The sequence below is a fragment of the Methylobacterium phyllosphaerae genome, from assembly GCF_001936175.1.
Classification (GTDB): domain Bacteria; phylum Pseudomonadota; class Alphaproteobacteria; order Rhizobiales; family Beijerinckiaceae; genus Methylobacterium; species Methylobacterium fujisawaense.
The window spans coordinates 5,836,847-5,893,240 of record NZ_CP015367.1; the positions used below are offsets into that span (position 1 = coordinate 5,836,847).

The following is a 56,394-nucleotide window of genomic DNA, read 5'->3' on the forward strand; positions in this document are numbered from 1 at the left end:
CGCGGCGGAGGCCGGAACCGTCAGCAGCGCCAGACAGCAGAGGGCCAGGAGCGCGCGGAGCCGATCAGCCATAGGGGCTGAACGGGACCGGCTTGGGGGCGTCCGGGGATTGCCAGAGGACGTCGAAGCCGCGCTTCTCGTTGACCGAGCCGATGAACACGCCGCGGGAGACGTAGTTGTTCTCCCCCGTCATGGTCAACGTGTAGCCCGACGGGTCGTCGAAGCTGAGCCCCGCGAAGGCCTTGCGCACCTCCGGCACCGCGAAGGAGCCGGCCTTGGCGGCGGCGAGCGCCCAGAGGTTGACGCTGTCATAGGCCGAGACCATCGGGTCGATCACCGTGTCGGCGCTGAACGGGACGTTCTTGGCCTTCACGTAGGCGGCCCAGTCGGCGAGGAACTTCTGATTCCGCTCGCCCTTGGCGGCCTGGAGATAGGCCCAGCAGTTCAGGTGGCCGACGAGCTTCCCGGTATCGAGCCCTTCGAGATCGGCCTCCACCATGTCGAGGCCGAGAATCGGCACGTCGGTGGCGCTGATGCCCTGGTTGGCGAATTCGCGCAGGAAGTCGGGGATCGAGGAGCCCACGACGGTGAGCACCACGATCGCCTGGCCGCCCGGCTGGCTGGCGAAGCTGCGGACCTGATTCACCAGCGTCTGGAAGTTCGAGAAGCCGAATGGCACGTATTCCTCGCGCCACGCGCTCTCGGGAATACCCTTGCTGGTCCAGTAGCCCTTGAGCTGCTTGTTGATCGTGCGCGGCCAGACGTAGTCCGAGCCGATCATGAAGAACCGCTTCGCCCCGACCCCGTCCGGGCCCATCAGGTAATCGACCGCCGGCAGCACGGAACTGGCGGGCGGCGAGTTCACGTAGACGACGTTCTTGGAATTCTCGTCGCCCTCGAAATGGAGCGGGTAGAACAGCAGCCCGTCATTCTGCTCGACCACCGGCAGCACCGACTTGCGCGACACGGAGGTCCAGCAGCCGAACAGGGCCGCGACTTTCTCCTGCTGGAGCATCTGCCGGCCCACCTGGGCGTAGAGCGGCCAGTCGGAGGCGGGATCGGAGGTCAGCACCTCGATCTGGCGGCCGTTGACGCCGCCGCGCCCGTTGATCGCGTCGGCGGCCATGCGGACCACGTGGTTCAGCCGGCCCTCGAGATTGGCCATCGTGCCCGACGACGAGAACAGGCAGCCGAGCTTGACGGTGTCGGCCGCGAAGGCCGGGCGGATGAGGGCCGGGGCTGCGAGCAGCGCCGCCGTGCCCGAGATGCCTGTGCCCAAGACGCCGCGTCGCGTGAGATGCGTCATCGACCCCGAAGCTCCCTGGATGGACCGCCCGATTGTCGGCCGGGGGCCGGGAGACGGGAAGGTCAAAGAGGCTGCAGGTCGGCATGGGCCTTGCGCATATTGGCAGCATTTGTGCGCGCTGCGGGCGGTCCTGTGCCGAGAACGTCAAAATTCTCGTATCGGGTGCCGAACTGGTGTCGCCCGTAACGCGTCGACGGGATGCCTGCATCCAGCGACGGCATCAGTCGGAAGCCGTGTCCGACCGGGCGCGGACGGCCGCGCCGGTCGGGGCGCCCTCGCCGGACGCGGCGCGGACCGGCGGGCGTGCCGGCGAAGCCGTGGGCTGCCGGGTGGCCGGATCTCCGCGACGCCGGCACGAAAGTGGCAGGATGGCGCCGTCGCGGTCCGCCCCGGGCCCGCGCACCGGGAGCGGCGGGATGGACACGGTATCGGCGATCGGCACGGCGGTCCGCGCGCAGCGCGGCCGGGTGACGGCTTTGTTCGACGACCTCGCCCGGTGCGGCCGGATCGATCCCGGGTTCACGCGGGCCTCCTACAGTCCGGAGGAGAGTGCGGCGCACGGGGTGGTGACGCGCTGCGCCGCCGCTCTCGGCCTCGCGATCGGGCGGGATGCGGCCGCCAACACCACCCTGACGCTGCCGGGGCGGGACCGGAGCCTGCCGCCGATCCTGATCGGCTCCCACCTCGACACCGTGGCCCACGGCGGCAATTTCGACGGCGCCGCCGGGGTGGTGGCCGGCCTCGCCGCCGTCGCGGCGCTCCGCGAGCTGGGGCTGACCCCGGCGCGCGACATCACCGTCATGGGCATCCGCGCCGAGGAGAGCGTCTGGTTCCAGGTGTCCTACATCGGCAGCCGGGCGGCCCTCGGAACCCTGCCGGACGGGGCGCTCGACGCCGCCCGGATCGACAGCGGCCTCAGCCTCGCCGCGCACATCGCCCGGGAGGGCGGCGACCCGGAGGCGCTGCGCAGCGGCCCGCCCGCCCTCGACGCCGCCGCGATCCACGCCTTCCTGGAGGTGCATATCGAGCAGGCGCCGAGCCTGGAGGAGGCCGGGATCCCGGTGGGCCTCTGCACGGGGATCCCCGGCAACGTCCGCTACCCCGACGTCCGGATCCTTGGGCGCTACGACCATGTCGGAACGCCCCGCCGCTTCCGCCGCGATGCAGCCATGGCGGGCGCCGAGATCGCCCTAGCCCTCGACCGGGTCTGGGCGGAGCGCGAGGCGGCCGGCTGCCCGATGGCCGTCACCTTCGGCCGGTTCCACACCGATGCCGCGGCCCACGGCCTGACCACCGTCCCCGGCGAGTTCCGGTTCAGCCTCGACATGCGGGCCTACGCGGCCGAGGTGCTGTCGGCCTTGGAGGCCGCATTCCTGGCCGCCGTGACGGACGTGTCGGAGCGCCGCGGTGTCACGGTGGCCCTCGGGCCCCGCGCCGAGGCGGGCGTCGGCGCGGTCTCGCCCCGGATCCGCGACGGGCTCGCGGCGGCCGCGGACGCGCTCGGCATCGCCACCCGGCCCCTCGGCAGCCCGGCCTCGCACGACGCCGCCGCCTTCGCCAAGGCCGGCGTGCCGATGGCCATGCTGTTCGTGCGCAACGCCAACGGCAGCCACAACCCCGACGAGGCCATGGCGATCGACGACCTTCTCGACGCCGTCGCGATCCTCACCACCTGGCTGGCGGCGGAAACCTGCGACGGCTGAGGGCGGGCCTCATCATGCGGCGAAGCGCGCGAGGCCGCCGACGGGCGTGCCGACCACCGCGTCGTCGCGCATCACGAGGTGGCCGCGCACGAGCGTGGCGACGGGCCAGCCGGTGACCTCGGTGCCGGCGAAGGGCGTCCAGCCGCAGGGCGAGACGATCCAGGATTCCTCGATCCTGCGGCGCGCCTTCAGGTCCGCGAGGGTGAAGTCGGCGTCGTAGCCGGCGGCGATCCGGCCCTTGCCGCGGAGCCCGTAGACGCGGGCCGGGCCGGCCGCCATCAGGTCGACCAAGCGCGCCAGCGACAGGCGCCCGGCCGCGACGTGGTCGAGCATGATCGGCACCAGGGTCTGGACCCCGGTGAGGCCGGCCGGGCAGTCCGGCCAGGGCCGCTCCTTGGCGGCCCGCGCATGGGGCGCGTGATCGCTGCCGATCGTGTCGACGGTCCCGTCGCGCACGGCCGCCCAGGCGGCTGCCCGGTGGCGTTCGTCGCGGATCGGCGGGTTCATGACGCCGAAGCCACCGAGGGTGTCGTAGCAGTCCGGGGCCACCTGCGTGAGGTGATTGACCAGCACCTCCACGGTGGCAACGTCGCGGAAATCGCGCAGGTAGGCGAGTTCCTCGGCGGTGGAGACGTGCAGGATATGGGTCGCCCGGCCGGTCTTCCGCGCCAGCGCCATGAGGCGGCGCGTGCCCAGGAAGGCGCATTCCGGGTCGCGCCATTCCATGTGGGTCCGGTACGGCTGGCCCCGGCTGAACAGCGGCTTGCGGGCCTGGAGCCGGTCCTCGTCCTCGCTGTGGAAGGCCATGCGCCGGTGGCCGGCGCGCATGGCGCGTTCGAGATGCGCGTCGTCCTCGATCATCAGCGCCGCCGTGGAGCTGCCGGCGAAGACCTTGACGGCGCAGACGCCCGGCGCGCGCTCCAGCGCGGCGAGCGCGTCGATATTGGCCTTCGTGCCGGCCACGTAGAGGCCGATGTCGCACCAGCTCCGGCCCGCAACGTAGTCGCGCTTCCACGCGAGGCGCTCGGTATCGGCGATCGGCGGGACGGTGTTGGGCATGTCGAACAGGGTGGCGATCCCGCCCAGCACCGCGGCCCGCGTGCCGGTCTCGATCGTCTCCACCGCCGGGTCGCCGGGGTCGCGCAGGTGGACGTGGCTGTCGATCAGGCCGGGCAGGACGTGCAGGCCCGCCGCGTCGATCACCGCCTCCGCGGTCGCGCCGGCCGGGGTCGCGAGGGCCGCGATGCGCCCGTCGCGGATGCCGAGATCGATCGCCTCGGTGCCCCAGGGCGTCACGCAGGTGCCGCCGCGGATCAGCAGGTCGTAGTGCATCGCCGGTGTCTCCCTACAGGTCCGCCCGGAGCAGGACCGCCCCGAGGGCCGCCGCCACCGCCTGCTGGCAGGGCTCGACGACCGGACACCCGACCGCCCGCTCGACGGCGGCCCGGTGCGGGGCCATGCCGGCGCAGCCGAGCACGATGACGTCGGCTCCGTCGCGCGCGACCAGGGTCCGGGCCGCCGCGATCAGGCGGTCGCGGAGCGCCTCCCCCGCCGTCTCGTCGGCCCGGGCCTCCACCGGCCGGCTGCCGGCATAGCGTTCGCCGAGGCCCATCTGGCGGACCATCCGGCGCTGGCGCCGCACGCTGCCCTCCGAGAGGGCGACGATGCCGAAGCCCTCGCCGAGGGTGAGCGACCGGAGGAGGCCCCACTCGGCGATCCCCATCACGGGCCTGCCGCGGGCGACCTCGCGGGCCGTATGCAGGCCGGGGTCGCTGAAGCAGGCGATGACGAAGGCGTCCGCCGGATCCTCCGCGATGCGCCGGGCCAGCGGCATCACCACGGAATCCGCGTCTTGCTGGGTCGCGATGCCCGCCGGCCCCTCGGGCAGATCCGTCACCGCGATGACGGGGCCGCCGGCCAGGCGCAGCGGCGTCAGCGCCGCGTCGATGGCGGCCGTCACCGCCCGGGAGGCGTTCGGGTTGATGACCAGGATGCGCGCGGGTCCGGTGGTGCCGCGATGATGCATGCCGCCTCCTGCGGAACCGACGCGCGGGCCTGCCGCTGACGACAGTGGCCCGCGCGATGCGAAACCCGGGCCGCGCTGCGCCGCGATGCCGGCCCGATCGGGCACCGATCTTGCCCGCCTCGTCGGCGCCAGAGAGAGGGTATCGATGTACGACGATGCTGCGGACAAGAGCGCCGGCGCCATCCTGGTGACGGGGGCTCGGTGGGTCGTCGCCTGGGATCCTGACAGCGGCGGGCACGTCTACCGCACCGGGGCAGACGTGGTGTTCGAGGACGGCGTCCTGATCCATGTCGGTGCGGATTACGCCGGCCCCCCGCCGGCCCGGACCATCGACGCCTCCGGCTGCCTGGTCATGCCCGGCCTCGTGGACATCCACACCCACCTGTTCTCGGAGCCGATGAACAAGGGCATGTGGGACGAGGTCGGCAGCCAGCGGCTCTACAACACCTCGCTCTACGAGTACCTGCCGATCCTGCGGCCCGACGCGGAGGGCACCCGCGCCGCCTACGGGGTGGCGCTCGCCGAGTTGGCGCTCTCGGGCGTCACCACCGTCTGCGACCTCGCTTTGCCGAGCGACGGCTGGCTCGATCGCCTCGGCGCGTCGGGCCTGCGGGTCTGCATCGCCCCGATGTTCCGGTCGGGGCGCTGGCTCACCCGGAACGGCCACAGCGTCGAGTACGAGTGGGACGCGGCGGCGGGCCAGCGCGGCCTGGAGCAGGCGCTCGCCGAAATCGAGGCGGCGCAGCGCCACCCGAGCGGGCGCCTCTCCGGCATGCTCTGCCCGGCGCAGGTGGATACCTGCACGGCGGAGCTGATGCGCGACGCCTATGCCGAGGCGGTCCGGCGCGACCTGCGGTTCCACACCCATGCGGCGCAGTCCCTGTCGGAATTCCACGAGATCACCCGCCGCACCGGGATGACGCCGATCGAGTGGCTCGACGATCTCGGCGTGCTCACCGAGCGCACGATCGTGGGCCACGGGATCTTCCTCGACGACCATCCCTGGACCCACTGGCACAGCCCGGGCTCGGACATGCGCCGCCTGGCCGAGCGCGGCGCCACGGTCGCCCATTGCCCGACGGTCTTCGCCCGCCGCGGCATCGCGCTCCACCATTTCGGCCGCTACCGCCAGGCCGGGGTGAACATGGGCATCGGCACGGACGTCTACCCGCACAACATGCTCGACGAGATGCGCCTCGTCGCGTACCTCGCCCGGGTCGTCGCCGAGAATCCCCGCGATACCCGCGCGGCGGACGTGTTCCACGCCGCCACTGTGGGCGGCGCAAGGGCGCTCGGGCGCGACGACATCGGCCGGCTCGCGCCGGGCTGCAAGGCCGACTTCGTCCTCGTCGACTGCGCGCATCCGGCCATGCGGCCGTGCCGCGATCCCGTGCAGTCGCTGATCTACTCGGCCGGCGACCGCGCGGTCCGGCAGGTCTTTGTCGGCGGCCGCGAGATCGTGCGCGACGGCCGCGCCCTGACGGTCGACTACGCGGCGGCCGCGGCGGCGCTGGAGGAGGCGCAGGGCCGTGCGCTGGCGCAGATCCGGCAGCTCGACTGGGCCGGGCGCGGCCCCGACGCCATCGCGCCGCCGACCTTCCCGGGGCTGTGAGGCCCCGGCGCCGTGATCCTCAGGCGGGCCGGACGTTCCAGAAGGTCGGAAACCCGTCGAGGATCCCGGTGAGGCGGGAGCGGTATGCGGTCGGCTGCAGGTACTGCCCGAGGGGGTAGTAGGGCACGTCCTCCATCGCCTGGAGCTGGATGTCCCGGCACAGGGCGGCGCGGGCCGCCTCGTCCGGAGCCGTGAACCACGCGTCCCGCAGGGTCTCGATCCGCGGGGTCGTGGCCCAGCCGGCATAGCCGGTCTCGCCGGTGCCGCGCAGGGCGATGTAGCCGGCGGGGTTGAGCCAATCCATGCCGGACCAGTTGGTGACGAAGGCGCTCCAGCCGCCCTCGGAGACCGGCCCCTTGCGGTTGCGCCGCTGCAGCATCGCGTTGAACTCGACCGCGTAGACCTCGACATTCATGCCGACGCGCTGGAGCAGGTCGGCCGCGACCTGGCCGAGCGCCAGAAGCGGGGCCGAGTTCGACGGCACCATCAGCAGCACGGTCTCGCCGGCGTAGCCGGCCGCTTTCAGGTCGGCCCGCACCTTGGCCGGATCCCGCGGTGTGGTGAGCGGCCCGAGCCCGTCCGTCGAGGCCATCGGCGTGTCCGGGCAGAAGAAGCCGAGGGGCACGTGGAACAGGCTGGGATCGTCGGCGCCCACCACGCCCTGCATGCAGGACGTCTGGTCGATCGCCCCCCAGAGCGCCCGCCGGATCGCCGGGTTGTTGAAGGGTGGCTGCAGGTGATTGACCCGCAGCATCGTCACGAAGCCGGTCGAGTCGAGGACGCGGGTGGTGACGCCCTTGGCGGCCTTCAGCAGACCGAGCTGGTCGTGCGAGGCGTATTCCTGCCAATCCGCCTCGCCGGCGACCAGCGCCGAGGTGGCCGTGGATGTGTCGCCGATGACGCGCCACTCCACCCGGTCGTAGTGGACGATTTTCGGACCGGAGGTCCAGGTGGGTGTGCCGTCCGTGCGGGGCACGTAGCCCTCGAAGCGGGTGTAAACCGTGCGGTCGCCGGGCACGCGCTCGTCCGCCTTGAAGCGGAACGGCCCCGAGCCGATGAGTTCCGGCACCTGCTGGAACGGGTCGGTGACGGCGAGGCGCTCCGGCATCATTGCGCAGACCGGCACCGAGGCCTTGCCCAGCGCGATCGGCAGGAGCGGGAAGGGGCGCTTGAGGCGGAACCGGATCGTCCGGTCGTCGGGCGCCGACAGCTCGTCGGTCGCCTCCATCAGGGAGCCGCCGAACGGGTCGCGCTTCGCCCAGCGCCGCAGGGAGGCGACGCAGTCGCGGGCCAGCACGGGGGTCCCGTCGTGGAAGCGCAGGCCCTCGCGCAAGGTCAGGTCCCAGCGGCGCCCGTCCTCCTCGATCCGGTGGCCCTCGACCATCTGCGGCGTGGCGCGGAAGGCGCCGTCCATGCCGTAGAGCGTGTCGAAGACCATGTAGCCGTGGTTGCGGGTGATGTACGCGAAGGTCGTCACCGGATCGAGCGTGACGAGATCCTGCTGCGGGATGAAGCGCAGGGTTGTTGTGGCCTCCGCGCGGACCCGGGATGGTGCCGCGACTGCGCTCGCCACGACGGCTCCGGCTCCCTGCAACAGCGTACGCCGCTTCATCGGACAAGTCCCACTCTGCGCGGGCGGTGATTGGACGACCGCTCGCGGTGGTCCGGTACGATCACCGAACCTGGCAACCCGCAGGCTTGCAGGAACGAGGCCGCGGTCCGTCGGGTTCGGACCCGTCGCGGGGGCCACTCTGCCGGCAGGCTGGGACTGTGGAGGAGTGCGGCCTCCCGCCTTTCGGCTGCTCAAGCTCGGATGGCAGAAGCGGCTCGACCACCGCCCAGAGGTCGTCGGATACGAACGCGTCCGTACCTGCATAACCTGCTCAGTGCGGATTTGTCCGGCGTTCTCAGGCCTCCGCGCCTGTCCGATCGCGCCCGCTCATGAGGCATTGTCGAGGCTAGCTCGATAACCGAGTTGCGCGCGAAGCAGTCAATCGAGGGTCAAGCTCGGGCGGCTGCTTGGCGCCCATCCCGGTCATACAACCGCATCCTCACGATGCCTGAAAGCAGACACGCAAGCTTGGCATCGATTGTTCGGCAGCAGCAACGCTTCGATCACCACTGCTGTGATGTGAGGCCTTCGGCCATCCACGGTCACCGACGAACGTTGCGAGTCGGTGTGCTATGTATCGTTGTGCTATGGAGTGCGGGGAGGATAACACCTCAGAATGCGGTCCATCGGTCAGCACCTCGTCGACGCATGGCCGCGCCTGTATTGCTACGCGTTGACCCTGACGCGCGAGCCCGACGCCGCACGTGACCTGATGCAGCAGAGCGCTCTCAAGGCGCTCTCCACGCGGACGACTCCCCGTGAGCCTCGGGCGGCCCGCGCCTACCTGTTCCAGATCGTGCGCCACGCCTGGATCGACCGGATCCGCCGTTCCCGCATCCGCAACGAGGACGATCTCCTCGATTGGCCCGACGAGGGGTTCGACGACCGCCTGATCGAGGCCATCGCCGTGCGCCAAGCCTTCACCGCCCTCGATGCACCCTGCCGATCTGTCGTGACCTGCGTGGATGTCGAAGGCTTGAGCTACCGGGAGACCGCCGAACGGCTCGATATTCCCATCGGCACGGTCATGAGCCGGCTGCACAGGGCGAGGAGGATCATGCTGCACCGGATCGCCGGGTCATCCGATGGGAGTGAGGTGTCGTGATGCGCTGGGAAACCCTCAATGCCTATGTCGATGGGGAGCTCGATGCGCAGAGCCGGCACGAGGTCGCGGGGTCGCTGGCCCGGGACCCGGTCCTGGCCGCGCGGGTCGCGACCCTGACCCGGCTGAAGCAGGGCGTGAAAGCAGCAGTCGTGCGGCCCCGGCGCGCCCCAATCGCCCGCGCCTCCCTCAGATGGGCCTGCGCCGCGGCCTTGGCTGTCCTCGTCGGCGCCGGGTGGCTGGTGATGGCGTCCCGGCCCCCGGCCGACCCCGCGCGCGCCGCCTTCGCCGCCTGGAGCGCGGCGGGCTCGCCCGCGAATGACGTGCGGCTCGCGGGCGGCTTTCCTGGCTTCCCCCTCGATCTCGGGGCGGCCGGCTTCCGCTTGGTCTACTTGTCCGCGGACGACGGTTCGGCAGGCCGCCTCGCCGGATACGAGGGGCGCCATGGCTGTCGGCTGGCCCTCTGGAGCGGACCGGCGCCTGCCCAGGCCGGCCTCGCAATCGCGAAAGGCAGCCGCGACCTGCGTCTGGCCCGCTGGGACAGCGAGGGGCGTCACTACGTCCTCCTGTCCGAGACGGTGCCGACCGAGCGGTTCGCCCTGCTGGCCGAGGCGGCCATGCTGCTCACCGCGCCGGACATGACCGACCGCCTGCGCATCGCCCTGGACCGGGCCAGCGGCCTCCCGGAGCGCCCCTGCGCCGGGTGAGTGGAGAGGACGGAATTTATTTCGATCCGCCGCGAATAGACCGGGGGCGACGTGCGTCTCCTCCTCCGCACAGCTCGGGCCCGGTCACCGGAGCCACGCGCGGACGGGGAGGACTTTCGGATGCTCGATAGACGGGATCTCATCAGGCGCGCGGGCCTCACGGCCCTGGCGGGACTCGGCGGCGGCAGCCTCGCTCCGCTGCGGGCGCTCGCGGGAGACACGGCCACGCTGCCCTTCGGCAACGGCGAACGGCCCCTGGTGGCCTATCCGGGCAAGCGCCCTCTGCTCCAGATGACCGCGCGCCCGCCGCAGCTGGAGACCCCGTTCCCGGTGTTCGACGAGGGCGCGATCACGCCCAACGACGCGTTCTTCGTCCGCTACCACCTCGCCGACATCCCGACCGAGATCGATCCGGAGACCTACCGGGTCGCGATCAAGGGGCATGTCGAGACGGAGGTCTCGCTTTCGCTCGCCGACCTGAAGGCGATGCCGACCACCGAGATCGTCGCGGTCAACCAATGCTCGGGCAACTCTCGCGGCTTCTTCGAACCGCGCATGGCCGGGGGTCAGCTCGCCAACGGAGCCATGGGTTGCGCCCGCTGGACCGGCGTGCCGCTGAAGGCCGTGCTCGACAAGGCCGGGGTGAAGGCGGGCGCCGTGGAGGTCGCCTTCACCGGGCTCGACGGTCCGGTGATCCCGGAGACGCCGGATTTCGCCAAGTCGCTCAAGCTCGACCACGCCCGCGACGGGCAGGTGATGCTCGCCTGGGCCATGAACGGGCAGGATCTGCCCTGGCTCAACGGCTATCCGCTGCGTCTCGTCGTGCCGGGCTTCTACGGCACCTACTGGGTCAAGCACCTGGAGAGCATCAGCGTGCTCGACAAGCCCTTCGACGGCTTCTGGATGCAGAAGGCCTATCGCATCCCCGACAACGACTGCGCCTGCACGCAACCCGGCAAGGCGGCGGACAAGACCGTGCCGATCAACCGGTTCACCGTGCGCTCCTTCCTCACCAACCTGACCGACGGGGCGGACGTGAAGGCCGGGCGCACGCCCTTGCGCGGCATCGCCTTCGACGGGGGCTCCGGGATCAAGTCGGTGGCGGTCTCGACCGATGACGGCAAGACCTGGACGGAGGCGCAACTCGGGCAGGATCTCGGCCCCTACGCCTTCCGGCCCTGGACCCTCGGCGTGGACCTGTCGCCGGGCGCGCACGCGATCCGGGTGCGGGCCACGGGCAACGACGGGGTGAGCCAGCCGATGGAGCCGCGCTGGAACCCGGCCGGGTACCTGCGCAACGTGGTCGAAACCACCCGCGTGCGCGCGGCCTGAGGGAGTGACGAGAATGACCCGCATCACCCTCGCCCTGACGGCGGCCCTCGCCCTCGCGGCCGGCACAGCCCTCGCCGCGCCGAAATCCTACGAGGTGCCGGAGCCGACCGCGACCCTGCGGGCGCCGAAGGCCGGCACGCACGCGGAGGGCTTCGAGGCGGCCCAGGCGAACTGCCTCGTCTGCCATTCGGTGGACTACATCGCCATGCAGCCGCCGGGCAAAGGCGCGGCCTTCTGGGAGTCCGAGGTGACCAAGATGGTCAAGGTCTACCACGCGCCGATCGACGAGGCGCAGGCCAAGGCCATCGCCGCCTACCTCACCGATACCTATTGAGGCTTGAAATGGGGGCGGTCCTGCGACCGCCCCTCCTCTCGTTACTGCGACGCCTGCGTCTGGACCGTCGCGCCGGTCTCGCCGGGCTTACCCTCGACGATGACGAGGCTGCGCCGCGCGGCTTCGTTGGCATTCTGCGTGACCTGCCGGATCGGGCCGATGGCGTTGACGATGGCCGCGCCCGCCGGGTTCGTCATGAAGGCGGCGAGAGGCTCCAGGGGCCCCGCGCCCTTCGGATCGGCCGAAAGGGCCAAGACATAGGGCTTCTTCGGCGTGAGGCCGGTCACCGCCGCTTGCAAGGTCTGCAGCACGCCCTGGTCGAACAGCGTGACTTGCGTGGCGGCCTTGCCGTCCGGCCCGGCGAGCGTCAGCGTGCTCGATTGGCCCGCCGCGCCGAGCGGCTGGAGGTTCGGCGCGCCGGCTCCCTCCGGCACCGCCTCGGGAACGTAGGCGACGCCCTGCGGCCCCTGGCCGATCGGGATCGTGGCGATGACCGCGTTGCTGCCCGTATCGATCACCGCGACGGCATCGGCGTTCTCCAGGCCGACATAGATCCGCGTTCCATCGCCCGAGGGCCAGAGACCGTGGGGGAGCGCGCCGGTGGGAATGGTCGCGACCTGCGAGAAGTCGTCGGTGCGGAACACCTTCACGTGGTTCAGGCCGCCGATCGTCACGTAGGCGAATTGCCCGGCCTTCGTGCGCGCGATGTTGACGTGGTTGGTGATCGGGCCCATCTCGATGGTCTTGAGCGCCTTGAAGGGCGGCGTGGCCTCGAACACTTGGACGCGGCCGACGTCCTTGAGGGTAAACCACACCTGCTTGCCATCGGGCGTCGCCGCGATGTCGGGGCAGAACGGGCTCTCCTGCTTGATCCGCCCGACGATCTCGCGGCTCTTCACGTCGATGGCGACCGTCTCGGGGCTGAAGCTGGAGCAGACGTAGCCGTAGCGTCCGTCCGGCGAGAAGATCGTCATGCCCGGCCCGTTCGGCACCGTGATCCGGCCCGTCTCCTTACCGGTCCCCGCATCGAGAATCGCGACGTAGTCCTCGCCCCGCACGCTCACCCAGACTTCGCGACCGTCCGGCGTGAAGAACGCCTCGTGCGGCGAACGGCCGACATAGGTCGTGTGGCGCACCGTGTTGGTGGCGGTGTCGATGAAGCTGACCGAATTCGAGCCGATCGAGACGGCGAGCAGGGTCTTGCGGTCGGGAGAGAAGCCCATCCCATGGACGAGAAGCTGGCCGCGATAGAGCGGGCTCAGATTCGCGGGCGTCGTGTCGCCGAGGCGGATCACACCGAGGAGCTTGTTGGCGGCGGGATCGATCACCGAGACCGTGTTGGAGAACTGGTCCGAGGTATAGAACCGGTCGCGGGGGCCGACCGGCACGTCCGGCGCCGAGGCGGGCCCGGGCGCCTGACCCGCGAGGGCGGTTCCGCCGAGGAAGGCGAGCAGCAGGGCCGCCGGAATGACGTGTCGCATCGTGAGGTCTCTTCGCGCTGACAAGTGGGAAGGTGAGCGGCGATCCGCTCAGTGATGGTGATGGGCCGGCATCCGCTGCGGCGTGGCTTGCGCGACCGGCCGCTCGGCCAGGGCGCGGCGCATGACCTCGATCTCCTGCGCCTGCTCGACGATGATGCCCTGCGCGAGCCGGCGCAGGACCGGATCGCGGCCATAGGCGAGTTCGGCCTTCGCCATCTCGATCGCGCCCTGATGGTGAGGGATCATCATCGCGGCGAAGTCCCGGTCGGGGTCGCCGGACGGCGCCACCGCCATATCCGCGTGCATCCGCGCCATCGATTGGGCCATCATCGCATCGAAGCCGCCGGGAGCGGTCTCCGCATGCCCGGCGCGCATCATCATGCCGCCACTCAGGACGCCTCCGGCCATGAGCAGGGTGATGAGGATCGCCGTCGGTGCTCCGCGCATGATGTCTCCCACAGTGTCGAGGTCACGCGGGGAGAGATGCGGGCGGGGCCGGGATATTCCCCGCCGCATCGTCGTGAACCGATCACGAATGCGTGATCGGAATTCGAAGTTGGATCCCGGAATAAATCGGGCGCTTCCGGCATCTCTCGTCTGGGTGGTGGCGTGAGCACTGCCATCGACCCGATCCGGAGACCGCCTTGGACGACCTCGCCGTCCTGATCGAGCCGCAGATACCGGCCCTGCGCCGCTATGCGACCGCGCTGCTGCGTCAGCGCGAGGCGGCCGACGACCTCGTCCAGGACACGCTGGAACGGGCGATCCGCGCATGGCCGCAGCGCCGCGAGGGTGACCTGCGCGCGTGGCTGTTCGCGATCCTGCGCAACCGCTACCTCGAAGGCGTCCGCCGCCGCCGGGGCATCGAGGTCGGCGTGGAGGCGCTGGACACGGTCACAGACGCGGGGACCGATCCCGAAGCGGCCTTGGGCGCGCGGGACGTGCTCGATGGGATCGCCGCGCTGCCGGAGGAACAGCGATCCGTCCTGCTCCTCGTCGCGGTCGAGGACATGTCCTATGCCGAGGTCGCCGCCGTGCTCGCGATCCCCGTCGGCACGGTAATGTCGCGCCTCAGCCGGGCGCGGGGGCGGATGCGCGCCTTTCTCGATCTGGCCCCCACGATCGTCACCGGGCATCTGCGGAGGGTGAAATGACCGCGTCCGACCCGCGTCCCATCGGCGAGGACGATCTGCACGCCTTCGTGGATGGACGGCTCGATCCGGGCCGCCGTGCCGGCGTCGAGGCGTGGCTCGCCGCGCATCCAGAGGCGGCTGCGCGGGTCGCCGCCGATCGGGAGGTGCGGGACCGCCTGCGGGCGCGGCTCGCGCCCGTGTCGGAGGAGCCGATCCCTGCCCGCTTGCGCATCGCCAACCTTGCGACCCCGCACCGGATGCGCATCCCGCGCTGGTGGACGAACGCGGCGGCGGCGGCGTTCCTGCTCGCCCTCGGCGGCGCATCCGGGTGGGTCGGGCGCGGCGCCGTGCCGGGTCCAGGCGCGCCCGTCGAACCGATGACCCAGGCGGCCGTCTCCGCCTTCCGCACCTACGTGGTCGAGGCCGCCCATCCGGTCGAGGTCCGCGCCGATGGCTCGTCCGACCTCGTGCAGTGGCTCGCCGCGCGACTGGGACGGCCCGTCATCGTGCCGGACCTGCGGACGCAGGGTTTCCGGCTGATGGGCGGTCGCCTGCTCCCCGCCGGAGACGAGCCAGCGGCCATGCTGATGTACGATGACGACCGGGGAACCCGTTTAACTCTCTACAGCCGGGCCGGGCCGTCCGGTGGGCGCGGCGTGTTTCGGTATGCCCGCGCGGACGACGTGGCGGCCTTCTCGTGGATCGACGCGGGCATGTCCTATGTGGTGACCGCCCGCACGGACGAAGCGCGGCTGCTCCGGGTCGCCCAGGCGGTCGATGCGCAGGTCTCGGGCCAACGTGAAGGCGCGCGGTGACGCACGCGTAGGTTCCGCCTTACCTTCCCTCGTCAGCCCAGCCCTTCTGAGCCCGAGACGCCATGACCCTCGACCAGTTGCGGATCTTCGTGGCGGTGGCCGAGCGCCAGCATGTGACCCGGGCGGCCGAGGCGTTGAATCTCGTCCAGTCGGCGGTCAGTGCCGCCATCAACGCGCTGGAGACCCGGCACGCCGTCAAGCTGTTCCACAGGGTCGGCCGTGGCATCGAACTGACCGAGGCAGGAAGCGTCTTTTTCGGTGAAGCTCGCGCCGTGCTCGCCCGCGCCCAGGCGGCCGAACTGGTGCTGGCGAACCTCAGCGGCCTGCGGCGCGGCACATTGACCATTCAGGCGAGCCAGACCATCGCCAGCCACTGGCTCCCCCTGCATCTCGTCGCCTTCCGGGCGGCCTACCCGGACATCGTCCTGCGTCTCGGCATCGGGAACACTGCGGAGGCGGCCGAAGCGGTGCGGGCGGGGACGGCGGAACTCGCTTTCGTGGAAGGCGCGATCGACGACGCCAGCCTGGGGAGCACGCCGATCGCCGAGGACCGGCTGGTGCTCGTGGTCTCGGCCGGCCACCCCCTGGCCGGATGCGCACGGCCGGAACCAGCCGACCTCGCTTCGGCCTCCTGGGTGCTGCGGGAGCCCGGATCGGGCACGCGCTCCGCCTTCGAGGCGGCGCTCGTTGCTTTGGGCATCGCGCCAGATACCCTCGCCGTCGCCCTGGAACTGCCGTCGAACGAGGCCGTCCTCGCCGCCGTCGTCGCGGGGGCCGGCGCGAGCGTGCTCTCCGAAGCGGTCGTCGGGCCCTCGCTGCGAACCGGCGCGCTCGTCGCCGTGCCCCTCGCCCTGCCGACGCGGACCTTCCAGGTCCTGCGCCACAAGGAGCGTTACCGCAGTCGCGCCGCCGACGCACTGCTCGCCCTAATCCACGCCGCCGCCTGACCGGCTGCGCGACTCAGGCGACCTCGACTCGCACACGGTGCCACGAGGCGCTGAGGTAGCCCTTGAAGTTCCACGTGTCGTCCAGCAGCGCCGGCTGGGTCTGCCCGGCCGAGTCCCAGGCGCGCACCGCGAGTTCGTGCTCGCCGGGTGGAAGGTCCAGCACGATCTCCCAGAACGTCCAGGCGAACGGCGCGCCGGCCTCGTGTTCCAGCGTGGCCTGGCGCCAGGAGCGCCCGCCGTCGCCCGAGACATCGACCCGCACGACCGCCCGGTCTCCCGCGATCGCGTACCCACGGACGGGGGTCTCCCCCGCTTCGAGCCGAGCCCCGCGCGGGGGCTCGCAGATCGCCGCGTTGAGCGGCATCGTCTCGATGGTGTGGCCCTCGGCCGGATCGGCGGTCTCGGCCGTCACGTCCGGCGGGAACAGCTTGTAGTCGTCGGCTTGCATCGGATTGGTCGACGGATGGTCCTGCACCGTGATGCGCCGCAGCCATTTCGGGCTGCGCACCCCCGCGAAGCCCGGCACGACGGCACGGGCCGGGAAGCCGTGCTCGGGCAGCAGCGGTGCCCCGTTCATCGCAAAGGCCAGCAGCGTCTCGTCGGCGAGCGCCTTGGCGAGGGCAATGGAGACGCCGTAGGGCCGGCCCTCGACCACGTCGTGGCTCTCGAAGGCCACGTGGAGATCCGCTCCCGGCGTCACCCCTGCCGCTCGCAGGACGTCGCCGAGGCGGACGCCCGTCCAGTCCGCCGTCCCGATGGCGCCAGCGTCCCAGGTATCGCCCGAGACCGGGGCGACGGCCCGCATATCGGCACGGCGGTTACCGGCGCACTGCATCGTGGCCGTGACGGTCGCCTCGGGAAAACGCGCCCGCAGATCGGCCAGTGACAGATCGAGGGGGCCGACACCCTCGCCGTCGACGGACAGGCGCCATGTGGCAGCGTCGATCTCCGGCAGGTCGCCGTGGGAGCGCACGTAGAAGTCACCCGCGGGGGTCCGGTAACTGGCCCGCAGGCGGGGTAGCGGCGGCTCGGCGTTGTAGGGGTGCTCCCCATGAACGATCAGGCGCGCCATGCGCTCAGACAAGCTCGACATCGGGTGTTCCTCTCGAAGACGATTGGGGTTCAGCGCGCTGTGACGCGCCCAGTGGCGGGCTGCCGTCAGGCGATGCCGAGCAGGCGGATCAGCCCGAGGCTCACGGCCGTCAGGGCGGCCAGCGAGGCGACGACCGCCAGGGTGACGCGGGGTCCCGCCTTGACGACGCTGCGCACGTCGACCCCGAGGCCGAGGGCCGCCATCGATACGATGGTCAGCGCGTTCGCCGTCGCGGCCATGGGGTGCACAGCCGCTTCGGGAAGGAGCCCCGCCGAGCGGAGACCTGCCAGCGTCAGGAAGGCGAGGATGAACCACGGCACCAGCCGGTGCAGCGGCATCCGGCTCGGGGCGGGGCGCTTCCCTTCCATCGGGGACGGTGCGGCCGCGTCCGCGTCTCGCCGCAGCCGGCTCGCGCCCAGCGAGAGAGCCAGGACCACCGGCCCGAGCATCAGCACGCGGACCAGCTTGACCAGGGTTCCGACCTGGACGCTGAGAGCCGCCACCGGAGCCGTAGCAGCCAACACCTGCGGTACGGCATAGACCGTGAGTCCCGCGAGCACGCCGTACTGCATCGGCGAGAGCCCGAGCAGCGGAACGAGCAGGGGCAGGCCGAGCACGACGAGGACTCCGAGCACGGCGGTGAACGCGATGGACGAGGCGACGTCTTGGCCATCCGCGCCGATCACCGGGGCCGCCGCCGCGATCGCCGAATTCCCACAGATCGAGTTGCCGCAGGCGACGAGGATGGCGAGGCGCGGGGCCAGCCCGAGGGCCCGGCCGATGCCGTAGCTTCCGGCAATAGCGAGAGCCACCACCCCTGCGATGCCGATGAGCAGTCCGGGGCCCGCCGCAAGCAGCGTACCCAGGCTCAGCGAAGCGCCGAGCAGGACGACGGCGATCTCCAAGACGGTCTTAGCGCCGAACGCGATACCGCGAACGAAGCGCGGCCCCGGGCTCCAGGCTGTGCGGACGGCCGTGCCCAACACGATGGCGAGGACGAGAGCCTCCAGCCAAGCCCGGCCAAAAAGATACGCCTCGATCCCCTCCAGAGCGAGGGCGACGCCTGTCACCGCGAGGCACAGGATCAGGCCGGGCAGGACGGGGCCCAGGGCACGCTTGCGCGACGTGAAGAAGGTTGTTGCGGACATGGTGCGGACACATCGTGAACTGGATCTGCCCCGATCATGGCCGCGGCCAATCGATCATTCCAACGGAACGTATCGAACGTTTTGATCGAATTATCGGATGATTCAGCGGCGATCGGCGAACCTCGGTCATCCGCACGGAGGCGGCGACATCATTTCAGTGAAAGAGAGTTCGCGGCAGCTCTGCAGATCGTGGTTATCGGGTTTCCAACGTCGACGAGCGAAGCGTCAAGACAAACTTATACCGCCTGGCCCGTCGCCAGTAGGCCGGGCAGGCGCTGTTCGAGGGACGTCCGATTTTCTGAAATTACCTAATCAGAGCAGACGGACTGCTTCCGGCCAGATCCGGGCGCCACACACCATTCGCCTGAACGTCTCGGATGGGTGGTTTTCTGCCAGTCCGCTTCCGGACGGCCGGTGCATCGAAGCGGACAGAGCTACGGGACCGTTCACGACCCTTCACGAACGGAAAATTAGTTCCAGCTCACGGTCTGCATTCTAGTGGGAGAAGACGCTGTGGTCGGCGTCTGCGATGTTGGTGTGGCGCCAATGGCACTGTGCCGATTGCTCATAGCCTCAATGGGAACTCAATCCAGATTGGCTGTTTGCCCCTTACTACGTGGTCTGGAGCCAGGGAGGCAGTTCGGTGGGGAAACGTGCCTCTGATGCTGGAATCGATCCTGTTCGCGACGAGAACGGACAACCCCTTTCGGAGGGGTCGGTCATATGGATGCAGCCAGGATCGCCCCATGCGATCCAGCACCACCTCGGACGCAAGTTGCAGGGCATGTACGCCCAGATCCCTGCAACGCCCCTGCCGGACCGCCTGAACCAACTCCTTACACAGCTGGATACGGCCGGCGGGTCGGATTGATCGCCCGGCATGCTCCCGTCGCGGGATCCGAGGGCTAGCTCGCCATGAGACCGCGCCGCGGTGCGATGATCGTGCAGACCACACCAGAGGGCGGGTAGGTCAAGTCCACCTTGCCGTCGAAGCTTCCAGCAAGCCCGCGTCCGATCAGCCGGGTGCCGAACCCCGCGCGCTTCGGCGCCACCACCGCCGGACCGCCTGCCTCGATCCAACGCAAGGTGACCGGAGCGTCGTCGCCGTCGCCGTCGATATCCCAACTGATGGTGACCCGCCCTTCCGCGTTCGAGAGCGCGCCGTACTTGGCGGCATTGGTCGCCAGCTCGTGCAGCATCAACGACAGCGACAGTGCCGCCCTGGAACCGACCATCACAGCCGGGCCATCGAGCACGAACCGATCCGGACGGTCACGGTGAATGTCGAGCGCGCTCTCGATCACGCTCGCCAGCGGGGCTTTCGACAAGGAGCCGCCGAGCAAGAGGTCGTGCGACTTGCCAAGGGCGATCAGTCGGTTGGCCAGCACATCCCGGGCGGTGTCGAGATCGGCAGCTCCACGCATCGTCTGCGTGGCGATGGACTGCACCATCGCCAGCATGTTCTTCATGCGGTGGCTCAGCTCGTGGTTGAGCAGTTGCTGCTGTGCCTCCGCCTCGATGCGGGCGATGGCCGACCGGATGCGGTCGGCCACGTTGCGCACGAAGGCGATGTCCTCCTGAGACCACTCCCCCGGTTCCGCCCTCACGGCGTAGAACAGGGCCACGAAGCGGCCGTGCTCCATCACCGGCAGGTTGAGAAGCGAGCGCGTGCTGATCGCCGCCAATGCCTTGGCATCGGCGGCGGTCCGGGGATCACTGCCGGTGTCGTCGATGACGACGTTGCGTCCGGCCATGAGGTCTTCGATGTACGAGCCGTAGGCGCGGAAATGGTGCAGCCCGGCGATGTCGGTGAGGCCCGGCGCAGTCCACCCCTGTTCCACCAGGATCGTCTCGGCGTCGGGATCGACCTGCCCGTAGCCCGCGTGGCTCAGTCCAAGCGTGCGCCCCATGACCTCGGCGGCGATCCGGCTGATCTCCGCTTTGTCGCCCACGTCGCGCAGCCGGTCGCCCAGCTCCGTCATGGCAGCGCGGCGAGCCTTGGTCCGTTTGCGGTCCGAGATCTCCAGGAACAGCGCCGCGAACTGCTGGCCAGACTGCTTGTGTGCCCGGACCTCGAACGTGCGGTTCAGCTCGGGGACGTGGATCTCGAACTTCTCGGGTTGGCCGGTCTCGACGGTGCGGGCGTAGGTGTCGATCAGCCACTGCGGGATGGCCGGCACGAGTTCGCGCATGGTGCGCCCGGCGCTGCTGGCCGGTAGCCCCGTCAGCCCGGCGAACGCTGGATTGACCTCCAGGAACCGGAAGTCCACCGCCTTGCCAGCCTCATCGCGGATCAGCTCGGCGCTGAGGAACCCCTCCTGCATCCCGCTGAACAGCCCGCGCCAGCGTTCCTCGCTGACCGCGAGCTGGCGCTCGACGGTCTTCTGGTCGGTGATGTCCCGGGAGACCGACAGGATCCTCTCCGGCTGCCCATTCGGGTCGAGGATCGGCGTCACCTGCACGTCCCACCACTTCGGGGTGCCGAGATAGGTATCGGCCGATCCCTGGAAGTGGCCGACGCCGCCGGCCTTGGCGGCCGTGAGGGCCGCGAGCGCATCGGCGTGACCCTGGCCCTGCCAGAAGTCCGGCCACGGGCAGCCACGGATGAGGTTGAAGTCGCTGACCTCCATCACCCGCATGCCGCCCTCGCTCATGAAGGTCAGGCCGCCGTCGAGGTCGAGCACCTTGATGCAGTCGGCGGAGGAAGCGAGCACGCCGCGCATGAACTCGGCATCGGCCTGCTGCCGGGCGGCGGCGTTGCGCTGCTCTGTGCGGTCGCGCAGGATCTTGAGGAAGCCCTCGGGGCGCCCCTCCTCGTCCTTGAGCGGCATCATCTCGCCGTTCGCCCAGAACTTGCTGCCGTCCTTGCGCTGATGCCAGCGTTCGTCAGCGCCGCGCCCGTGCAGCAGGGCCGCACCCATCTCCTTCTCGGCGATCTGGTCGTGCTCGTCCTCTCGGGTGAAGAAGACGTTGGCGTGCCGCCCGAGCATCTCGGCCTCGGTCCACCCGAGGATCTGCTCGGCCCCCGCGTTCCAGCTCGTCACGCGACCGTTCAGGTCCATCGCGATGATGCCGTAGTCGATCGCGCTCTGAAGGATCGCCTTGTTGCGCCGGTCGCTCTCCCGACGCTCCTTGAGGACGCGTCGTAGCTCCAGGTTGGTAATGACCTGCTGGGCAAGCGTGCGCAGGGTGAACGCCTGTGACGGGGTCAGCCGGTTGGGCTTGGTGTCGAGGACGCACAGGGCTCCCAGAGCGACGCCGTCCGCAGTCTTCAGCGGCACCCCGGCATAGAACCGCACCTCCGGTCCTCCGGTCACGAGGGGATTGTCGGCGGTGCGCGGATCGAGGGTGAGATCCGGGATCTCGAACACGTCGTGCTGCTGCGTGGCGTAGGCGCAGATGGATTGCGAGATGGGGGTCTCGCTCCGGTCGAAGCCGGTCTCGGCCTTGAACCACTGGCGCTCGCCGTCGAGCAGGGAGATCAGCGACACCGGCATGCCGCAGGTCTCGGACGCCACCTTCACGATGCCGTCGAACTCGGCCTCGGTCGGCGTGTCGAGAATGTCATAAGTGGCGAGCGTCGCTTGGCGTCGCGCAGTGCTGTCGATCTCTTCCACGGCCACCCGTTCACCCGGCGTCGATCCCAGGCCGTCATTTGGGTCCGGCAGGCCTGTGGATCTGATGTGAATGACTGAGACGCTCTATGCCATAGGTGGCCGATACAGACACGGGAAGGTGACCGGGCAGATCGCCGCTTGCTCGGAAGCGGCTGCCGACGTTCAACCGGCGGGAACAGGGGTGCAACAAGGTTCCCGCGACCGGCTCATGGGGTCTTCGACCGCCCGACGGTTCGGTACCATGCCGGCCTGGAACGCCGGCGTTCCGGGAACACGGGGGTGCGCATCCCGTTCGTCCGGGGCTGTGCGTGACCACGGTCGGGCCGGGAACGGGACGGGACGGCCCGCCCTGCAATCCCGGGCCACACTTCCCGGACGACCCGGCCTCCGTCATACGGCTCCGACATGCGTCGGCTGAGGGCACGCAGCGGCAACCGACGGCTTCGTCGGGACACCGGCGGACGGACCCACCCAGTACCCGGTCTGGACAGGCAGGATGGAAACGGACTTCGAGGATCTGCGCCGGCAACTGGCGGACGCGAAGGCTGAGATCGAGCGGTTGCGTCGGCAGAACGAGAGGCATGTCCATGCCCCGACCGGCGACGAGCGCACCTCGGCCGCCGGGACCGACCTGCTGTTCACGGCGGCGGAGAAGACCCGCATGCCGCAGATCGTCACCGATCCGAACCTGCCCGACAATCCGATCGTTTTCGCCAACCGCGCATTCCAGGAGCTCTGCGGCTACGGAGCCGACGAGCTGATCGGCCGCAACTGCCGATTCCTCCAAGGCCCGGGCACCGATCCCGCCGACGTCGCCAAGGTCCGCGACGCCGTCGCGGCGCGGCGCGACGTGGTCGTGGAGATCCTGAACTACCACCGTGACGGCACGCCGTTCCGGAACGAGCTCTACGTCAGCCCGGTGTTCGATCCGGACGGACACCTTCGCTACTTCTTCGCGAGCCAACTCGACGTCACCCGGTTCCGCACCGAGGAAGGCCGGCTCGCCGAAAGCGAGGCGCGCTACCGCACCCTTTTCGAGGCTGTGGACGCCGGCTTCTGCATCGTCGAGATGCGCTACGATGCGGCCGGGCGCGCCGTCGACTACCGCTTCGTCGAGGTTAACCCGGCGTTCGAACGCCATACCGGGCTCCGCGACGTGGCCGGACGCTGGCTCAGCGAGGTCGTCCCGGGCCTGGAGCGTTCCTGGCTGGATGCCTACGGCGGGGTGGCCCTGACGGGCGAGGCGGCCCGCTTCGAGAGCGGCGCGGTGGCACTCGGCCGGTGGTTCGACGTCCACGCCCTGCGCATCGGCGAGCCGGCCCGGCGTCGGGTCGCCATCCTGTTCAACGACATCACCGAGCGGCGCGAGGCCGAGCGGGTCTTGGAGGAGACCGCCCGCGACAGGACGGACGAGCGCGACATGGTCTGGCGCACGAGCCGCGACCTGTTCCTCGTCTGCGGCTTCGACGGCCGCTACCGCTCGGTGAACCCGGCCTGGACCGAGACGCTCGGTTGGTCCGAGGACGACCTCGTCGGCGCGCACTTCGACACATTCATCGACCCGGCCGACAGGTCCGCCGTGGAGGGGGTGTTCGGCGACCTCGTGAACGGCATCGTCCTCGACGGCCTGGACGTGCGGATGCGGACGCGCGACGGAGGCTTCCGATGGCTGTCGTGGTACGCCATCCCCCGCGACGACCACTTCTATGCGGCGGGCCGGGACGTGACGGAGCGCAAGGCCCTGGAGGAGCAACTCCGGCAGAGCCAGAAGCTGGAGGCAGTGGGCCAGCTCACCGGCGGCGTCGCGCATGACTTCAACAACCTGCTGACGGTCATCAAGTCGTCCACTGACCTGCTGAAGCGGCCGAACCTGGCCGAGGAGCGCCGGATCCGCTACGTCGACGCCATCTCGGACACCGTCGACCGCGCGGCTAAGCTGACCGGCCAGCTCCTCGCCTTCGCGCGGAGGCAGGCGCTCCAGCCGGAGGTGTTCGATGTCGGGCGCGGCGTCGCCTCGGTCTCGGACATGGTCCGCACCCTCACGGGCTCTCGCATCCACGTCGAGACCCAGGTCGAGCCGTTCCGAGACGCGAGGGGGCGGGAGGGTCCCTGCCTCGTCGACGCCGACCCGAGCCAGTTCGACACCGCGCTGGTCAACATGGTGGTCAACGCCCGCGACGCGATGTCGGGCGAGGGGCGCATCACCATCCGGGTGCGGCCGGTCGGCGTCGTCCCCGCGATCCGGGCCCATCCGGCCATGCGCGGCGATTTCGTCGCGGTCTCGGTCGCCGACACGGGCAACGGCATCGCCCCGGACGTGCTGGACCGGATCTTCGAGCCGTTCTTCACCACGAAGGGCGTCGGCCAGGGCACCGGGCTCGGGCTGTCCCAGGTCTTCGGTTTCGCCAAGCAGTCCGGCGGCGAGGTCATCGCCGAGAGCCGCCTCGGCGAGGGCGCCACCTTCACCCTGTACCTCCCGCGCGCCAAGGCCGCCGCCGCCGCCGAGGCCGAGGCGAATGAGCCGGCGGACCTCGCCGAGGGCCACGGCACCTGCGTCCTGCTGGTGGAGGACAATCACGAGGTCGGGGCCTTCGCGGCACAGGCGCTGGAAGAGCTGGGCTACAGCACCGTGTGGGCCATGGACGCGGAAAAGGCTCTGAACGAATTCGAGCGCATCCCCTACCGGTTCGAGGTGGTGTTCTCCGACGTGGTCATGCCGGGGATGAACGGGGTTGATCTCGCCCGCGAACTCCGCCGCCGTCGGCCCGACCTGCCGGTGGTCCTGACGTCGGGCTACAGCGAGGTGCTTGCCGAGCAGGGGACGCACGGGTTCGAGCTCCTGCGCAAACCCTACTCTGTGGCCGACCTCTCGCGCATCCTCAGGCGCGCGGTGGGGGGCGTCGGCACCGGCGCGCGCTGACCGCCGTCGCGGGGCGTCCCCGCGGCGACCATCCCTGGGCGGGGTGCGTCCATCGGGCCCGCCGAGCCTCGATCGATGGATAGCCCCGGCTGGCGGGCCGAGGCGCTGACCATGGCTTTGCAGCCGAACCGACCTAGTTCGGTGGCCGGGTCCCGGGAGACGACGGGCTTCACCAAGCTTGGGAACTCGATGTCACTGACCAAGCGGATCGTGGGCCTCGTCGTCTTAGCGCTGATCCCGGCGTTGGCCGTCCAGGGCTACAACGAGTACGCGCTTCGTGCCGCCCGGGCCGAGGCCGTCCGGAGGGAGGCCATGCGCGGGGCGAAGGCCGTCGCGGCCGACCTTGGGCAGTTCGGTCGCGGGGCGAGGCAAATCCTCGCCATCCTGGCCGGCGTGGCCGAGGTCCGCGGCAGGGATGCCCGGGCCTGCACGGCATACCTCGCGACGGTCGGCGGGAAGGTCCCCGGCTCGTTCTTCTTCGGGGTCGCCGACCCGGACGGGCGCATCCGGTGCAACACCCTGGGATCCCCGGTCGGGGCCTATTCGGTCGCCGACCGGTCCTACTTCCAGGAGGCGATGCGCACCGGCGGCTTCGCCATCGGGGAGGTCGTGTCCGGCCGGGTCACCGGACGGCCCACCATCCAGTTCGCCCAGGCCATCGCCGACGACGACGGCGACGGTCGCCCCGAAGGCATCGTGATCACGAGCATCGACCTGTCCTACCTCGCGGCACGGCAGTCCGATGCCGGGTTGCCGCCCGACGCCGCCCTCACGGTCGCGGACCGAAACGGCACGATCCTGGTCCGGCTTCCCGACCACGAAGCCTGGGCCGGCAAGCCGCTGCCGACGGCCTTCTGGAAGGCCCTGGCCGACCACCGCGGCGGCGTCGCGGACTTGACCGGATTGCGGGGCAACCCGCGGATCACGGCGGTGGCCGGAGGCGCGCCGGGGGACCTCGATGGCATGACGGTGGCGGTGGGCCTCTCGCCCGCCACGGCCTTCGCGGACATCGATGCCGCGACCCGTCGCGGGGTCGTGCTGATCGGCGTCGGCGCGATCCTGGCCGTCGCGGCCGCGCTCCTGGCCGGTCGCGCCTTCATCCGCAGGCCGGTGCGGCGCCTGCTCGGGGCGGCCGGCGCGTGGCGGGCGGGTGAGTTGGGGACCCGGACCGGATTGTCCGGGACCGACGAGTTCGGCCGGCTCGGCGAGGCGTTCGACGCCATGGCGGCGTCGCTGCAGAGGCACCAGGGCGAGTTGCGCGAGGAGGTCGCCCGCAGCCGGGTCCTGCAGGAGCGGCAGACGATGATGCTGCATGAGCTGAACCATCGGGTCCGCAACACCCTGACCACCGTGCAGTCCCTGGCGCGGCAGGCCCGCCGCGACGAGGACCGCGGCGAGCGGCTTGAGGGACGAATCCTCTCCCTGTCCAAGACCCACGACCTGCTCTCGCGCGACGATTGGGAGGGCGCCTCGCTGCGCACGGTGCTGGAGAACGAACTCTCACCCTTTCGGGACGAGCAGTTGCACCGCTTCGGCCTGGAAGGGGCCGACGTCGACCTGCCGCCGCGCTACGTCCTGGCGCTGGGCATGACGGTGCACGAGCTCACGACCAACGCGGCCAAGTACGGCGCCCTCTCGACCGATACGGGCCGGATTGACGTCACCTGGAAGGTCGTCGTCGGCGAGAGCGGCGCGAGGCGGCTCGCCCTGGAATGGCGGGAGAGTGGCGGCCCGCCGGTGCGGAAGACGGGCAAACGCGGCTTCGGCACGCGCCTGATCACGGGCGGGGTAAGTCGTGAACTGGGGGGCGAGGTCCGTCTGGAGTTTGCCCCCGAGGGTCTGCGCTGCAGCCTCGACGTACCCCTCGACGAGCCGGACCGGTTCACCTCGTTCGCCGCCGCCACGGACGTGCGACCGGTCGGCAGGGCCTGAAAACCGAGCGACGACTACAACAGGCAGCATCAGCCTGGGGCCAGGCTACCCCGAGGTCGGTACGGTCGCCAAGCCGAAGGTCCGCTCTCGGCCGCTCACAAATCAGGCACGCTCGACCAGAGCCGTGTCTCGACAAGTAACCAGTGAGGTCACGACCCTGACCATCGCCGCTCGCGCACGGCGAGCCACCAGTACACTCCGCCCCCCACCACTCCGGCGCTTACGGCTTGCAGCGGCCGTTCGACCATGCCGGCAAACAGATGCCCGAGGGCGAGACCAATGGCGCCGCCGCAAGCCACATGGATGGTCGGATGGCGCCATCCCGTCCGGATCGAGACCGCCAGGCACAGCAAGAATGCCGGCGTCGCGAAGACCGTCACGAACAGCGTGGCGATAACGAACGTGATGGCGACGGAGATCAAGTCGGAGGGGAGGGTAGGTTCGGCGGCGGGCGACGGGGGAGTTTCAAACAGAGCACCGGCCGCACTGGCCAGCATCAAGGTCGTCACCGCCGCCGCCACGGCGGCGAGGTAGCCGCCGAGCACCCGTACGACGGGATCTCCGGACCTGTCTGTCGTGATGCGGTTCGGCGTCGTGGCCCCCTCGGGCTCGGTCGTGGGAGAGGCTAGCGCGCCGTGCTACCACCGGCAAAGGTGGGGCAGGACCGCAAGAGGCCTCTGTCCGGCGGGGTCCATGCGATGAAGCACGCCCAACTGGTGGTCCTGATGCTCTGGTCGACGGCGGCCACGGGGGAGGTGCCGGCACTTTGCGCGGACGTCGCGAACCAGGTCGAGGGGACCCTATGCGCCAAGCGCAAGCTGGACGCCGCCGAGGCCAGTTTGGCGAAGGCGCGAGAGGCCCTGCAGGCCAAACTCGACCCGAGCGGGCGACACAACCTCGACCTCGCGCAGCAGGCTTGGCGGCGCTTCCGCGACCTCGAATGCAACCTTGAGACTGGCTACGACGCCGAACACCCCGATGAAAACGGCACGATCATGCCCATGCTTATCGGCGAGTGCGCGACGGCCCTTACTGAGCGCCGCACCCGCGACCTGACCGATCAACTAGCCTGCCCGGGCGGGGACCTATCATGCGAGCGGTGAGCGACTTCCACCGTACCGCGGCCCGCATCGGGGCATCGGCGGCATTCGCTTTCACGGCGCCGGTTGCCCATGCGGCAAGCTTCGACTGCGCCAGGGCATCGACCGGAATGGAACGCCTCGTCTGCGGGGACGCCGCTCTCGGGAGCCGGGACGAGATCCTGGCGAGGCTCTACTCGGGCGCCTTGAAAGTGGGGAAGCGCGAGGCCGTCGAGGCTTGGCAGCGGGCGTGGCTAGGGAAGGCGCAGGCCTGTGCCACAGCAGCCTGCCTGGCCGAAGCCTACGACGAGCGGAACGCCGAACTCCAGCGGTCTGAGGGTGGGGTGAAGGTGGGCAGTGACTTCTTTTGCGAGGAGCCCAAGGGCAATCACAGCACCCTCAACGTCGTGGGACCGGTCCATGGCTTCGCCAGCGTGTCCCTGATGTCTAACTATGTCGGGCCCGGCGGGGTGGAGGTCGGCGACGTGGCCACCGCGGCCACGGATGCATTCCTGGATCTCCGGTAAGGGACAGCCACCGTCTTGAACGGCCGCTGTCGACTAACCTTCGAGCGCCTCGGCGCGGACGGTTGGAAGGTCATCCAGGCCGGCACCTGCGAACTGCGGGGCGGCGCGGTATTCGCGGGCGTCTACCGCCGCCTGCCTTGACAAGACTGCGACCGGCCGCCGGTCGCCATTGCGCTGGCGATCCCTGACAATCATCGGCGGACAGGCGGTCGATAATGGAAGACGTTTAAGCGCGGACGCTTATTCAAGGCGGTGTGGGTTCACTGAGCATCCGTCCGCGTACGCCCGGCACGTCCGCTTATGAGATGAGCACCGAACTCGTTCTACGTCTGGCTCGGGTCGATAGGAGGCCGTCCGCTTTTCCGGCGGGTCTGCTCCGAAGCAGCCATTCCGCTTTCGGCCAAACCCAGTCGGCGGCTCTGCGCCCATTTCTGCCACTCAGCCGAACCGGGCAGCAACCTGAAAGCAGACGTTCTATCGGCAGCTGAGCGATGGCCTGGTTGTCGATGTATCCGACAATGCATCGCCGTAGGGAGGCTTCGCAGGTGCCTTCACGAATTAAGTTCCGAGGCACACAATCCCCCGGTGGACCTTTGACGACACCATCGTTGAGGTCAGCCTTGCCCTCGCGCCGTCACCAACGGCCTACGCCCCCTCGTGCCCCAAGCTAAGCTGATTTTGCTCAACTGCCGCGGAAGACCGCTATCGGGATGCGCCAACTCCGCCCGAGATGGCAGACATGGGTCGCGAGAAGTATGTTAGCTTTCTCGGCTAGCCTGCTACTCAGTGACTATCCTACGTAAGTCGATACAAATGCGCTCTGATAACATTCTGACCAATTTCATCGTCTGTTTTTTTAGGCATTCGAGCACACAAGAAAAGTAATTCCTATTTAATCGATAAGAATTATTCAACAAATTAGAATGTATATAACAACAATTCTTGACCTGCCGCGAATTGCTTAGGGCGCGCTTTATATGGTTTATCGCGCTGAATCAGATAATCTGATGGTGCCGATCAAATCAGAGAATTTGTCCGTTTCCTCTTCAGCATCTAGTTTCCCCCGTAATGGCCGTCGCTTCTAGCTCCTGCGAGGAAAGCTGCGGCCCCGAATGATTTCGGAGGAAACATGCTGGGTTCCCTTGGCGCGCAAGCGCTACGGCGTCGCCGTTAGGCCGCACCCATGCAGCCAAACTGGATCGTTCTCTCCCTGACCCTGGCCTACATGGCGGCGATGGGGCTGATCAGTTTCTCTGTGCGACGCCATGCGAGGAGCGCTGGAAGCTTTACCTCCGGCGGCACGCGCTATCCTGCATTCCTGATCGGCTTTCTGCTGATGTCGGAATTCATCGGGACCGCCACGAGCGTCGGCACGACACAGACGGCCTACAGGGTCGGCGTGTCGGCCGCCTGGAACGTCCTCGCCCTCGCCGTCGGTTTCGTTCTCTACGCCATTCTCCTGGCGCCCCGCTTCAAGGAACTCGGCGAGAACACGATCTCCGGGGCGTTGGCCAAGGCCTACGGTCGCCCGACCAAGCTCGCGACCTCGGTCATCATGATCTTCGCGCTCCAGATCGTCGCGGTCTCGACCTATGCGGGCGGCGGTACGATCCTGGCGGGCCTCCTCAACGTCGACCGGACCAGCGCCATCGTCATCACGGGTATCGTCGCGACGCTTTATGTCAGTGTCGGGGGGATGCGCTCGGTTATCTATACGAACGTCCTGCATGCCGTCGTGAAGTATCTTGGCATCCTCGCGGCCGTGGCCTTCGGATTGTCTCAGGTCGGCGGCTTCGCGAACCTGCGGGCCCACGTGCCCGAAGCGATGTTCGCGGTCGATACGGTCGGCTGGTCACAGATCTTCGCGTGGATGGTCGCCGGCATCGGCGCGGTCTTCTCGACGCAATACGTGATCCAGGCCATCAATACCGTGCAGGACGGGCGCACGGCGCGGCAGGCCAGCTTTTATTGTGCCTTCCTGCTCGTGCCGTTCGGCATCGGCGCTGCCCTGGTCGGTGTCTGCGCGGCGGCGCTGCTGCCGGGAATCCCCGCGATCCAGGCTTTGCCGGGCCTGATCGCCCGGATGGACGATCTTTTGGCCGCCATCGTGGTGGCGGGATTGGCGGGATCGCTGTTCGGCACGATCTCGGCCCTTAGCATCGGCGCTGCCACCCTACTGTTCAAGGATTTCTATCATCCCCGCCGTCGGAGCGAGGATGGGACGTCGTCCCTGCGGTTCGTCCGCAGCATGACGGTGCTCGTGGGCCTGATCCCGATTCCCCTGGCGATCTTCGCGCCGGATATCCTGAAGGTGACGTTCCTCGCGAAATCCCTGCGGGCGACCCTGGCGGTCTTGGTCATCTTTGCCTTCTACGCTCCGCGCTTCGGCACCCCGCGGGCCGCCGTCGTCAGCATCCTGGTTTCCCTCGTCCTGACGATCGGCTGGTTCCTCGCCGGCGATCCCGGGGGAATCGACAACGCCTATGTGGCCCTCGTCATTCCCCTAGCGGTGATGGGTACAGCCGAACTCCGGAAGAGGACCACGCTCCGGAACGAACAGGTTGCGGCGCCCTGACGGGACGGGTGTCCCGGCGGCGATCTAGCTGCCCCCCGCGGACCATGCTAAATAGTGCAGATGTCCGAGGCTCTTGAGATCGCTCATGGCACTTTCGGCCGCGTGGCGCTCCTCGACATGGACCGGAGCCTCGTCCGGCACGCGCATCCGCACTGCCATGTCCTGCTGAAGGTCGAGGGGGACGACACGCAGTTCCTCGTCGGCGACCGCGTCGTCGCGCTGACCGATGAACAGGCCGTGCTCGTCAATGCCTGGGAAACGCACGCTTACCTGCATGATCCGCGCCGCGCCAAGGCGATGATCCTGGCCCTCTATATCGAGCCGGACTGGCTGGGGGCCTTCCGGCGGAACTGGGCGGCGAGCGGCGCACCTGGCTTCTTCGGGCAACCGTCGGGTGGAGTGACGCCGACGATCCGCCGCCTCGCGCACGACCTCGCCGCCGAGATGGTCTACGCGCCGCATTCCTCGCACATCCAGGATCAGTTGCTGTCGGGCCTGATGATCGCGGTGATCGAGCGGTTCACCGCCTGGCGGGAGGCGGCGGAGTCGCTTCGCGCCGCCGCCCGGCGCAACGCCGGCGACTGGCGGATCCGGCGCACCATTGCCCGCGTGCGCGCCGAGCCCGGAGCCACCATGGGGATCGAGGCCCTGGCCCGTGAAGCGGGTCTCTCCCGGGCCCAGTTCTATCGCCTGTTCGAGCAATCCACCGGGGCCCCGCCCCATGTCTTCCTCAACGCGATCCGGATCGAGCAGGCCGTCGAAGCCATCGTGGGCAGCGACGAGCCTCTGGCGGTGATCGGCACACGGCTCGGCTTCGCCGCTCCCGCCCATTTCTCGCGGTTCTTTCGCGATCACGTCAGCGTGCCGCCGAGCATCTTTCGCAGCATCGTCCGGCGGAGCGGCCAGCCTGCCGTGTGAGTCGGAGGCCCCCTGGCCGCCGCGAAAATGAGACGTTTGGGTAAGTCGCGAGACGCCTCGGCATCGTGGCGCCCCCCTGGATCCGCCACTTTCTCCGCAACACGGACCCCATGGAGAGGTCCGGCGGAGGAAGCGGCTTGGGCATCGTGTCAACGAGCTATGTCGGACGGTCCGTGGAGCGCGTCGAGGACGCAGCCCTGCTCTCCGGGCTCGGGCGCTACATCGACGACCTCGGCATGCGGCCCGGCACGCTGCACGCGGCGATCCTGCGCTCGCCCCACGCCCATGCGGACATCCTTGGCTTCGATGTTCAGGCGGCCAAGGCGCTGCCCGGCGTCGCCGCCGTGGTCACGGGCCGGGACCTCGACGCCGTCACGACCGGCCTCGTCCCGGCCTTGCGGGCGGCCGTCGATGCCCGCGCCATCGCGGTGGACCGGGTGCGTTATGTCGGCGAGCCCGTCGCCATCGTCGTCGCCCGAGACCGCTACCTCGCGGAGGACGGCTGCGACCTGATTGAGGTGCAGTACCGGGTGCGCCCCGCGGTGGTCGATCCGCTGGCGGCCCTCGCCCCCGACAGCGAGATCCTGCACGAGGGCGTCGGCGCCAATTGCGTCAGCGACCGACGCTTCCGCTACGGCGATCCCGAGGCGGCCTTCGCGGAGAGCCCGCGCAGCCTGTCCGTGACCGTGCGCTACCCGCGCAACACCGGCTCGCCGATGGAGACCTACGGCGTCGTCGCCTCCTACGATCCCACCGACGATTCCTACGACGTGCTCGCGAACTTCCAGGGGCCATTCAGCATCCATGCAGTGGTGGCCCGGGCGCTCAAGGTGCCGGGCAACCGCCTGCGCCTGCGCACGCCCCCCGATTCCGGCGGCAGCTTCGGGGTCAAGCAGGGCGTCGCGCCCTACGCCGTCCTGATCGCCGCCACGGCGCGCCTCGTGGGCCAGCCGGTGAAGTGGATCGAGGACCGGCTGGAGCACCTCTCGGCCTCCGTCTCCGCTACCAACCGGGTCACGACGCTCCGCGCCGCCTTCGAGGCGGACGGGCGCGTCACCGCCCTCGATTGGGACCAGATCGAGGATTGTGGCGCCTACCTGCGGGCGCCCGAACCCGCCACGCTCTACCGGATGCACGGCAACCTTACCGGCGCATACGCCATCCGCAATGTCGCCGTGCGCAACCGGGTGGTGCTGACCAACAAGACGCCGACCGGCCTCGTGCGCGGCTTCGGCGGGCCGCAGGTCTACTATCCGCTCGAACGGCTGATGCAGCGCATCGCGCTGACGCTGGGCCTAGAACCCTTCGCGGTGATCCGCCGGAATCTGATTCCGGCCGACGCCTTTCCCTATCGCACCGCGACCGGCGCCCTCTACGATTCCGGCGATTACCAGCGCGCCCTCGACGAAGCCGCCCGGGACGGCGGGCTCGATGAGCTGAAGCGGCGGCGGGACGCCGCCCGCGCCGAGGGCCGCCTCTATGGGATCGGCCTCACGGCGGCGGTCGAGCCCAGCGTCTCCAACATGGGCTACATCACCACCGTGCTGACGGCACAGGAGCGCGCCAAGGCGGGACCGAAGAACGGCGCGCAATCGACGGCCACCATCACCCTCGATCCCGTCGGCTCGGTGACGGTGCAGGTCGCCTCGGTGCCGCAGGGCCAGGGACACCGGACGGTGCTGGCCCAGGTGGTGGCCGACGTGCTCGGCCTCCCGATGGAGCAGGTCCGCGTCACCGCCGACCTCGATACCGCCAAGGATGCGTGGTCGATCGCCTCCGGCAACTACGCGAGCCGCTTCGCCGCCGCCGTGGCGGGGGTCGCGCACCTCGCCGCCACCCGCCTGCGCGACAGGCTCGCGCGGATCGCGGCGGCGCAGCTGAACCTGCGCCCGGAGGATCTCGTCTTCGCGGGCGGGCGCATCGCCTCGCGGGTGAACCCGGATGCGGGTCTGCCCTTCGCGCGGGTCGCCGCCACGAGCCACTGGTCGCCCGGCCTCGTGCCCGAGGAGCTCGGCGCGGTGATCCGCGAGACGGTGTTCTGGACACCCCCGGAGCTGACGGCGCCGGACGCGGAGGACCACATCAACTCCTCCCTGTGCCACGGCTTCATCTTCGACATCTGCGGTTTGGAGATCGACCGGGTCACCGGCAAGATCGCCATCGACCGCTACGTCTCGATGCACGATTGCGGGCGCATCCTGCACCCCGGCATGGTCGAGGGGCAGGTGCGCGGCGGCTTCGCGCAGGCGCTCGGCGCGGCGGTCTACGAGGAACTCGCCTACGGCGACGACGGCGCCTTCCTGTCCGGCACCTTCGCTGACTACCTGCTGCCCACCGCGACCGAGGTGCCGGACCTGCGCATCCTGCACGTCGAGAGCCCGTCGCCCTTCACGCCGCTCGGCGCGAAGGGGGTCGGCGAGGGCAACTGCATGTCGACGCCGGTCTGCCTCGCCAACGCGGTGGCCGACGCCCTGGGCCTGGAAGCCATCGACCTGCCCCTGACGCCCGCCAAGCTCGCGGCCCTCGCGGCGGGCGGGGAGGAGCGGGGGCCCCCCTCCGGCCACGCCGCCCCGAAGCCCGCCGCCAAGGCGGGCGACCGCACCCTGCGCGGGGAGGGCTCGGCCGCCGTCACGGCTCCGCCGGAGACGGTGTGGGCGATGCTCCTCGACCCCGACGTGCTCGCCTCCGTCATCCCCGGTTCGCATGGGGTGCGGAAGCTCTCCGACACGCGGTTCCAGGCCGACGTCACGCTCGGCGTCGGCCCGGTGAAGGGCCGCTACAAGGCCGAGGTGATCCTCTCCGACCTCGACGAGCCCCGGGCGGTGACGCTCACCGGCACGGTGACGGGCGGCCTCGGCAGCGGTGGCGGCACCGGCCGCCTGACCCTGGAGCCCGACGGCACGGGGGGCACGCGGATCGCCTACGTCTACGAGGCGGCGGTGGGCGGCAAGGTCGCGGCGGTGGGCGGACGTCTCCTCGACGGGGCCGCGCGGGTGATCATCGGCGGGTTCTTCACCGCCCTCGCCCGGCGGGCGGGAGGCTCCGCCGGCCCGTCCTCCCGGCTTCCGGCTTTCCTGCGCCGCCTGCTTGCCCGCCTCGGAGTCCCGGCATGAAGCCCGCTCCCTTCGACTACCTCCGCGCCGCATCCCTGGACGACGCCCTCGAAGCCTTGCGCCAGCACGGCCCCGAGGCGCGGATCATCGCGGGCGGCCAGTCCCTGATGCCGATGCTCAACATGCGGCTGACAAAGCCCGCCGTCCTCGTCGACGTGATGCGCATCCCCGCCCTCAAAGAGCCCCGTCTCGACAAGGGGGCTCTCGTCATCCCGGCGGGCGTGCGGCAGGCCATCCTCCTCGACCGGCCGGGTCTCGCGAGGGATCTGCCGCTGCTGGCCGCCGCCCTGCCGTGGGTCGGGCACATCCAGACCCGGGCGCGTGGGACGCTGTGCGGCTCCGTCGCCCATGCCGACCCGAGCGCGGAAATCCCCCTCTGCCTCGTGGCGCTGCAGGGCGAGATTCACCTGCGCAGCCGCCGAAAAGTCCGGCGCGTGGCGGCCGAGGACTTCTTCACCGGCATGATGGTGACCGACCGGGCCGACGACGAGATGATCGAGGCCATCGCCTATCCCCTGCGCCGGGAGGGCACCGGCACCGCCTTCGCCGAGGTGGGGCGGCGGCACGGCGACTACGCCATCGTCGCCTGCGCGGGCGTCGTGGACGGGACCCGGATGCGGCTCGCCGTCGGCGGCGTCGCCGACCGGCCCACCGCCCGCGACTTCCCCCACCTCGACGGGTCGGCGCTCGACGATGCCCTCAACGCCTTCGCCTGGGACCTCGGCGCGGGGGACGATCTCCACGGCACCGCCCGCTACCGCCGCGAGCTCGTGCGCAGCCTCGGCCGCCGGGTGCTGGAACAGGCCATCAAGGTCGCCCGCGGCGACACCCATCAGGAGGCCGTGCCATGCCACAGCTAGACGCGAAGGGCCGTCACACGGTGGCCTTTACCCTCAACGGGCGCGAGACCACGGTCGAGGTCGAGACCCGCACCCTGCTGACCGACGCCCTGCGCCACGGGCTCGGGGCCACGGGCACGCATGTCGGCTGCGAGCACGGCGTCTGCGGCGCCTGCACGGTGTCCATCGACGGGGTGCCCGCCCGGGCCTGCCTGACGCTCGCCGTGGGGGTCGAGGGCTGCGCCGTGCGGACCGTCGAGGGTCTGGCTCCGGAGCCCGGCCGCCTTGGGGTGCTGCAGGCGGCGTTCCGGCGGCGGCACGCCCTGCAATGCGGCTTCTGCACCGCCGGCATCCTGATGTCGCTCGACGCCTATCTCGCCTTCCGGCCGAACCCCTCGCGCCGGGAGATCACGGAAGTGATCGGCGGCCATCTCTGCCGCTGCACCGGCTACGCGCCGATCATTGAGGCCGCCCTGGAGGCGGCTGCGGAACTCAGGGGCGACATCCCGGCCCCGTCATCCCCGGAGGCCGCCCATGCTTGATCTCGGCACCAGCTTCCTTGCGAGCGTCTCCCGCGATCCCCGCGCCCTGGCCCTCGTCGATGGGGAGACCCGGCTGACCTACGCGGAGTGGTTCGGGGTCATCTCCGCAACCGTGGCCGGGCTCGACCGGCTCGGGCTGAAGCCCGGCGACCACCTCGTCACGGTCCTCCAGAACCGGCACGAGGCGGCGACCCTGCACTGGGCCTGCCAGTTCGCGGGAATCGTCATCACGCCGATCAATTGGCGGGCCAAGGCCGAAGAGATCGATTTCGCGATCGAGAACGCGCAAGCCCGCGCCATCGCCTACGAGCCGGTCTCGGCCGGGAGCCTGCGAGACAGCGCGGCGTCGCAGCGGATCCCGCGCATTGCGGTCGGCACGCCACCTGGCCCCGGCGAGACCGCCTTCACCGATCTCGCCGCCACTGAAGGGCCACCGGCGACGCCCCGGGCCGACGCGGAGGCAATCTCGCTGATGCTCTACACCTCCGGCACCACCGCCAAGCCCAAGGGCGTACCCCGGCGGCACCGGGCGGAGCGGGCAGCGGCGCTGGCCCACGTGGCGCAGAATCTCTACGGGCGCGGCGAGCGGACGCTCGGCGTCATGCCGCTCTACCACACGATGGGGGTGCGCTCGCTTCTGGCGATGTCGCTGATCGGCGGGACCTTCGTCTGTCTACCGCGCTTCGACGTGACCGGGGCGCTGCGCCTGATCGCGGCCGAGCGGATCACCAACCTCTACCTCGTGCCAACCCTCTACCACGACCTCGTGCACCACCGGGATTTCCCGGAGACCGATACGACCTCCGTGCGCAAGCTCGGCTTCGCCGGAGCGCCGATGACGGACGGCCTGCTCGCCCGCCTAACCGACGCGTTCCGGCCTGACCTGTTCGTCAACCATTACGGCTCGTCGGAGGTCTACACCTTCACGATCAATCACGAGGCGGCGGGCAAGCCCGGTTCGGCCGGGCGGGCGGGCCTCAACACCATGGTGCGCGTCGTTCCCCTGGGGGGCGACCCGAGCCGAACCGCCGCGCCGGGCGAGGAGGGCGAGATCGCCGTCATCGCCAAGGGCGACGAAGCCTTCGAGGGCTACTGGCATCGCCCCGAAGCCGACGCGAAGGCCTTTCGTGATGGCTGGTACTTCACCGGCGATACCGGCTTCGCCGACGCCGATGGCGACCTCTACGTCACCGGCCGGGTGGACGACATGATCATCACCGGGGGCGAGAACGTTTCGCCCGTCGAGATCGAGAGCCGCCTCTCCTTGCATCCGGCCGTGTCCGAAGTCGCCGTTGTGGGCCTGCCCGACGAGCGCTGGGGCCGGATCGTCGCGGCCTTCATCAAGCGGAGCGGCAGCACCGACGAAGCGGCGCTCGATGCCCATTGCCGGGCGGGCGGCCTGCCGAGTCACAAGCTGCCGCGCCGGTACGTCTTCGTGGACGAGATCCCGAAATCGCCGGTCGGCAAGCTGCTGCGCCGCCAGCTCGTAGCGGGCGAGTACGTGCCCGAAGGTACGACCGAGCCCCATGCCGAAGGCCACGAGGCCGCCTGACGGTCCCGCCCCCTCCCCGAATTTCCAGCGAGAGCCCAACCCATGACGAGTGACACCCCCACCATCGACCCGCGCATGACGAACCTCGACGGCTTCCGCGTCGAGATCGACGTGGAGCGCGAGCGCGCCGACGTGATCCTGGCGCGGCCGCCGATGAACGTCATCGCGATGCCCCAGCGCGATGAGATCCGCAAGGTCTTCGAGGCGCTGGACGAGGATCCCCGCGTGCGGGTCATCGTCCTGCGGGCGGAGGGCGAGCACTTCTCGTCGGGGGGCTACATCAAGGGCTTCCTCGACGCCTCTCCCGAGCACGTTTCGAAGCTCGCCTGGAACATGGCGGCGCCGGCCCGCTGCTCGAAGCCCGTCATCGCCGCCAACCGGGGCTACACGTTCGGTGTCGGCTTCGAGATCTCGCTGGCCTGCGATTTCCGCATCGTCTCCGAGACCTGCCGCTACGCGCTTCCCGAACAGAAGCTCGGCCAGATTCCCGGCTCCGGCGGCTCGGCCCGGCTCCAGAAGATCGTCGGCATCACCCGGACCAAGGATATCGTGATGCGCTCCAAGCGCATCCCCGGGCGGCAGGCCCTCGACTGGGGCATCGCCACCGAATGCGTACCCGATGCGGACCTGGAGAAGGCCACCGACGCCCTCGTGGAGGAACTGCGCGCCTTCTCGCCCATCGCCCAGCGCACCGCCAAGAAGCTCCTCAACGACACCGAGGACGCGAGCCTGTCCATCGCCATCGAGCTCGAAGGACACTGCTACAGCCGCCTTCGTCAGGCCGACGACTTCCGCGAGGGCGTCGAGGCGTTCCACGCCAAGCGCGCGCCGCGCTTCACCGGCTCATAGTCCGGCCGCGCCGGGGGGGCTGCCGAGCGGTTCCCCCCATCCTGTGACGCCTACCGCACCGCTTCGATCCCGCCCAGGCGGGAAACGACGGCGCACGCCCGAATGGCTCCCGCCCAGACCCAGAGCCCGAACCGGCCCCCCCGCGGCAACGACCGCATCCCCCGGAGGAAATCTATGCAGACCGCCGCCACCTTCGCATCCGATCCCCCCGCCCTCGCCAAACCCACAGGCCGGCAGACGGTGACCGCCGCCATGGCCTCGCTGTTCGGCTGGGGGCTCGATCTCTTCGACCTGTTCATCCTGCTTTACGTCGCGCCGGTCGTTGGCACGTTGTTCTTCCCGGCGGACAAGCCGATGCTGTCGCTGGCCGGCGCCTATGCGTCCTTCGCGGTCACGCTGCTGATCCGGCCCCTCGGCTCGGCCCTGTTCGGCTCCTATGCGGACCGCTTCGGCCGCCGTCGCGCCCTCATGGTGGCGGTGGTCGGCGTCGGCATATCGACCGCGGTCTTCGGTCTCCTGCCGACGGTCGGCCAGATCGGATGGCTCGCGACTGCGGTCTTCCTTCTCTTCCGCCTCGTCCAGGGCATCTTCGTCGGCGGCGTCGTCGCGGCATCCCACACGATCGGTACGGAATCCGTGCCGGAGCGGTGGCGGGGGCTGATGTCCGGGGCGGTCGGCGGTGGCGGCTCGGCCATCGGCGGCCTGCTTGCCTCCCTGGTCTTCTATGTCGTCTCGCTCATGGCGCCGGGAGAAGCCTTCGCCGACTGGGGCTGGCGGCTGATGTTCTTCTCGGGTCTCCTGACCTCGGTGATCGGCCTGATCCTCTTCCGCAATCTCGAGGAATCCCCGATCTTCAAGGATCTGCAGGCCCGGAAGGCGGCGCTCCGGGCAGGCGCTCCGGCGGAGGCCTCGCCGATCCGCTCCCTGTTCTCACCGTCCAACCGGGGAAGCTTCGCGGTCGCGACTCTCATCTCCTTCGGTGGTGGCGCAGCCTACTACCTTACGTCCGGCTACCTGCCGACCCTCCTCAAGCTCGTGAACGGCGTGCCGAACGCCACCGCCTCGATGATCCTGATCGGCGCCAACGTCGCGGCGGCGATCGGCGCCTGCGGCATGGGCGAACTGAGCCAGCATATCGGGCGCAAACGGTCGTTCCTTCTGATGGGCGCCATCCGCCTGCTCGCTTTTCCCGCCCTGTTCCTGACCATGGCGAACACGACGAGCCTCGTTGGGGTCGCGGCCTGCGCCTTCCTGCTGGCGCTCATCGCCAACGCCAGCTACGGGCCGCTGCTGATCTTCCTCAACGAAAAATTCCCGACGGCGGTGCGGGCCACGGGGACGGGCCTGACCTGGAACATCGGCTTCGCCCTCGGCGGCATGCTGCCGACGCTCGTCTCCCTTGTCGCCGACGGGCCGACGCAGATTCCGATGGTGCTGGCCGTCATCACGACCGGCGTCACCCTGGTCTATCTTGTCGGTGCCTTCCTGACCGACGAGACGCAGGGCAATCTCGACCGGGCCTGACGATACGGTTCTGCGCGGGCGGAGGCCTCCCATGACGAGTGATCCCCTCTGGACCTTCGCCTGCGCATTCTATGGCCGGCCCGGCGTCGCCGCGGCCTGCCTCGCCCTCCAGGACGAGGGCGGCGCCGATGTGCCCCTGCTCCTGTACCTGATCTGGTGCGGGAGGACCGGACGAAGGCTGGACGCCTCGGCGCTCGCCGGAGCGGAAGCCCGGATTGGCCCCTGGCGCGGACAGGTGATTATTCCCTTACGGGCGATCCGCCGGGCGATGCGGTCTGACCTCATGCCGGGCCAGGGGACGGAGGCGCTCCGGGAGCGGATCAAGCTCGCGGAGATCGAGGCGGAGCGCCTCGCCCTCGCGGCTCTCTTCGAGGCCGCGCCGGTCCCAGATATGCCGGTGAGTTCGGGCGGCGAGGCGCTGGCCCTCTATGCCGCCCATCTCGGCCGGACCTGGCCGGAGGCACCGCTGCGGGTTCTCGCGACGGCGCTGGAGGGCTGAGCGCCGGTCAGCCTTCTCCGCTCCGCCAACGCCGGACGCCGGGTGCATCGATGTCGAACAGGTCGAGAACCCGCCCGATCGTATGGTCCACCATTTCGGCGAGGCTCTCCGGACGCGCGTAGAAGGCCGGAACCGGAGGGGCGATGATCGCCCCCATTTCCGAGAGCGCCGTCATGGTGCGGAGGTGGCCGGTGTGGAGGGGAGTCTCCCGCACCATCAGGACGAGGCGGCGGCGCTCCTTCAGGGTCACGTCGGCGGCCCGCGTCAGCAGGCCGGATGTGACGCCGGTCGCGATCTCGGCCTGGCTCCGCATGGAGCAGGGAGCCACGACCATGCCGCGGGTCCGGAAGGAGCCGGAGGCGATTGAGGCGCCGATGTCCCCCTGGGCGTAGGTCTTGGCGGCCAGGGCGCGGACGTCGGCGACCTTGAGGTCGGTCTCATGGGCCAGCGTCACCTCGGCCGAGCGCGACATCACGAGATGGGCCGGGATCGCGAGGTCGCGCAGGATTTCCAGGAGACGGATCCCATAGATCACCCCCGAAGCACCCGAGATGCCGACCACGAGGGGCAGCGGTGTCATCGTTCCTCCCGGCCGCAACGGGCGCGGCGACCTTGCCGGTGACAGTATCGGGGTGTGCTCGCCCGTGTCGAATAACGTCGGCTGATCGCTGCCATCAGTCCGGGGGGCTCAACCGGTGATGATATGGGCCTGGAGTGCGGCCGCCGCCGCGTTCAACTCCTCCTCAAGGATACCGATGAGGAGCTGCGCCGCGTAACTGAGCGGTTTCTGCGGATGGTGGATGATCACCAATTCGCGGGCGATGCGCGGCGCGACGATGCGGTAGGCCTTGAGGGACCCGTCGGCGAGCTGTCGGCTGACGGCGATGCTCGGCAGCACAGTGAAACGCGTCGAGCGCGCCACAAAGTCCGCGATCGCGGGGGGCAGGTCGAGTTCGAGCTTTGGGCACAGGGTCACGTCCGCGGCGGCGACACGGCGGTCGAGTTCGACGCGCAGGCCGTGTCGGGTCGAAGGCAGGATCAGGTCGAGGGCGGCGAGGTCCGCCATCCGGATGGGCAGGGGCACCGGCAACGGTGTGTCGCGCCCGCCGACCACGACCATTTCCTCGTCGAGGAGGGGGGCCATGACGAGGCCGAGGCGTCGGGCCGGCCGGTTGATCACAGCGAGGTCAAGGGCGCCGGTGCCGACGCCCTCGATGAAGGTGCTGCTGTAGCCATCGGCCAGCGATAGCTCGACCTCTGGGTAGGCCGCCGCGAAGCGAGCGAGGACGCTGGGGATCACGCTCATCGACAGGGACGACAGGATGCCCGCCGTGACGCGGCCCGACACTGTTTGGGACAGGCGCGCCATGGCCGCCCGGGCGTCGGCGACATCCCGCTGGATCGGGTGGACCAGCCGGTGCAGCGTCCGGCCGGCGGCTGTCGGCACCATGGCCTTCGGCTGGCGGTCGAACAGGCGCTGGCCGAGTTCCCGTTCCAGCTTGGCGATCTGCATGCTGAGCGCGGGCTGGACGACGTTCATCCGCTGCGCGGCGCGGGTGACGCTGCCCTCCTCGAACAGGGCGACGAAGTAAGAGATCTGACGGAGATCCATACACGGGACCCAGGCGACACGAGCAACGCGCCAGAGGACCATGTGCGGGCCGGTCGGCGCAACTCAAACCGGCTGATGGGCGGCATCACCAATCGTTATTTTTCCCGCCTGCGGGAAGAGCTTAACGCTTCCTCCCCTGGCAAGCTCGGTTGAGATGACCCCGCCGTGAGGACAGCATGAACGCGACCACTCCCGTTCGTTCCCTCCGCGACTGGCTCGATCGGCTGTCCGGGGATGGGCGCCTCGCCATCGCGCGGCCGGGAATCGGCTTGCGCCACGAGGCAGCGGCGGTGGCGAACCGCCTCGACGGCCGGCAGGCCAGCCTATTTCCGCAGCCCGGGGGGCATCCGGGCACCATCGTCTCGGGCCTCGTGTCGAGCCGGGCCTGGATGGCGGAGGCCCTCGGCACCACGCAGGATCGCCTCGTCGCCCATTTCCAGCAGGCCGCCGCTCAGCCGCTCCCCTGGCACGAACGCAACTCCGCCCCCGCGCAGGAGGTCGTCCACCGGGAGGGACTCGACATCCTGAAGCTCCTGCCGGTGCCGACTTTGAACGAGCACGACAGCGGCCCCTACATCTCGGCGGGCCTGATGATCTCCCGGGACCCGGAGACCGGCCTGCAGAACGTCGCCATCCTGCGCTGCCAGATCAGCGGTCCAGACAGGATCGGCGTGCTGGTCCTGCCCCGGCATACCGACAATTTCTACCGCAAGGCCGAGGCCCAGGGCCGGGGCCTCGAAGTCGCCCTCGTGGTCGGCGTCGATCCCGCCTGCCTCCTCGCATCCCAGGCTATCGTGCCCCTCGGCCACGACGAGTTGGAGATCGCCGGGGCGCTCACCGGCCAGCCCCTCGACGTCATCAAGTGCCTGACGAACGATGTGCGCGTTCCGGCGAACGCAGAAATCGTGATCGAGGGCCGCCTCCTGCCCGAAATCCGCGAGCCCGAAGGGCCGTTCGGGGAGTTCCCGCAATATTACGGGGAGCGGGCCAAGCGGCACGTCATGCAGGTCGATGCGGTGACGCACCGGCGCGATCCGATCTTCCACATGATCGTCGGCGGCGGTCTGGAGCATCTGCTGCTGGGGGCGATCCCCCGGGAGGCCACGATCCTCGCGACGCTGCAGCGCAGCTTCCCCGGTGTCGAGGACGTGCATCTGTCCCTCGGGGGAGTCGGCCGTTACCACCTCTACGTCCGCCTGCGGAAGACGCAGGAGGGCGAGGCCAAGAACGTGCTGCTCGGGGCCTTCGCTGCCCACTACGACATCAAGCACGCCGTCGTGGTCGATACGGATGTCGACATCCACGATCCGCAAGAGGTCGAATGGGCGGTCTCGACGCGGTTCCAGGCGGACCGAGACCTCGTCGTCATCCCTCACGCCCAGGGCTCGAAGCTCGATCCCTCGGGCCGCGAGGGTGTCGGCGCGAAGATGGGTCTCGACGCGACCGTTCTGCTGGACGCGCCGCCCATGAAATTCAAGCGCATCCGTGTTCCCGGCGAGGCCGAGGTCGATCTCGACGCGGTGCTCGCGCCCGGCGCCGACTGGCGCGCGGTGATCGGCTGATCCCGTGAACGCCTTGCCCAAAACGGTCGACGTGTTGATCGTCGGCGGGGGCTCTGCCGGCTGCGTGATGGCCCACCGGCTCTCCGCCGACCCGCGGCGCCGGGTGCTCCTCGTCGAAGCCGGCATCGATACACCGCCGGGCCGGGTGCCGGCGGAGATCCTCGATAGCTATCCGATGCCGCTGTTCCATGGCGACACCTACATCTGGCCGGGGCTCGACGCGGCGGTCACCCGCGACTCCCGCGGTCGCATGCGGCGGCGGGCCTACGAGCAGGGCCGGGTGATGGGCGGTTCGTCCAGCATCAACGTCCAGGCGGCCAACCGCGGGCTGCCGCGCGATTACGAGGCCTGGGCCGCGCTCGGCGCCGAGGGGTGGGCCTGGGACGACGTGCTCCCGTATTTCCGCAGGCTCGAGACCGACCTCGATTGCGGCGGTCCGCTGCACGGCCATGATGGGCCGCTCCCGATCCGGCGCATCCTGGAGCCCGCATGGCCTCCCTTCGCCCATGCGGTCGCCCGCGCCTTCGATGCGACGGGGCTGCCCCGGCGCGTCGATCAGAACGGCGAGTTCGAGGACGGGATCTTCCCGCCGGCCTTCTCCAACCGGGACGACGCGCGGGTCTCGGCCGCCGCCGCGTATTTGGACGTGGGGACGCGGGCCCGGCCGAATCTCACCATTGCCGCCGGCCTCGAGGTCCGTTCGCTGGTGATGGACGGGCGCCGCGCGACCGGGGCCGTGCTGCGGCGGGGCGACGGATCCGAGCAACAAGTGAGAGCCGCCTCCGTAGTCCTGTGCGCCGGCGCTCTTCAATCGCCGGTGCTCCTCCTGCGTGCCGGGATCGGCCCGGGCGATGCGCTCTCTGCCTGCGGGATACCCGTCCGGCTGGATCGTTCGGGCGTCGGCGAGAACCTGCGGGATCATCCCGCTTTGACGATGGCCCAGGTCCTTCCCCGCCCGCTCCGGCTGCCCGAGACCTTCCGGCGCGCGAGCTTGCTGGCCCTGCGCTATTCGTCCGGCCATCCCGAAGGCTGCGCCTCCGATATGTATCTCACCGCCTCCGCCCGTGCCGGCTGGCACGCCCTCGGCGGACGCCTTGCGCTCTACTTCCTCTGGGTGAACCAGCCGCACTCGGTCGGGCGCCTGCGTCTCGATCCAGCAAACCCGTCCGGCCCGCCCGACATCGACCTCGGCCTGCTCTCGGATCGCCGCGATCTCGAACGCCTCGCCTCGGGGATTCGACTGCTCAGCGACCTCGTGGTCTCGCCCACGCTGAACCCCCGCTCAGACGACCTTTTCCCCGCGAACTATTCGCCGCTGATCCGGCGGTTGAGCGCCGTCTCCCCTCGCAACCGGCGGCTCACCGGCCTCCTCGCCCCCGTGTTCGATGCACCGGCCATGCTGCGCGCCCCGCTGCTGCGCGCGGTCCTAGGCGGCCACGCTTGGGCGACAGTGCTTCAGGACGATGGCGCTCTCGACGACTTTGTCCGGGACAACGTCTTCGGGGTCTGGCATGCGAGCGGTACGTGCCGCATGGGCCGGGCCGACGATCCCGGCGCGGTGGTCGATCCGGGGGGACGCGTCATCGGAACCGACAACCTGTCCGTCGCCGACGCATCGGTGATGCCCCGCCTTCCTAGCGCAAACACGAACGTCCCGACCTTGATGATTGCGGAAAAGATCGCGGAGAGGATGATGGTGGAGATGGGATGATCCCTCTCAACACATTCGGCACCTTTGCGGTGGCCGACCTACGGCTGGAATACCATTTCGTCGGTCCGCAGCCGGACTTGGCGCCGACGCTGGTGTTGCTTCATGAGGGTCTCGGTTCTGCCATGCAGTGGGGTCCGCTGCCGGAAATTCTGGTCGAGAAGACCGGATGCGGTGTCCTGGCTTTCTCGCGCCAGGGTTATGGGGCCTCGAGTCCCGTGCCTCTGCCCCGCCGGACCGACTTTCTCGAACATGAAGCCTGCACCATACTTCCCCAGGTCCTCGACCTCGCGGGACTGCGAAGCGGCCTGCTGATCGGCCATTCCGATGGCGCCTCGATCGCGGCCCTCGCGTTGGCGGAGGGCGACACCCGCGTGCGGGGCGGCGTCCTCATCGCGCCCCATTTTTTCGTCGAGGAGGCGACGCTGGCCGGGGCCCGACGGGCCCGGGACGCCTACGACAATGGCGATCTGAAGGTCCGTCTCGGCCGTCGGCATACCGACGTCGAGGGAGCCTTTCGCGGCTGGAACGACGCCTGGTTGGATCCGGCTCGGCGCGGATGGACAATCGAGACAGCCCTTACGCGATGGACCGTCCCGGCAATCATCATCCAGGGGACAAAGGATGCTTACGGAACTAAGGCCCAGATTGGTGCCGCTCGCAGACTTTGCCCCGCCGGTCTGCTGACTGTTTATGAGATGCCGAATGTTGGGCATCACCCACATCGCGAAGCGTTGGCAGAAACTGCCGACGTCATCGCCCGCTTCGTCACACCTGTCTTGAGCAGAAATTAAGTCTCCACAAGACAATGTCTGATTGGCCTTGAAACACACAGTCGCGAGGCCGGATGCCGGCCCCCTTTCCCGTGGGGGGGCAGGAGGCGGTGTCAGGTTCGTTGACAGGGTTATTTGGAGTCACCTGCCTCCCAGGCCTCATCCAGATCGAGCTTTTCAAATCCGGGCGAGGACAAAGCCCAGCCGTGGTACTGGGCACGTTCGCCCACGTTGCCGCCCGACAGCTTTCGGCGGGTTCGCCTCCTCGACGGAATGACCGGATTGGATCGGGTAAGAGGCTGTCCCTTTTTCCAGCAAGCCCCCTCCAAAGCGGACCGGCCGCTTTCGGCCAGGTCCCGACTCGCTGGCATGGTCTTCTAAATGACCGGGGTGGGTGGATCTCGGCTCGTCCGCTTCCGCTCGAACATGGGGCGGAAGCGGACGTTCAAGGGGTCGGTTCAGGCCGCCGCCCAGGCGACCGCGTCAGCGCCCGCCGGCAGGCGCATCGGGCAGGCCGGGTCGGTCGCCGCGCGCCAGACCGCCTCGGCCACGTCCGAGGCCCGGGTCAGCTCTTCCGTCACCTGCTGGAAGTTCGCGAAGACCTGACCCGCCAGTTCGCCATAGGCCTCGGGCACATCCATCCCCATTCGGGTGCGGGCGTTGGTCCCGAACGCGGTCTCCGGCGATCGGCCGGGAATGACGAGATGGGCGCGCACCCCGAATGGCACGAGTTCGTGGGCGAGGGACTCGGTGAAGGCGTTCACCGCCGCCTTGCTCGCGGTATAGACCGCCAGCAGCGGCAGCGGCCGTAGGGTCACGCTCGACGTCACGTTGACGATCACCCCCGCGCCCCGTTCCCGGAACTGCGGCAGCACGGCCTGGGTCATGGCGATGGTGCCGAGGGTGTTCGTCTCGAACACCTCCCGGGCGGACTCCATCGACAGGCCTTCCAGGGCGTTCAGCAGCCCGACGCCCGCGTTGTTCACCAGGACATCGAGCGGCCCGGCCTCCGCGACCGTCCGGGCGATGCTGTCGGCGTCGGTCACGTCGAGCGGCAGGACGGCGAGGTGGTCGGACTCCGGGAGCAGGGCGGCCTGAGGCGTCCGCATCGTGGCGACGACCCGCCAGCCACGGTCGAGGAACAGGCGCGCCGTCTCCAGGCCGAAGCCGGATGAGCAGCCGGTGATGAGGATCGTGTTCATGGTGACCTCCCGTGTGACGCACTACGGGGTGATAGGAGTGCTTCGCCGGACGTGATACGGGCGCAAGTCCATATTTCATTGGCGAGCGTCGGAAATGGTCGATCCGCTCACCCAGGTGGTCGGGCTGCTTCAGCCCAGCGCCTCGTTCTCCAAGCTGGTCCTGGCCGGCGGCGCCTGGACCGTGCGCCGCGACGACCACGGCCAGCCGTTCTACGCCGCCGTGCTGGAGGGGGCGTGCCGCCTTGCGATCGACGGCGAGGCGGAGATCGTCCTCGCGGCCGGCGACTTCGTACTGATCCCCGCCGCCAGCGCCTTCGCCGCCTCCAGCCTCGTCGCGCCGTCGGCGGGACGGGCGCCACCGCCCGTCGAGGTTGGCCCCGGCGTGTTCCGGCTCGGTCCTGCCGAGGTGCCGCCCGACCTGCGCATGCTGGTGGGGCACTGCACCTTCGCCTCCGACGATACGGAGCTGCTGCTGTCGCTCCTGCCACGGTTCGTCCATGTGCGCGGCGTCGGACGACTGGCGATGCTGCTCGGCTTGGTGAACGAGGAGACGCGGGGCGACAGGCCCGGTCGCGAGGTGGTCCTGGCGCGGCTTCTGGAGGTGCTTCTGATCGAGGCGCTTCGGTCCACCACGGGTCCGACGGCGCCCTCAGGCCTCCTGCGCGGGCTTGCCGACGAGCGCGTGGCCGCCGCGTTGCGCCGGATGCACGAGCGACCGACCGTTCCCTGGACGGTCGCGGCCCTGGCCCGAGAGGCGGGACTGTCGCGCTCGACATTCTTCGAACGGTTTCGGCGCGAGGTCGGCGTCGCGCCGATGGCGTATCTCCTGGCGTGGCGCATCGCGCTGGCGAAGGATCTGCTCGGTCGCGAGGGAGCCGGCGTAGCGGAGGTGGCCGAGCGCGTGGGCTACGGGTCTGCCAGCACCTTCAGCACCGCCTTCGCCCGTCATGTCGGCAGACCGCCAATTCACTACGCCCGCGAGCAGCGCGCCCAACAACGTAGCCCTGCGCCTCTGCAAGTCTGAGAAGGGTGGTTTTGCGACGATCTGCTTTCGGATCACGATACGGATTAGCGGACATTCGGCGAGAGGCGATTTGCTCGAAAGGGGATCTGACCATTCCGAACGGCCGAACGGCCTTTGATGCTCGCCTTCCACGAAAGCCAGGCTGCGCCACGACGCTCCCCCACGGATCGCCGCATACCGAATGGCGGATATTGCAAGTCTATTGGCATGACGTGCTAGTTCAAAGACGATGCAAACCGTCGATGTGTCGGTCGGTCGCCCCGGGTTCTCCGGTGGCGGCATCCTTGGCTCAGACACGAACGGACCCTTCCATGGCCGACAAGATCGCACTCATCACCGGTGGAGCGACCGGCATCGGCAAGGCGACGGCGCTGATCCTGGCGCGGGGCGGCGTCAAGGTCGTGATCACCGGCCGTCGCGACGACCGCGGGCGCCAGGCCGTCCAGGAGATCGAGGCCGCCGGTGGCGAGGCCTTCTTCGTCAATTGCGACGTCGACAGCGAGGAGGCGGTCGGCCGGACCGTCGCGGACATCGTCGCGCGCTACGGCCGCCTGGACCTCGCGGTGAACAACGCCGGCATCTCGAACGAGAACAAGACCATCGGCGCCTCGAACACCGACGCGTTCAACGGCATGCTCCAGACCAACGTCCTCGGCCTGTACTTCTGCATGAAGCACGAGATCCACCAGATGGAGCGACAGGGCGGCGGCGCCATCGTGAACCTGGCGTCCATCGCCGGCCTGAACGGCATTCCCTGGGCCGGGACCTATGCCGCGACCAAGCATGCTGTGGTCGGCCTGACGAAGACCGGCGCCCTCGACTACGCGACCAAGAACATCCGCATCAACGCCGTCGCGCCAGGAGCCATCAAGACCGACCTGATCGAGAAGCAGATCGAGCTCGGGCAGTACGACGAGGCGATGATCTCCGGCATGCATCCGATGGGCCGGATGGGCCATCCCGAGGAGATCGCCAACGGCATCGTCTGGCTGCTCTCCGACGAGGCGTCTTTCGTCACCGGGCATGTCTTGAACATCGATGGCGGCTTCCAGGCTAAGTAGGGAAACCCGAGATGGCGTCGCGTCCCCCCGACCGGCTCAAGGTCGCTCCGGCCTTCTGGCAGGGGCTCGACGCCGTCGGGCTCACCCCGACGGCGGTGCTGCGCCATTCGCGGCTTCCGGCCAGCCTCGCCGCCGATGCCCGCGCGCAGGTCACCACGGCGCAATACTTCGCGCTGTGGCGGTCGCTGGAGGCGCTGTCGCCGGCCCCCGACGTCGGGATGAGGCTGATCGTCGGGATTGGAGCCCGGCACGCTGCCGCCGGCCTTCCTCGCCGCCTACTACGCCCGCGACCTCCGCGAGGCGCTGACGCGGGTCGCGCGATTCAAGGCCCTATGCTCGCCGGAGGAGATGATCCTGGAGGAGGACGGGGCGTCGGCCACGATCAGCCTGGCTTGGCCGTTCGCAGGCGAGGATGCCCCGGCGGCCCTCGTCGACGCTGCCTTCGCCTCGTTCGTGGAGCTCGGTCGCCGCGGCACGCTTCGGTTTATCCGCCCGCTCCACCTCGAACTCTCGGGCACGGGCCGCGACGTCTCCGGGCAGTCGGACTACCTCGGCTGTGCCGTGGTCCAGGGCGCGCGTCGGAACGCCCTGATCCTGCATCGCGCGGATCTCGACGCGGCGATGGTCTCCCACAATCCCGCGATGCTGGAGGTCATCGACCCGCATCTCGCGAGGCAACGGCAGGAACACCTGTCCAAGGTCTCGATCACCGACCAGGTGCGGTGGGCCCTGAAGCGTCTCTTGGCGGGCCAGTCCCCCGACGTCGGCGCGGTAGCGCAGGAACTGGGATTGACCGCCCGAACCCTTCAGCGGCGCATCACCGAGGAAGGCGGCAGCTTCCGACAAATCCTCGCCGACGTCCGGCGGGAACTGGTGCGTCAGTACCTCGCCGATCCCGCCCTCGACATGAACGAGGTCGCCTACCTGCTCGGCTACGACGACACAAACTCGTTCTACCGCGCCTTCCGGAACCTGGAGGGCACGACGCCGGCGCGCTGGCGCTCCCTCCACTAGGGTCGGCCCCATGAGAATCCTGCTGTTCGGCGCCACCGGCATGGTCGGTGCGGGCGTCCTGCGCGAATGCCTGCTCGCCTCCGACGTGACGGAGATCAGGGCGGTCGGACGCACCCCGACCGGACGCGCGCATCCCAAGCTGCACGAGACCGTCGTCCAGGACCTGTTCGATCCCGGACCGACGGCATGGCGGAAGATGACGGGATACGACGCCTGCTTCTTCTGCCTCGGGGTGACGTCCTCCGGCCTGACCGAGGCCGAGTACGTCCGGCTGACCCACGACCTGACGCTGGCCGTGGCGGAGAGGCTGGCCCTGCTCGATCCCGACATGACCTTCGTCTACGTGTCCGGGGCCGGCACTGATGGTGGCGGACGCGGGCGCAGCATGTGGGCGCGTGTCAAGGGACGCACCGAGAACGCGCTGCAGGCGCTGCCGTTCGCGGGGGCCTTCATGTTCCTGCCGGCCGTGATCCTGCCGATGCACGGCGAGCGTTCGAAGACCACGTCCTACCGGCTTCTCTACCGGCTGGCCGGCCCGGTGCTGCATCTGCTGCGCCGCATCGCCCCCGCGCACTTCCTGACGACGGAGGTGATCGGCCGGGCCATGCTCGCCGTCGCGCGCCGCGGCCGGGGCCGCGCGGTCCTGGAAGCGCCCGACATTTATCGGGCGGCCACGGCCGCCGTCCCATCGAACCACGGGTGATCCATAACAGACTCCGTCAGCGCGATTGCCATCCCGTCCTGGAAACGGATCGTGCCGGCGACGTTCGCCGTCCTTTCTCCGGCTTCAGCGGAAAGCGGAAGCGGTCTCGAATGATCCTCGCCAGCGGGACGATCTCCGAGCGATGGCAGGTCTCGTCGCCATCGGAGCAACCATGATGCTTTCGGCGCGCGAACCTACGACGAGCTTTGCTGCGACGTCTCCAGTGTTCGACCGGGATGCTTCAGTGCGGTGGTCCGGAATGATCGATGGCGGTGCAACCGAAGAATAACGGCTGTCAGCACTTTCTATTTAAGCCACCGGATATCTTTCCAATGAAGCATTATGGGCTGGACGAGGGTAAAGCGTTCCTCCGTCCGGTCGCGCTCACATTTCGCGTGTTTGATCGGCGGTACGAAGAACGTCCGCTTCGGAGAATGCGATTGAATGCCCGCTATGACGAACTTGGGTCGCTATCAGACTGTTCGCTCGGAGCGGTGTCCGGCCCGTCCGCTTCTGGACGGCGAATGCATCGAAGCAGACATCGCCGCTGGGTCCGTTTGGGGTGCTGACAGTCATTTCGCGTGCATGCTTGCGTAGCTGCGAGTGCTGACGGAAGATATGAACGCGCCTCTTAGGCGCGGTTCTTGTCGCGCAGGGGCTCGGGCTTCTGCTCGTCCGGCAGAACCTCGCGCAGGTGGTGATGCACGATGTCCACGCTGAACGGCTTTCCGATGAAGCGCGCTCCGTCCGGCAGATCGTTCGGTCCGGGCTTGGCCTGCCCCGACGCGACGACGATCGAGATGTGAGGATAGGCGCGCGCAACCATGCGAGCGAGGGCGAAGCCATCGTGTACGCCCGGCATCTGCACGTCGGTGAACAGCAGCACGATGCACGCGTGGTGTTCTTCGAGCACGAGCAACGCCTTATCACCGGATGAGGCCGCAAAGGTCGTAAACCCCGCTTCCTCCAGGATGTCGACCGCAGCCATGCGGACCATGCCGTCGTCGTCGACGACGAGAGCACAGGGCGCAGCGTTCGAGGAGACATGGGTCATCTCCCCTCAATGCCGCGTTTCATGGAAAGGTCCGGGTGGAAAGACGCCAAGTTCAGCCGCCTGTCATGAGCTGGACGCCCGAGATCGTCAGCGTGCCGACCAGATCCTCATCGCCGGCGCACAGGCGAAGCACTTGATTAGCCCTCATTCGGCTTGGTGAACTTGCACTTGCCCCGCAGTGACCACGGCCCCCGCGCCCCGACCTCGGCGCAGAACGCATCGACCGCCCGGGTCACACCCGGGAAGCGGCCGCCCAAACGGTCGTAATCGTCGGCGATCAGGAGGCCTCCAGGCCGCAGGACCGGCCACCAGGCGCGCAGGTCCGCCGCGACAGACGTCTCCTCGTGCCCGGCATCGAGATGTATGACGTCGGCGGTCACACCGCGCAGACGCAAGAGTTCCGCGGCATTCACCGAGTCGAGCGGCAACGGCACGATGTGGTCCGTCATGCCTTCGCGCACCACATTGGCCAGGAAGGTCCGGTAAAGGCTCGGATAGCCATGCTCGGTGGCGAGTTCCGCGAACAGCGCCTCGTCCGCCCAGTGATCGACGGCTCCGAGCCACGTATCGACCGCGATCACGGTGCCGGCGACCTCGTTCTCGGCCATGGTTCGCGCGAGGAAGAGGGCGCTGGCTCCCTTCCAGGTGCCGATCTCGATGACCACACGGGGCCGGAACTCGATCACCGCCTCCTCGAGGTAGGGGTGGATGCTGCGCCAGCCCTGCAGGTCGGCGGGGCGTAGGTCCGCCGGGGGATCCGCGAAGGGGTCGCGACCATGCCACAAGGCGGCGATCAGATCCTGTCGGGTCATGTCTCGGCTTTCACACGGACGCTGTGGCTAAGGCGCGGGAGGAGCAGGCGTTTGGCGGCCGCGGGGTCAGTCCCGGCGCGGGCCTGCGCGTAGAGCACCTCGCATCGGTCGAGCCAGCATGCGCGGGTGAACAGGCGCAGGACACGCGCGCGCGGGATCGGCCGCGGGATCACGAGCGCCGCGCCGATGGCACGGGCAAGACCCGCCTGGTCCCCTGGTGCCGCGAGGGATCCGGCTTCGCCGACGACCTCCGAAACGGCGCCCCGGGCGAAGCCGGCGACCGGCAGGCCGCAGGCCATCGCCTCGATCGCCGCCAGCCCGAACGGCTCGTCCCAGCACGGTGTGGCCAGGAACACGGAGGCGCGGCCGACCTCCGCGGCCAGGGCCGTCCCGCTGAGCTGGCCGCCGTAGCGGATCGAGCCGCCGAGCAACGGCGCGACCTGGGCCGCCCAGTAATCCGGCTCCTCGATCGGACCGAACAGGGTCAGGGGCAGGCCAGCTTGGCGCGCCGCCCCGATCGCGTGCTGCGCGCCCTTGTCGGGCGTGATCCGCGCGCACCAGACGGCGCTGCCGTCGCCGTCCGGACGATACGGCCAGGCGGCGGGATCGATGCCGTTGTGAAGCACCGAGGCCTCCGGGGGCGCCCCGTCCGGCCACCACGCGTCGAGATGCGCCCGGGAGGGCGCGGTGATCCGGTGTCCCGGGGCGGGGCTCGCCTGCACGAACCAGCGCAGGGCGTCGTAGGGCGGTACGTGCAGCGACGTGACGGTGGGCGTCGCGGCGGTGCGCCGTTTCTCCAGGGGCAGACGGCTCAGGCTGTTGTTGTGGAGCACATCGAAGCCCCCGGCAGCGATCCGGTCGCAGGCGGAAGCGTAGCCGTCGTCGAGATGAGCCTTCAGGCCCGCATCGCCCCGGTGCTCCAGGCCGGCATGGCTCCGCTCGTGATGGACCGGGATCACAGGATCCAGCGCAAAGCGCGCGTCGCTGTCGCCGGATGCGAACAGGGCGACACTGTGGCCCCGGGCGGCGAGACCGTCCGCGAGGCTCCACGTATAGGCTTCGAGGCCCCCCGCGAAGGGCGGGGCGATCGGATGGCGGAGATGGGCAAGGAGCGCGATCCTCACGCCGTCACCGGCGCCGGCGATTTCGCGGCGGCCCCGGCATCCGTCCGGGCCTCGATGGCGCGGATCACCGACGCAGAGTTGGTGTAGGGCTGGTGGCCCAGCTGACCAGTCAGCGCGAGGTCGGCGGCGTCGGGCCGGCGCAGGATGCGGATCGGCCGGCCGGGCGTGTCGTCGATCAGGCCCATCACTTTGAAGGCGTAGAGCCAGTGGCCCATGGTGCGGTAGCCCCACTTGGCCTCGAACAATTCGGCGTTGCGCACCACACTCTCGAGGTGATGGACCGGCGGCATGTGGTGCGGGTGGTACTGGTGATAGGCGCGCGCGCCCTTGATCCAGGCGATCGGGATGCCGCTTCGGTCGAGGAGCTTGCCGAAGTCGGTGTCCTCGCCGCCGTAGCCGGTGTAGCGCTCGTCGAAGCCGCCGGTCGCCAGGAAGGTCGCCCGCCGGATCGCGAAGTTGAGCGACCAGAAGCAGCGGTAATCGTTGCAGATCTCGATGCCGGAGGCCGGGGGCCCGCGGCGGTCGGAATGCCGCTCCGCCACGGCATCGAGGCCGGCATAGTCCCAGGTCCCCAGCGTGGCGCGCTCGGGCAGATGCAGCACCTCGCCCATCAGCAGCCCGTCGAGTTCGGAGAGCCCCCGCGCGTAGTCGGCGATGAGGTCGGGCGCCGGGATGCAATCGACGTCGAGGAAGACCACGGCGTCGCTGTCGACCGCCGCCACGCCGCGGTTGCGCGCCGCCGCCAGCGGCAACTCGCGGCCCCGCACCGGAATCTGATGCACCGGGAAGCCGACCTCGGGCAGGTCGTAGGGCGTCTCCTGCATCACCGCGACGATGAAGGCGGCGGGGGGCTGCGTCTGGCGCTCCAGGCCGCGGAGCACGTTGCGCAGATGCGCCGGCCGGCCCTTCGCGAGGGTCACCACGGAGACGGTGGACATAAGGCGATCGGGCTCCGGTTGGGTTGGGGAGACGGCTGCGGTCACTCGGCGGCGATGCCTGGAAGCGGGACGGTTTCGGCGCCGGCCGGTCCGCAATCCCAGAGCGCGTCGGTCAGCCCTTCGAGCCAGCCGGCGGCGCGGGCAGCGGCGTCGGGGGCGTAGAGGCTCCGCAGGGGAGCCCCGTCGAGGGCGCGGGCGCGGGCGAGGAGGTCCCGCCAGCCCCGGAGATCACCCGGCCAGGCGGGCGCCTGCACGGCAGCGCCGAGCCGGACCAGGGCCTCGGCCTTGCGGGTCTGCTCGGCGAAGTAGCGCCATTCCGGCATCACGATCAGGCGACCGCCGACCCGGGCGATCTCGTGGACCGTGTTGTCGCCCGCCGAGGCGATCACGATGTCGGCGGCGGCAAGGTAGTCGGTGACCGAGGACACCCAGCCGAGTTCGCGCAGATTCGAAAAGTCGGTCTCGTGGCCCTCGCGGTGGGTCGGCCCGAGGGTGAGCCACAGGGCGTCGGGTTCGGCACGGGCCGCGACCGTGAGGGGCGCGTAGGGCGTGCCGCTGCCGCCGCCGCCGGTCACCGCCACGACGATCTCCCGTGCAGGATCGAGGCCGAGCTTGGCGCGGGCCTCCGCACGCTCCGGCACCCGATCGACGCTGGTGCACAGGCCGCCGCTGTAGAAGGTCTTGGCGCGCAGGTGTGCCGGATAATCGTCTTGCTCCAAGCGCTCGTCGAAGGGGGCGAGCATTCCGACGCAGGCCTCGTAGGCGCCGACATGGCCGATATCGGACCGGTCGCCGTGCATGCGGATCTGCACCGCCGGCACGCTGGCGATGCGCGCGAGCAGCGCGATCTCCGCCGAGACATCGACCACGAACAGGCCGATTCCACGCTCGTCGAGATGGTCGAGGATCGACCGCATGGTCCGGCGCATCGCGTCGAGACCCAGGGGAACGCAGTGCATCACCTGGGGCG

Annotated in this window: 49 protein-coding genes and 1 pseudogene (2 of these 50 only partly in view); 31 read left to right on the forward strand and 19 right to left on the reverse strand. The window is 69.5% G+C overall.

From position 1 onward, the window contains the following. Together urtB and MCBMB27_RS26635 are read right to left on the reverse strand one after the other, a co-directional pair. Nucleotides 1-72, reverse strand: the beginning of a protein-coding gene (urtB, locus tag MCBMB27_RS26630; RefSeq protein WP_075381699.1) for an urea ABC transporter permease subunit UrtB. Its footprint begins 1,548 nt before the window's first position; 72 of the gene's 1,620 nt are visible here — the first part of the coding sequence; its start codon is at nucleotides 70-72; the stop codon falls past the left edge of the window. Further along, nucleotides 65-1,306, reverse strand: coding sequence for a transporter substrate-binding protein (locus MCBMB27_RS26635; RefSeq protein ID WP_075381700.1), 1,242 nt, complete (start codon nucleotides 1,304-1,306; stop codon nucleotides 65-67). Before MCBMB27_RS26635 ends, urtB begins: the two co-directional genes overlap by 8 nt. A 416-nt stretch (nucleotides 1,307-1,722) precedes the next feature. On the opposite strand from MCBMB27_RS26635, the gene MCBMB27_RS26640 reads away from it, so the two are divergent. Beyond that, a complete protein-coding gene (locus MCBMB27_RS26640) occupies nucleotides 1,723-3,009 on the forward strand; it encodes a hydantoinase/carbamoylase family amidase (RefSeq protein WP_075381701.1) in 1,287 nt (428 codons plus the stop codon). Nucleotides 3,010-3,021: 12 nt separating this feature from the next. On the opposite strand, the gene MCBMB27_RS26645 is transcribed toward MCBMB27_RS26640, so the two are convergent. Continuing rightward, nucleotides 3,022-4,341: a dihydroorotase gene (locus tag MCBMB27_RS26645; protein WP_075381702.1), complete on the reverse strand. Its 1,320-nt coding sequence runs from the start codon at nucleotides 4,339-4,341 to the stop codon at nucleotides 3,022-3,024. Between the two features lie 13 nt (nucleotides 4,342-4,354). Beyond that, nucleotides 4,355-5,035 carry an aspartate/glutamate racemase family protein gene (locus tag MCBMB27_RS26650; protein WP_075381703.1) on the reverse strand — a complete coding sequence of 227 codons (681 nt, stop codon included), beginning with the start codon at nucleotides 5,033-5,035 and terminating at the stop codon, nucleotides 4,355-4,357. 145 nt (nucleotides 5,036-5,180) lie between these two features. On the opposite strand from MCBMB27_RS26650, the gene MCBMB27_RS26655 reads away from it, so the two are divergent. Continuing rightward, complete coding sequence (locus tag MCBMB27_RS26655; protein WP_075381704.1) at nucleotides 5,181-6,647, forward strand: amidohydrolase family protein; 1,467 nt, start codon at nucleotides 5,181-5,183, stop codon at nucleotides 6,645-6,647. A gap of 19 nt (nucleotides 6,648-6,666) precedes the next feature. On the opposite strand, the gene MCBMB27_RS26660 is transcribed toward MCBMB27_RS26655, so the two are convergent. Further along, on the reverse strand, nucleotides 6,667-8,259 hold the full coding sequence (locus tag MCBMB27_RS26660; RefSeq protein WP_075381705.1) for an ABC transporter substrate-binding protein: 1,593 nt from the start codon (nucleotides 8,257-8,259) through the stop codon (nucleotides 6,667-6,669). Nucleotides 8,260-8,875: 616 nt separating this feature from the next. On the opposite strand from MCBMB27_RS26660, the gene MCBMB27_RS26665 reads away from it, so the two are divergent. The 4 genes from MCBMB27_RS26665 (at nucleotide 8,876) to sorB (ending at nucleotide 11,734) form a co-directional block, all read left to right on the forward strand. After that, nucleotides 8,876-9,364: an RNA polymerase sigma factor gene (locus tag MCBMB27_RS26665; protein WP_043347273.1), complete on the forward strand. Its 489-nt coding sequence runs from the start codon at nucleotides 8,876-8,878 to the stop codon at nucleotides 9,362-9,364. Continuing rightward, a complete protein-coding gene (locus MCBMB27_RS26670; RefSeq protein WP_051044670.1) occupies nucleotides 9,364-10,068 on the forward strand; it encodes an anti-sigma factor family protein in 705 nt (234 codons plus the stop codon). Before MCBMB27_RS26665 ends, MCBMB27_RS26670 begins: the two co-directional genes overlap by 1 nt. A gap of 120 nt (nucleotides 10,069-10,188) precedes the next feature. After that, nucleotides 10,189-11,400, forward strand: a complete 1,212-nt coding sequence (gene sorA, locus MCBMB27_RS26675; protein WP_043756450.1) for a SorA family sulfite dehydrogenase catalytic subunit — start codon at nucleotides 10,189-10,191, stop codon at nucleotides 11,398-11,400. A 13-nt stretch (nucleotides 11,401-11,413) separates the two neighbouring features. After that, entirely contained in the window at nucleotides 11,414-11,734 is a 321-nt protein-coding gene (sorB, locus tag MCBMB27_RS26680) for a SorB family sulfite dehydrogenase c-type cytochrome subunit (protein WP_043347276.1), read from the forward strand. A 41-nt stretch (nucleotides 11,735-11,775) separates the two neighbouring features. Here sorB and MCBMB27_RS26685 read toward each other — a convergent pair whose 3' ends face one another. Next, complete coding sequence (locus tag MCBMB27_RS26685) at nucleotides 11,776-13,215, reverse strand: YncE family protein (protein WP_051044671.1); 1,440 nt, start codon at nucleotides 13,213-13,215, stop codon at nucleotides 11,776-11,778. Between the two features lie 48 nt (nucleotides 13,216-13,263). Continuing rightward, a complete protein-coding gene (gene copM / locus MCBMB27_RS26690) occupies nucleotides 13,264-13,662 on the reverse strand; it encodes a CopM family metallochaperone (RefSeq protein ID WP_043347279.1) in 399 nt (132 codons plus the stop codon). A gap of 197 nt (nucleotides 13,663-13,859) precedes the next feature. On the opposite strand from copM, the gene MCBMB27_RS26695 reads away from it, so the two are divergent. The 3 genes from MCBMB27_RS26695 (at nucleotide 13,860) to MCBMB27_RS26705 (ending at nucleotide 16,110) form a co-directional block, all read left to right on the forward strand. After that, nucleotides 13,860-14,369 (forward strand): sigma-70 family RNA polymerase sigma factor, encoded by a 510-nt coding sequence (locus MCBMB27_RS26695; RefSeq protein ID WP_043347282.1) that lies wholly within the window; start codon nucleotides 13,860-13,862, stop codon nucleotides 14,367-14,369. Then, a complete protein-coding gene (locus tag MCBMB27_RS26700; protein WP_043347284.1) occupies nucleotides 14,366-15,163 on the forward strand; it encodes an anti-sigma factor family protein in 798 nt (265 codons plus the stop codon). Before MCBMB27_RS26695 ends, MCBMB27_RS26700 begins: the two co-directional genes overlap by 4 nt. A gap of 62 nt (nucleotides 15,164-15,225) precedes the next feature. Beyond that, complete coding sequence (locus MCBMB27_RS26705) at nucleotides 15,226-16,110, forward strand: LysR family transcriptional regulator (RefSeq protein ID WP_043347287.1); 885 nt, start codon at nucleotides 15,226-15,228, stop codon at nucleotides 16,108-16,110. A gap of 13 nt (nucleotides 16,111-16,123) precedes the next feature. Here MCBMB27_RS26705 and MCBMB27_RS26710 read toward each other — a convergent pair whose 3' ends face one another. Both MCBMB27_RS26710 and MCBMB27_RS26715 read right to left on the reverse strand, forming a co-directional pair. Beyond that, on the reverse strand, nucleotides 16,124-17,203 hold the full coding sequence (locus MCBMB27_RS26710; protein WP_075381706.1) for a molybdopterin-dependent oxidoreductase: 1,080 nt from the start codon (nucleotides 17,201-17,203) through the stop codon (nucleotides 16,124-16,126). 65 nt (nucleotides 17,204-17,268) lie between these two features. Beyond that, entirely contained in the window at nucleotides 17,269-18,351 is a 1,083-nt protein-coding gene (locus MCBMB27_RS26715; protein WP_075381707.1) for a YeiH family protein, read from the reverse strand. Nucleotides 18,352-19,078: 727 nt separating this feature from the next. Between MCBMB27_RS26715 and MCBMB27_RS31050 the strand changes: the two genes are divergently transcribed. Beyond that, nucleotides 19,079-19,222, forward strand: coding sequence for a NepR family anti-sigma factor (locus MCBMB27_RS31050; RefSeq protein ID WP_418287740.1), 144 nt, complete (start codon nucleotides 19,079-19,081; stop codon nucleotides 19,220-19,222). A 34-nt stretch (nucleotides 19,223-19,256) separates the two neighbouring features. Here MCBMB27_RS31050 and MCBMB27_RS26720 read toward each other — a convergent pair whose 3' ends face one another. Next, a complete protein-coding gene (locus MCBMB27_RS26720) occupies nucleotides 19,257-21,968 on the reverse strand; it encodes a PAS domain-containing protein (protein ID WP_075382136.1) in 2,712 nt (903 codons plus the stop codon). Nucleotides 21,969-22,464: 496 nt separating this feature from the next. Here MCBMB27_RS26720 and MCBMB27_RS26725 point away from each other — a divergent pair, with 496 nt between their 5' ends. Together MCBMB27_RS26725 and MCBMB27_RS26730 are read left to right on the forward strand one after the other, a co-directional pair. After that, nucleotides 22,465-24,888 (forward strand): PAS domain S-box protein, encoded by a 2,424-nt coding sequence (locus MCBMB27_RS26725; protein WP_075381708.1) that lies wholly within the window; start codon nucleotides 22,465-22,467, stop codon nucleotides 24,886-24,888. 75 nt (nucleotides 24,889-24,963) lie between these two features. After that, complete coding sequence (locus tag MCBMB27_RS26730; protein ID WP_236952844.1) at nucleotides 24,964-26,820, forward strand: sensor histidine kinase; 1,857 nt, start codon at nucleotides 24,964-24,966, stop codon at nucleotides 26,818-26,820. Nucleotides 26,821-26,969: 149 nt separating this feature from the next. Here MCBMB27_RS26730 and MCBMB27_RS26735 read toward each other — a convergent pair whose 3' ends face one another. Continuing rightward, a complete protein-coding gene (locus tag MCBMB27_RS26735; protein ID WP_075381709.1) occupies nucleotides 26,970-27,365 on the reverse strand; it encodes a hypothetical protein in 396 nt (131 codons plus the stop codon). Nucleotides 27,366-27,518: 153 nt separating this feature from the next. Between MCBMB27_RS26735 and MCBMB27_RS26740 the strand changes: the two genes are divergently transcribed. From MCBMB27_RS26740 to MCBMB27_RS26790, 11 genes are all read left to right on the forward strand, one after another. Then, the gene (locus tag MCBMB27_RS26740) at nucleotides 27,519-27,923 is read left to right on the forward strand and encodes a lysozyme inhibitor LprI family protein (RefSeq protein WP_075381710.1); all 405 of its coding nucleotides are present in this window, start codon (nucleotides 27,519-27,521) and stop codon (nucleotides 27,921-27,923) included. A gap of 107 nt (nucleotides 27,924-28,030) precedes the next feature. Next, on the forward strand, nucleotides 28,031-28,426 hold the full coding sequence (locus tag MCBMB27_RS26745) for a lysozyme inhibitor LprI family protein (RefSeq protein ID WP_139231639.1): 396 nt from the start codon (nucleotides 28,031-28,033) through the stop codon (nucleotides 28,424-28,426). Between the two features lie 1,183 nt (nucleotides 28,427-29,609). Continuing rightward, complete coding sequence (locus MCBMB27_RS26750) at nucleotides 29,610-31,001, forward strand: sodium:solute symporter family protein (RefSeq protein WP_075381712.1); 1,392 nt, start codon at nucleotides 29,610-29,612, stop codon at nucleotides 30,999-31,001. A gap of 60 nt (nucleotides 31,002-31,061) precedes the next feature. Then, nucleotides 31,062-31,919, forward strand: a complete 858-nt coding sequence (locus MCBMB27_RS26755; protein ID WP_075381713.1) for a helix-turn-helix domain-containing protein — start codon at nucleotides 31,062-31,064, stop codon at nucleotides 31,917-31,919. A gap of 110 nt (nucleotides 31,920-32,029) precedes the next feature. Beyond that, nucleotides 32,030-35,032, forward strand: a complete 3,003-nt coding sequence (locus MCBMB27_RS26760) for a xanthine dehydrogenase family protein molybdopterin-binding subunit (RefSeq protein ID WP_052083644.1) — start codon at nucleotides 32,030-32,032, stop codon at nucleotides 35,030-35,032. Beyond that, nucleotides 35,029-35,892, forward strand: coding sequence for an FAD binding domain-containing protein (locus MCBMB27_RS26765; RefSeq protein WP_043758537.1), 864 nt, complete (start codon nucleotides 35,029-35,031; stop codon nucleotides 35,890-35,892). Before MCBMB27_RS26760 ends, MCBMB27_RS26765 begins: the two co-directional genes overlap by 4 nt. After that, entirely contained in the window at nucleotides 35,880-36,413 is a 534-nt protein-coding gene (locus tag MCBMB27_RS26770) for a (2Fe-2S)-binding protein (protein WP_012321639.1), read from the forward strand. The genes MCBMB27_RS26765 and MCBMB27_RS26770 overlap by 13 nt, the downstream gene beginning before the upstream one ends. Further along, a complete protein-coding gene (locus MCBMB27_RS26775) occupies nucleotides 36,406-37,965 on the forward strand; it encodes an AMP-binding protein (RefSeq protein ID WP_075381714.1) in 1,560 nt (519 codons plus the stop codon). The genes MCBMB27_RS26770 and MCBMB27_RS26775 overlap by 8 nt, the downstream gene beginning before the upstream one ends. 42 nt (nucleotides 37,966-38,007) lie before the next feature. Next, nucleotides 38,008-38,814, forward strand: a complete 807-nt coding sequence (locus tag MCBMB27_RS26780) for an enoyl-CoA hydratase/isomerase family protein (RefSeq protein WP_043758534.1) — start codon at nucleotides 38,008-38,010, stop codon at nucleotides 38,812-38,814. A 174-nt stretch (nucleotides 38,815-38,988) separates the two neighbouring features. Further along, a complete protein-coding gene (locus MCBMB27_RS26785; RefSeq protein WP_043758531.1) occupies nucleotides 38,989-40,338 on the forward strand; it encodes an MFS transporter in 1,350 nt (449 codons plus the stop codon). Nucleotides 40,339-40,369: 31 nt separating this feature from the next. Beyond that, nucleotides 40,370-40,837 carry a TIGR02444 family protein gene (locus MCBMB27_RS26790; protein WP_043758529.1) on the forward strand — a complete coding sequence of 156 codons (468 nt, stop codon included), beginning with the start codon at nucleotides 40,370-40,372 and terminating at the stop codon, nucleotides 40,835-40,837. A gap of 7 nt (nucleotides 40,838-40,844) precedes the next feature. Here the strand turns inward: MCBMB27_RS26790 and MCBMB27_RS26795 are convergent, their stop codons facing one another. Together MCBMB27_RS26795 and MCBMB27_RS26800 are read right to left on the reverse strand one after the other, a co-directional pair. Continuing rightward, complete coding sequence (locus MCBMB27_RS26795) at nucleotides 40,845-41,417, reverse strand: UbiX family flavin prenyltransferase (protein ID WP_012321644.1); 573 nt, start codon at nucleotides 41,415-41,417, stop codon at nucleotides 40,845-40,847. A gap of 108 nt (nucleotides 41,418-41,525) precedes the next feature. Continuing rightward, nucleotides 41,526-42,449, reverse strand: coding sequence for a LysR family transcriptional regulator (locus MCBMB27_RS26800; protein WP_043758526.1), 924 nt, complete (start codon nucleotides 42,447-42,449; stop codon nucleotides 41,526-41,528). 176 nt (nucleotides 42,450-42,625) lie between these two features. On the opposite strand from MCBMB27_RS26800, the gene MCBMB27_RS26805 reads away from it, so the two are divergent. From MCBMB27_RS26805 to MCBMB27_RS26815, 3 genes are read left to right on the forward strand one after another with little or no spacing between them, the layout of a single operon-like run. Then, entirely contained in the window at nucleotides 42,626-44,011 is a 1,386-nt protein-coding gene (locus tag MCBMB27_RS26805) for a UbiD family decarboxylase (protein WP_075381715.1), read from the forward strand. A 4-nt stretch (nucleotides 44,012-44,015) separates the two neighbouring features. Further along, complete coding sequence (locus MCBMB27_RS26810; protein ID WP_043758520.1) at nucleotides 44,016-45,722, forward strand: GMC family oxidoreductase; 1,707 nt, start codon at nucleotides 44,016-44,018, stop codon at nucleotides 45,720-45,722. Beyond that, nucleotides 45,719-46,513, forward strand: coding sequence for an alpha/beta fold hydrolase (locus tag MCBMB27_RS26815; protein WP_075381716.1), 795 nt, complete (start codon nucleotides 45,719-45,721; stop codon nucleotides 46,511-46,513). The genes MCBMB27_RS26810 and MCBMB27_RS26815 overlap by 4 nt, the downstream gene beginning before the upstream one ends. A 437-nt stretch (nucleotides 46,514-46,950) precedes the next feature. On the opposite strand, the gene MCBMB27_RS26820 is transcribed toward MCBMB27_RS26815, so the two are convergent. After that, entirely contained in the window at nucleotides 46,951-47,694 is a 744-nt protein-coding gene (locus MCBMB27_RS26820) for an SDR family oxidoreductase (RefSeq protein ID WP_075381717.1), read from the reverse strand. 94 nt (nucleotides 47,695-47,788) lie between these two features. Between MCBMB27_RS26820 and MCBMB27_RS26825 the strand changes: the two genes are divergently transcribed. From MCBMB27_RS26825 to MCBMB27_RS26840, 5 genes and pseudogenes are all read left to right on the forward strand, one after another. Continuing rightward, the gene (locus tag MCBMB27_RS26825; protein WP_075381718.1) at nucleotides 47,789-48,718 is read left to right on the forward strand and encodes an AraC family transcriptional regulator; all 930 of its coding nucleotides are present in this window, start codon (nucleotides 47,789-47,791) and stop codon (nucleotides 48,716-48,718) included. A gap of 311 nt (nucleotides 48,719-49,029) precedes the next feature. Beyond that, nucleotides 49,030-49,779 (forward strand): glucose 1-dehydrogenase, encoded by a 750-nt coding sequence (locus tag MCBMB27_RS26830; RefSeq protein WP_075381719.1) that lies wholly within the window; start codon nucleotides 49,030-49,032, stop codon nucleotides 49,777-49,779. Nucleotides 49,780-49,790: 11 nt separating this feature from the next. Further along, a pseudogene (locus MCBMB27_RS31055) lies at nucleotides 49,791-49,994 on the forward strand (AraC family transcriptional regulator); the annotation flags it as partial. A gap of 22 nt (nucleotides 49,995-50,016) precedes the next feature. Continuing rightward, nucleotides 50,017-50,793: an AraC family transcriptional regulator gene (locus MCBMB27_RS30785; RefSeq protein ID WP_210187516.1), complete on the forward strand. Its 777-nt coding sequence runs from the start codon at nucleotides 50,017-50,019 to the stop codon at nucleotides 50,791-50,793. A 10-nt stretch (nucleotides 50,794-50,803) separates the two neighbouring features. Continuing rightward, nucleotides 50,804-51,496, forward strand: a complete 693-nt coding sequence (locus MCBMB27_RS26840) for a Rossmann-fold NAD(P)-binding domain-containing protein (protein WP_075381720.1) — start codon at nucleotides 50,804-50,806, stop codon at nucleotides 51,494-51,496. 631 nt (nucleotides 51,497-52,127) lie between these two features. Here MCBMB27_RS26840 and MCBMB27_RS26845 read toward each other — a convergent pair. The 5 genes from MCBMB27_RS26845 to MCBMB27_RS26865 form a co-directional block, all read right to left on the reverse strand. Further along, nucleotides 52,128-52,550, reverse strand: coding sequence for a response regulator (locus MCBMB27_RS26845; RefSeq protein ID WP_075381721.1), 423 nt, complete (start codon nucleotides 52,548-52,550; stop codon nucleotides 52,128-52,130). Nucleotides 52,551-52,687: 137 nt separating this feature from the next. Continuing rightward, entirely contained in the window at nucleotides 52,688-53,362 is a 675-nt protein-coding gene (locus MCBMB27_RS26850; protein ID WP_075381722.1) for a class I SAM-dependent methyltransferase, read from the reverse strand. Then, nucleotides 53,359-54,486, reverse strand: a complete 1,128-nt coding sequence (locus MCBMB27_RS26855) for a glycosyltransferase (protein WP_075381723.1) — start codon at nucleotides 54,484-54,486, stop codon at nucleotides 53,359-53,361. The genes MCBMB27_RS26850 and MCBMB27_RS26855 overlap by 4 nt, the downstream gene beginning before the upstream one ends. Beyond that, entirely contained in the window at nucleotides 54,483-55,424 is a 942-nt protein-coding gene (locus tag MCBMB27_RS26860; protein ID WP_075381724.1) for a glycosyltransferase family 2 protein, read from the reverse strand. Before MCBMB27_RS26860 ends, MCBMB27_RS26855 begins: the two co-directional genes overlap by 4 nt. A gap of 41 nt (nucleotides 55,425-55,465) precedes the next feature. Beyond that, on the reverse strand, nucleotides 55,466-56,394 hold the 3' portion of the coding sequence (locus MCBMB27_RS26865; protein WP_043384605.1) for a glycosyltransferase. Its footprint extends 217 nt past the window's final position; 929 of the gene's 1,146 nt are visible here — the last part of the coding sequence; its start codon lies beyond the right edge, outside the window; the stop codon is at nucleotides 55,466-55,468.

Excerpts from the sequence above, each read along its gene's own strand:
- MCBMB27_RS26760 (WP_052083644.1), top strand. The coding sequence starts at position 32,030 with ATGGAGAGGTCCGGCGGAGGAAGCGGCTTGGGCATCGTGTCAACGAGC.
- MCBMB27_RS26840 (WP_075381720.1), top strand. The coding sequence starts at position 50,804 with ATGAGAATCCTGCTGTTCGGCGCCACCGGCATGGTCGGTGCGGGCGTC.
- MCBMB27_RS26845 (WP_075381721.1), bottom strand. The coding sequence starts at position 52,550 with ATGACCCATGTCTCCTCGAACGCTGCGCCCTGTGCTCTCGTCGTCGAC.
- MCBMB27_RS26825 (WP_075381718.1), top strand. The coding sequence starts at position 47,789 with ATGGTCGATCCGCTCACCCAGGTGGTCGGGCTGCTTCAGCCCAGCGCC.
- MCBMB27_RS26765 (WP_043758537.1), top strand. The coding sequence starts at position 35,029 with ATGAAGCCCGCTCCCTTCGACTACCTCCGCGCCGCATCCCTGGACGAC.
- MCBMB27_RS26685 (WP_051044671.1), bottom strand. The coding sequence starts at position 13,215 with ATGCGACACGTCATTCCGGCGGCCCTGCTGCTCGCCTTCCTCGGCGGA.
- sorB (WP_043347276.1), top strand. The coding sequence starts at position 11,414 with ATGACCCGCATCACCCTCGCCCTGACGGCGGCCCTCGCCCTCGCGGCC.
- MCBMB27_RS26780 (WP_043758534.1), top strand. The coding sequence starts at position 38,008 with ATGACGAGTGACACCCCCACCATCGACCCGCGCATGACGAACCTCGAC.
- MCBMB27_RS26770 (WP_012321639.1), top strand. The coding sequence starts at position 35,880 with ATGCCACAGCTAGACGCGAAGGGCCGTCACACGGTGGCCTTTACCCTC.
- MCBMB27_RS26745 (WP_139231639.1), top strand. The coding sequence starts at position 28,031 with ATGGAACGCCTCGTCTGCGGGGACGCCGCTCTCGGGAGCCGGGACGAG.
- MCBMB27_RS26650 (WP_075381703.1), bottom strand. The coding sequence starts at position 5,035 with ATGCATCATCGCGGCACCACCGGACCCGCGCGCATCCTGGTCATCAAC.
- MCBMB27_RS26665 (WP_043347273.1), top strand. The coding sequence starts at position 8,876 with ATGCGGTCCATCGGTCAGCACCTCGTCGACGCATGGCCGCGCCTGTAT.
- copM (WP_043347279.1), bottom strand. The coding sequence starts at position 13,662 with ATGCGCGGAGCACCGACGGCGATCCTCATCACCCTGCTCATGGCCGGA.
- MCBMB27_RS26750 (WP_075381712.1), top strand. The coding sequence starts at position 29,610 with ATGCAGCCAAACTGGATCGTTCTCTCCCTGACCCTGGCCTACATGGCG.
- MCBMB27_RS26715 (WP_075381707.1), bottom strand. The coding sequence starts at position 18,351 with ATGTCCGCAACAACCTTCTTCACGTCGCGCAAGCGTGCCCTGGGCCCC.
- sorA (WP_043756450.1), top strand. The coding sequence starts at position 10,189 with ATGCTCGATAGACGGGATCTCATCAGGCGCGCGGGCCTCACGGCCCTG.
- MCBMB27_RS26655 (WP_075381704.1), top strand. The coding sequence starts at position 5,181 with ATGTACGACGATGCTGCGGACAAGAGCGCCGGCGCCATCCTGGTGACG.
- MCBMB27_RS26785 (WP_043758531.1), top strand. The coding sequence starts at position 38,989 with ATGCAGACCGCCGCCACCTTCGCATCCGATCCCCCCGCCCTCGCCAAA.
- MCBMB27_RS26820 (WP_075381717.1), bottom strand. The coding sequence starts at position 47,694 with ATGAACACGATCCTCATCACCGGCTGCTCATCCGGCTTCGGCCTGGAG.
- MCBMB27_RS26740 (WP_075381710.1), top strand. The coding sequence starts at position 27,519 with ATGAAGCACGCCCAACTGGTGGTCCTGATGCTCTGGTCGACGGCGGCC.
- MCBMB27_RS26830 (WP_075381719.1), top strand. The coding sequence starts at position 49,030 with ATGGCCGACAAGATCGCACTCATCACCGGTGGAGCGACCGGCATCGGC.
- MCBMB27_RS26795 (WP_012321644.1), bottom strand. The coding sequence starts at position 41,417 with ATGACACCGCTGCCCCTCGTGGTCGGCATCTCGGGTGCTTCGGGGGTG.
- MCBMB27_RS26800 (WP_043758526.1), bottom strand. The coding sequence starts at position 42,449 with ATGGATCTCCGTCAGATCTCTTACTTCGTCGCCCTGTTCGAGGAGGGC.
- MCBMB27_RS26730 (WP_236952844.1), top strand. The coding sequence starts at position 24,964 with ATGGATAGCCCCGGCTGGCGGGCCGAGGCGCTGACCATGGCTTTGCAG.
- MCBMB27_RS26775 (WP_075381714.1), top strand. The coding sequence starts at position 36,406 with ATGCTTGATCTCGGCACCAGCTTCCTTGCGAGCGTCTCCCGCGATCCC.
- MCBMB27_RS26700 (WP_043347284.1), top strand. The coding sequence starts at position 14,366 with ATGACCGCGTCCGACCCGCGTCCCATCGGCGAGGACGATCTGCACGCC.
- MCBMB27_RS26660 (WP_075381705.1), bottom strand. The coding sequence starts at position 8,259 with ATGAAGCGGCGTACGCTGTTGCAGGGAGCCGGAGCCGTCGTGGCGAGC.
- MCBMB27_RS26725 (WP_075381708.1), top strand. The coding sequence starts at position 22,465 with ATGGAAACGGACTTCGAGGATCTGCGCCGGCAACTGGCGGACGCGAAG.
- MCBMB27_RS26850 (WP_075381722.1), bottom strand. The coding sequence starts at position 53,362 with ATGACCCGACAGGATCTGATCGCCGCCTTGTGGCATGGTCGCGACCCC.
- MCBMB27_RS26670 (WP_051044670.1), top strand. The coding sequence starts at position 9,364 with ATGCGCTGGGAAACCCTCAATGCCTATGTCGATGGGGAGCTCGATGCG.
- MCBMB27_RS26860 (WP_075381724.1), bottom strand. The coding sequence starts at position 55,424 with ATGTCCACCGTCTCCGTGGTGACCCTCGCGAAGGGCCGGCCGGCGCAT.
- MCBMB27_RS26705 (WP_043347287.1), top strand. The coding sequence starts at position 15,226 with ATGACCCTCGACCAGTTGCGGATCTTCGTGGCGGTGGCCGAGCGCCAG.
- MCBMB27_RS26645 (WP_075381702.1), bottom strand. The coding sequence starts at position 4,341 with ATGCACTACGACCTGCTGATCCGCGGCGGCACCTGCGTGACGCCCTGG.
- MCBMB27_RS26815 (WP_075381716.1), top strand. The coding sequence starts at position 45,719 with ATGATCCCTCTCAACACATTCGGCACCTTTGCGGTGGCCGACCTACGG.
- MCBMB27_RS31050 (WP_418287740.1), top strand. The coding sequence starts at position 19,079 with ATGCAGCCAGGATCGCCCCATGCGATCCAGCACCACCTCGGACGCAAG.
- MCBMB27_RS26755 (WP_075381713.1), top strand. The coding sequence starts at position 31,062 with ATGTCCGAGGCTCTTGAGATCGCTCATGGCACTTTCGGCCGCGTGGCG.
- MCBMB27_RS26710 (WP_075381706.1), bottom strand. The coding sequence starts at position 17,203 with ATGTCGAGCTTGTCTGAGCGCATGGCGCGCCTGATCGTTCATGGGGAG.
- MCBMB27_RS26805 (WP_075381715.1), top strand. The coding sequence starts at position 42,626 with ATGAACGCGACCACTCCCGTTCGTTCCCTCCGCGACTGGCTCGATCGG.
- MCBMB27_RS26790 (WP_043758529.1), top strand. The coding sequence starts at position 40,370 with ATGACGAGTGATCCCCTCTGGACCTTCGCCTGCGCATTCTATGGCCGG.
- MCBMB27_RS26635 (WP_075381700.1), bottom strand. The coding sequence starts at position 1,306 with ATGACGCATCTCACGCGACGCGGCGTCTTGGGCACAGGCATCTCGGGC.
- MCBMB27_RS26640 (WP_075381701.1), top strand. The coding sequence starts at position 1,723 with ATGGACACGGTATCGGCGATCGGCACGGCGGTCCGCGCGCAGCGCGGC.